Annotated in this window: 47 protein-coding genes; 18 read left to right on the top strand and 29 right to left on the bottom strand. The window is 71.1% G+C overall.

The genetic code is table 11. The features are described from left to right. The first annotated feature begins 567 nt into the window (after positions 1–567). The 3 genes from ACZ60E_RS27160 (at position 568) to ACZ60E_RS27150 (ending at position 2,231) form a co-directional block, all read left to right on the top strand. On the top strand, positions 568–696 hold the full coding sequence (locus tag ACZ60E_RS27160) for a hypothetical protein (protein WP_267030316.1): 129 nt from the start codon (positions 568–570) through the stop codon (positions 694–696). Positions 697–728: 32 nt separating this feature from the next. Further along, positions 729–1,493, top strand: a complete 765-nt coding sequence (locus tag ACZ60E_RS27155) for a bestrophin-like domain (protein ID WP_469443809.1) — start codon at positions 729–731, stop codon at positions 1,491–1,493. 204 nt (positions 1,494–1,697) lie between these two features. Further along, positions 1,698–2,231, top strand: a complete 534-nt coding sequence (locus tag ACZ60E_RS27150) for a hypothetical protein (RefSeq protein WP_384805640.1) — start codon at positions 1,698–1,700, stop codon at positions 2,229–2,231. Between the two features lie 129 nt (positions 2,232–2,360). Here the strand turns inward: ACZ60E_RS27150 and ACZ60E_RS27145 are convergent, their stop codons facing one another. After that, on the bottom strand, positions 2,361–2,849 hold the full coding sequence (locus tag ACZ60E_RS27145) for a hypothetical protein (protein WP_469443807.1): 489 nt from the start codon (positions 2,847–2,849) through the stop codon (positions 2,361–2,363). Between the two features lie 333 nt (positions 2,850–3,182). On the opposite strand from ACZ60E_RS27145, the gene ACZ60E_RS27140 reads away from it, so the two are divergent. Next, on the top strand, positions 3,183–3,845 hold the full coding sequence (locus ACZ60E_RS27140) for a class F sortase (protein ID WP_469443806.1): 663 nt from the start codon (positions 3,183–3,185) through the stop codon (positions 3,843–3,845). A gap of 63 nt (positions 3,846–3,908) precedes the next feature. Here ACZ60E_RS27140 and ACZ60E_RS27135 read toward each other — a convergent pair whose 3' ends face one another. Then, positions 3,909–4,757 carry a polysaccharide deacetylase family protein gene (locus ACZ60E_RS27135; protein WP_469443804.1) on the bottom strand — a complete coding sequence of 283 codons (849 nt, stop codon included), beginning with the start codon at positions 4,755–4,757 and terminating at the stop codon, positions 3,909–3,911. A gap of 155 nt (positions 4,758–4,912) precedes the next feature. Here ACZ60E_RS27135 and ACZ60E_RS27130 point away from each other — a divergent pair, with 155 nt between their 5' ends. From ACZ60E_RS27130 to ACZ60E_RS27115, 4 genes are all read left to right on the top strand, one after another. After that, a complete protein-coding gene (locus tag ACZ60E_RS27130; RefSeq protein WP_210887078.1) occupies positions 4,913–5,374 on the top strand; it encodes a universal stress protein in 462 nt (153 codons plus the stop codon). A 186-nt stretch (positions 5,375–5,560) separates the two neighbouring features. Then, positions 5,561–6,106, top strand: a complete 546-nt coding sequence (locus ACZ60E_RS27125) for a sigma-70 family RNA polymerase sigma factor (RefSeq protein ID WP_210887081.1) — start codon at positions 5,561–5,563, stop codon at positions 6,104–6,106. Positions 6,107–6,241: 135 nt separating this feature from the next. Continuing rightward, positions 6,242–6,757, top strand: coding sequence for a hypothetical protein (locus ACZ60E_RS27120; RefSeq protein WP_384805632.1), 516 nt, complete (start codon positions 6,242–6,244; stop codon positions 6,755–6,757). A 221-nt stretch (positions 6,758–6,978) separates the two neighbouring features. Next, positions 6,979–7,635, top strand: a complete 657-nt coding sequence (locus tag ACZ60E_RS27115; protein WP_384805630.1) for an anti-sigma factor family protein — start codon at positions 6,979–6,981, stop codon at positions 7,633–7,635. Between the two features lie 19 nt (positions 7,636–7,654). Here ACZ60E_RS27115 and ACZ60E_RS27110 read toward each other — a convergent pair whose 3' ends face one another. Together ACZ60E_RS27110 and ACZ60E_RS27105 are read right to left on the bottom strand one after the other, a co-directional pair. Beyond that, positions 7,655–8,518: an Fpg/Nei family DNA glycosylase gene (locus ACZ60E_RS27110; protein ID WP_469443797.1), complete on the bottom strand. Its 864-nt coding sequence runs from the start codon at positions 8,516–8,518 to the stop codon at positions 7,655–7,657. A 92-nt stretch (positions 8,519–8,610) separates the two neighbouring features. After that, entirely contained in the window at positions 8,611–10,689 is a 2,079-nt protein-coding gene (locus ACZ60E_RS27105; RefSeq protein WP_453790366.1) for a SpoIIE family protein phosphatase, read from the bottom strand. A 114-nt stretch (positions 10,690–10,803) separates the two neighbouring features. Between ACZ60E_RS27105 and ACZ60E_RS27100 the strand changes: the two genes are divergently transcribed. Beyond that, positions 10,804–12,210 (top strand): lipase maturation factor family protein, encoded by a 1,407-nt coding sequence (locus tag ACZ60E_RS27100; protein WP_469443795.1) that lies wholly within the window; start codon positions 10,804–10,806, stop codon positions 12,208–12,210. A 10-nt stretch (positions 12,211–12,220) separates the two neighbouring features. Here ACZ60E_RS27100 and ACZ60E_RS27095 read toward each other — a convergent pair whose 3' ends face one another. The 8 genes from ACZ60E_RS27095 to ACZ60E_RS27060 all read right to left on the bottom strand — a co-directional run bounded on the left by ACZ60E_RS27095 (position 12,221) and on the right by ACZ60E_RS27060 (position 20,244). After that, positions 12,221–13,075 carry an amidohydrolase family protein gene (locus ACZ60E_RS27095; protein WP_469443793.1) on the bottom strand — a complete coding sequence of 285 codons (855 nt, stop codon included), beginning with the start codon at positions 13,073–13,075 and terminating at the stop codon, positions 12,221–12,223. Beyond that, the gene (locus ACZ60E_RS27090) at positions 13,072–13,386 is read right to left on the bottom strand and encodes an L-rhamnose mutarotase (protein WP_469443792.1); all 315 of its coding nucleotides are present in this window, start codon (positions 13,384–13,386) and stop codon (positions 13,072–13,074) included. Before ACZ60E_RS27090 ends, ACZ60E_RS27095 begins: the two co-directional genes overlap by 4 nt. Further along, positions 13,383–14,387 (bottom strand): aldo/keto reductase, encoded by a 1,005-nt coding sequence (locus ACZ60E_RS27085; RefSeq protein WP_469443790.1) that lies wholly within the window; start codon positions 14,385–14,387, stop codon positions 13,383–13,385. The genes ACZ60E_RS27090 and ACZ60E_RS27085 overlap by 4 nt, the downstream gene beginning before the upstream one ends. Before the next feature lie 5 nt (positions 14,388–14,392). Continuing rightward, a complete protein-coding gene (locus tag ACZ60E_RS27080) occupies positions 14,393–15,148 on the bottom strand; it encodes an SDR family NAD(P)-dependent oxidoreductase (protein WP_469443788.1) in 756 nt (251 codons plus the stop codon). Then, positions 15,145–16,542 (bottom strand): L-fuconate dehydratase, encoded by a 1,398-nt coding sequence (locus tag ACZ60E_RS27075; RefSeq protein ID WP_469443786.1) that lies wholly within the window; start codon positions 16,540–16,542, stop codon positions 15,145–15,147. Before ACZ60E_RS27075 ends, ACZ60E_RS27080 begins: the two co-directional genes overlap by 4 nt. An 87-nt stretch (positions 16,543–16,629) precedes the next feature. Beyond that, complete coding sequence (locus tag ACZ60E_RS27070; RefSeq protein ID WP_469443784.1) at positions 16,630–17,667, bottom strand: ABC transporter permease; 1,038 nt, start codon at positions 17,665–17,667, stop codon at positions 16,630–16,632. Continuing rightward, entirely contained in the window at positions 17,660–19,165 is a 1,506-nt protein-coding gene (locus ACZ60E_RS27065) for a sugar ABC transporter ATP-binding protein (protein ID WP_469443783.1), read from the bottom strand. The genes ACZ60E_RS27070 and ACZ60E_RS27065 overlap by 8 nt, the downstream gene beginning before the upstream one ends. After that, positions 19,162–20,244 (bottom strand): sugar ABC transporter substrate-binding protein, encoded by a 1,083-nt coding sequence (locus ACZ60E_RS27060; protein WP_469443781.1) that lies wholly within the window; start codon positions 20,242–20,244, stop codon positions 19,162–19,164. The genes ACZ60E_RS27065 and ACZ60E_RS27060 overlap by 4 nt, the downstream gene beginning before the upstream one ends. Before the next feature lie 175 nt (positions 20,245–20,419). On the opposite strand from ACZ60E_RS27060, the gene ACZ60E_RS27055 reads away from it, so the two are divergent. After that, the gene (locus ACZ60E_RS27055) at positions 20,420–21,154 is read left to right on the top strand and encodes a FadR/GntR family transcriptional regulator (protein WP_469443779.1); all 735 of its coding nucleotides are present in this window, start codon (positions 20,420–20,422) and stop codon (positions 21,152–21,154) included. A gap of 424 nt (positions 21,155–21,578) precedes the next feature. Here the strand turns inward: ACZ60E_RS27055 and ACZ60E_RS27050 are convergent, their stop codons facing one another. The 6 genes from ACZ60E_RS27050 to ACZ60E_RS27025 all read right to left on the bottom strand — a co-directional run bounded on the left by ACZ60E_RS27050 (position 21,579) and on the right by ACZ60E_RS27025 (position 31,576). Then, entirely contained in the window at positions 21,579–24,596 is a 3,018-nt protein-coding gene (locus tag ACZ60E_RS27050; RefSeq protein WP_469443777.1) for an alpha-mannosidase, read from the bottom strand. A gap of 65 nt (positions 24,597–24,661) precedes the next feature. After that, positions 24,662–26,710 carry an endo-beta-N-acetylglucosaminidase gene (locus tag ACZ60E_RS27045; RefSeq protein ID WP_469443775.1) on the bottom strand — a complete coding sequence of 683 codons (2,049 nt, stop codon included), beginning with the start codon at positions 26,708–26,710 and terminating at the stop codon, positions 24,662–24,664. Positions 26,711–26,752: 42 nt separating this feature from the next. Next, entirely contained in the window at positions 26,753–27,991 is a 1,239-nt protein-coding gene (locus ACZ60E_RS27040) for a glycoside hydrolase 5 family protein (protein ID WP_469443774.1), read from the bottom strand. Positions 27,992–28,347: 356 nt separating this feature from the next. After that, on the bottom strand, positions 28,348–29,271 hold the full coding sequence (locus tag ACZ60E_RS27035) for a carbohydrate ABC transporter permease (protein WP_469443773.1): 924 nt from the start codon (positions 29,269–29,271) through the stop codon (positions 28,348–28,350). Then, entirely contained in the window at positions 29,268–30,287 is a 1,020-nt protein-coding gene (locus ACZ60E_RS27030) for a carbohydrate ABC transporter permease (protein WP_469443772.1), read from the bottom strand. Before ACZ60E_RS27030 ends, ACZ60E_RS27035 begins: the two co-directional genes overlap by 4 nt. 5 nt (positions 30,288–30,292) lie before the next feature. Next, positions 30,293–31,576, bottom strand: coding sequence for an ABC transporter substrate-binding protein (locus ACZ60E_RS27025; RefSeq protein WP_469443925.1), 1,284 nt, complete (start codon positions 31,574–31,576; stop codon positions 30,293–30,295). A 289-nt stretch (positions 31,577–31,865) separates the two neighbouring features. On the opposite strand from ACZ60E_RS27025, the gene ACZ60E_RS27020 reads away from it, so the two are divergent. Then, positions 31,866–32,924: a LacI family DNA-binding transcriptional regulator gene (locus ACZ60E_RS27020; protein WP_469443771.1), complete on the top strand. Its 1,059-nt coding sequence runs from the start codon at positions 31,866–31,868 to the stop codon at positions 32,922–32,924. A gap of 167 nt (positions 32,925–33,091) precedes the next feature. Here the strand turns inward: ACZ60E_RS27020 and ACZ60E_RS27015 are convergent, their stop codons facing one another. Beyond that, a complete protein-coding gene (locus tag ACZ60E_RS27015; RefSeq protein ID WP_469443770.1) occupies positions 33,092–34,648 on the bottom strand; it encodes an alpha-L-fucosidase in 1,557 nt (518 codons plus the stop codon). A 54-nt stretch (positions 34,649–34,702) separates the two neighbouring features. Further along, positions 34,703–36,547, bottom strand: coding sequence for a family 20 glycosylhydrolase (locus ACZ60E_RS27010; protein WP_469443768.1), 1,845 nt, complete (start codon positions 36,545–36,547; stop codon positions 34,703–34,705). 383 nt (positions 36,548–36,930) lie between these two features. On the opposite strand from ACZ60E_RS27010, the gene ACZ60E_RS27005 reads away from it, so the two are divergent. Then, positions 36,931–38,337 (top strand): amidase, encoded by a 1,407-nt coding sequence (locus tag ACZ60E_RS27005; RefSeq protein ID WP_469443766.1) that lies wholly within the window; start codon positions 36,931–36,933, stop codon positions 38,335–38,337. Positions 38,338–38,512: 175 nt separating this feature from the next. Here ACZ60E_RS27005 and ACZ60E_RS27000 read toward each other — a convergent pair whose 3' ends face one another. Both ACZ60E_RS27000 and ACZ60E_RS26995 read right to left on the bottom strand, forming a co-directional pair. After that, entirely contained in the window at positions 38,513–38,998 is a 486-nt protein-coding gene (locus tag ACZ60E_RS27000) for a GNAT family N-acetyltransferase (protein WP_469443764.1), read from the bottom strand. A 238-nt stretch (positions 38,999–39,236) separates the two neighbouring features. Beyond that, positions 39,237–39,407 carry a hypothetical protein gene (locus ACZ60E_RS26995; RefSeq protein WP_189779098.1) on the bottom strand — a complete coding sequence of 57 codons (171 nt, stop codon included), beginning with the start codon at positions 39,405–39,407 and terminating at the stop codon, positions 39,237–39,239. A 357-nt stretch (positions 39,408–39,764) separates the two neighbouring features. Between ACZ60E_RS26995 and ACZ60E_RS26990 the strand changes: the two genes are divergently transcribed. From ACZ60E_RS26990 to ACZ60E_RS26975, 4 genes are all read left to right on the top strand, one after another. Continuing rightward, positions 39,765–40,853 (top strand): S-(hydroxymethyl)mycothiol dehydrogenase, encoded by a 1,089-nt coding sequence (locus ACZ60E_RS26990; protein ID WP_453790384.1) that lies wholly within the window; start codon positions 39,765–39,767, stop codon positions 40,851–40,853. After that, positions 40,850–41,482, top strand: coding sequence for an MBL fold metallo-hydrolase (locus ACZ60E_RS26985; RefSeq protein WP_469443762.1), 633 nt, complete (start codon positions 40,850–40,852; stop codon positions 41,480–41,482). Before ACZ60E_RS26990 ends, ACZ60E_RS26985 begins: the two co-directional genes overlap by 4 nt. A gap of 111 nt (positions 41,483–41,593) precedes the next feature. Beyond that, the gene (locus ACZ60E_RS26980; protein ID WP_469443923.1) at positions 41,594–42,046 is read left to right on the top strand and encodes a hypothetical protein; all 453 of its coding nucleotides are present in this window, start codon (positions 41,594–41,596) and stop codon (positions 42,044–42,046) included. 25 nt (positions 42,047–42,071) lie between these two features. Beyond that, positions 42,072–42,827 (top strand): SDR family oxidoreductase, encoded by a 756-nt coding sequence (locus tag ACZ60E_RS26975; RefSeq protein WP_469443760.1) that lies wholly within the window; start codon positions 42,072–42,074, stop codon positions 42,825–42,827. A 255-nt stretch (positions 42,828–43,082) separates the two neighbouring features. On the opposite strand, the gene ACZ60E_RS26970 is transcribed toward ACZ60E_RS26975, so the two are convergent. From ACZ60E_RS26970 to ACZ60E_RS26945, 6 genes are all read right to left on the bottom strand, one after another. Next, positions 43,083–44,579 (bottom strand): SDR family NAD(P)-dependent oxidoreductase, encoded by a 1,497-nt coding sequence (locus tag ACZ60E_RS26970; RefSeq protein ID WP_453790387.1) that lies wholly within the window; start codon positions 44,577–44,579, stop codon positions 43,083–43,085. Positions 44,580–44,871: 292 nt separating this feature from the next. Then, positions 44,872–46,179 (bottom strand): wax ester/triacylglycerol synthase family O-acyltransferase, encoded by a 1,308-nt coding sequence (locus ACZ60E_RS26965; protein ID WP_453790388.1) that lies wholly within the window; start codon positions 46,177–46,179, stop codon positions 44,872–44,874. A 257-nt stretch (positions 46,180–46,436) separates the two neighbouring features. Then, a complete protein-coding gene (locus ACZ60E_RS26960) occupies positions 46,437–48,923 on the bottom strand; it encodes a GH92 family glycosyl hydrolase (RefSeq protein ID WP_469443758.1) in 2,487 nt (828 codons plus the stop codon). A gap of 164 nt (positions 48,924–49,087) precedes the next feature. Then, positions 49,088–50,308, bottom strand: a complete 1,221-nt coding sequence (gene glgC / locus ACZ60E_RS26955; protein ID WP_384805576.1) for a glucose-1-phosphate adenylyltransferase — start codon at positions 50,306–50,308, stop codon at positions 49,088–49,090. Between the two features lie 51 nt (positions 50,309–50,359). After that, positions 50,360–51,511, bottom strand: a complete 1,152-nt coding sequence (glgA, locus tag ACZ60E_RS26950; protein ID WP_384805574.1) for a glycogen synthase — start codon at positions 51,509–51,511, stop codon at positions 50,360–50,362. 37 nt (positions 51,512–51,548) lie between these two features. Further along, a complete protein-coding gene (locus ACZ60E_RS26945; protein ID WP_469443757.1) occupies positions 51,549–52,343 on the bottom strand; it encodes a (2Fe-2S)-binding protein in 795 nt (264 codons plus the stop codon). 240 nt (positions 52,344–52,583) lie between these two features. Here ACZ60E_RS26945 and ACZ60E_RS26940 point away from each other — a divergent pair, with 240 nt between their 5' ends. Continuing rightward, positions 52,584–54,023, top strand: a complete 1,440-nt coding sequence (locus tag ACZ60E_RS26940; RefSeq protein ID WP_469443756.1) for a DMT family transporter — start codon at positions 52,584–52,586, stop codon at positions 54,021–54,023. Here ACZ60E_RS26940 and ACZ60E_RS26935 read toward each other — a convergent pair. Next, complete coding sequence (locus ACZ60E_RS26935; RefSeq protein WP_469443755.1) at positions 54,013–55,203, bottom strand: transglycosylase family protein; 1,191 nt, start codon at positions 55,201–55,203, stop codon at positions 54,013–54,015. The genes ACZ60E_RS26940 and ACZ60E_RS26935 overlap by 11 nt on opposite strands. A 317-nt stretch (positions 55,204–55,520) precedes the next feature. On the opposite strand from ACZ60E_RS26935, the gene gndA reads away from it, so the two are divergent. Beyond that, the gene (gene gndA, locus ACZ60E_RS26930; RefSeq protein WP_469443754.1) at positions 55,521–56,960 is read left to right on the top strand and encodes an NADP-dependent phosphogluconate dehydrogenase; all 1,440 of its coding nucleotides are present in this window, start codon (positions 55,521–55,523) and stop codon (positions 56,958–56,960) included. Positions 56,961–57,164 lie beyond the last annotated feature (204 nt).

Genomic DNA, 57,164 nt, shown 5'->3' with positions numbered 1-57,164 from the left:
TTGTCCCTCCTTCGGGGCAATTACACCGCCAGTCCCCCATATGTGGTCGCACGGGGGCCGATGATCGCGATCGTGCCTGGACCAAAAAGAACCAAGCGGCCGCTCCGACTCGCTCTCGGCATACGGCTACTGGCGCTGCTCACCCTGACCTGGGTCGCGGGCGGCGCGCCGGCCCCCGCGACCGCCGACGCGTGCGCGTACGCCTCCTCGGGCCCCGGCGGAGTCTCGGCGGTGTCGGTCGCGGGCACCTGCCCGACCCCCACCCCGACACCACCGCCGCCCCCGCCTTCCCCCTCACCCTCGACCCCGTGTCCGACGACCCCTCCGCCCAGTCCGCCGCCGAAGCCACCTCCCTCACCGAAACCGCCGCCCAAGCCGGCCCCCGCCCCGACACCACCGCCGAAGCCCGAGCCGACGCCCCCGCCACGACCCGCGCCCGTCGCCCCGGTCGTCGTACCGCCCGCTCCCGTGACGCCACGGCCGACCCCCGCCACGCCACGCCCGACGCCTCCCTCGCCACGCCCGGCACCGCCCCCCAGCGCGCGGCCCGGTCCGTCGCCGACCCCGGTGAGCTATCCGCCGTACCGCGTCAGGGCGCGCAAGGCCCCGCCCCGCGGCGGCCCCTCCCTCGTGTCGCTCACCCTGCTCATCACCGCGCCCGCCGTGCTCGCCGCCGCCGCGCTGCGCCCGCGCTGACCCGGCGCCCGCACTGACCCCTGGAGGAATCCTTGTCGGAATGGCTTGTTCTCGCCCTCGCGATGGCCGCCGCGGCCGTCGTCGTCCTCGTCGTCACCTTCGTACGGCACCGCACCGTCTCCGAGGACGACGATCCGTCCGACACCCCGGACGTCATCGAGTACATGACGATGATGATCGGCGTGGTGTACGCGATCGTGCTCGGCCTCGCCATCGCCGGAGTGTGGGAGGCGCGGGGCGTCGCCGAGGACCACGTGCAGACGGAGGCGCAGGCGCTGCACGAGATCAACGAGCGGGTACGCGTCTATCCGCCGGACGTCCGCGACCGCATCCGCGCGGACGTCGACGCCTATGTCGATCACGTCGTCACCACCGAGTGGAAGACCATGGCCGACCACGGCCATGTCACCGGGCGGGGGGCGGAACTGCTGAACCGGGTCCGCCAGGACGTCACCGACTACGAGCCGAGGACGGACTTCGAGGCCCAGGCCTACCAGCCGCTCCTCGACCAGGTGACCGCGGCGGACGCCGCGCGCACCGCCCGCGCCGACTCGACGGCGCCGACCATGCCGGGCGTCGTGTGGTTCGGCCTGATCACCGGGGCCGTGGTGACGGTGGGGCTGATCTTCGCCCTGCAGATCCGCCGCACCCCGCGCGAGGTGATCCTGGCGGGCCTGTTCGCCGCGCTGATCGCCTTCCTGCTCTTCCTGATCTGGGACTTCGACGCGCCCTACAGCCGCGGCATCACGGCGACCGCCGACCCGTTCCTGACGCACTTCCCCGACGCCGGGAAGTGACCTTGCCCGGGGGCGGGCGCCACGCCGCGTCCGTCCCCCGGGCGGAGGTGCCGATTACCCGGTTCGGCCCACATGATTGCCCCATTCGCGCGACTGCGATCGCGCCCGCGCCCGCACCTTCCTAGCGTTTCGATCATCGAGGTGCATGTACGGCGCAGCGGAAACGGTCCGCGGGCTGCTCCTCGGGGACCCGGAGGACTCACCATGCGCGCGATACGCGTCGCCTCGGCCGCACTGCTGGGCATGACCGCACTGACCCTCGCCATGCCCGTCGCCGTCGCCGAGGGCGACGGGGAGCACGAGCCGGAGCGCAACGTCACCTCGTTCGGCTTCAACGTCTCGCCGACGACGATCGCCGCGGGCGGCCGCGTCTCGCTGTCGGTCAACGGCTGCAAGAAGGAGACGAAGGTCAGTTCCGGTGTCTTCGACACGGTGACGATCCGCAAGGGCCAGTCGAACGCCTCGGCCACCGTCGACTGGGACGCCAGGCCGGGCGCGGTCTACGAGGTGACGTTCCAGTGCGGGCACGAATCCGGCCATACGGACCTCACCATCGCCGGTGGCCGCCCGGACGACCCGACACATCCCCCCACCCACCACGGCGTCAAGGCGGGGGTCGGCGGTACCGCGGGCGGTTTCGACCTCGGTCAGATCGGCCTCGGGACGGCGCTCATCGCCGGCTCGGTCGGCGCGGCGTACCACTGGTCGCGCAGGCGCACCGGCGAACAGGGCGGCTGACGGACCGTACGGCCCGCCGACGCACCGGACGGCCCTTCGCCCCGGGACCTTTGAGGATCCGGGGCGAAGGGCCGTCCACGTGCGTTCCGGTCTCCGAGGGGAGGAGTCCGTCCGGCGAGGGGGTGGGGGTCAGATCCTGCTCTCGGCGCGGCGGCGCATCCAGAACACCCCGCCGCCGACGAGCGCGAGGCCGACCAGGGAGCCGCCGATCGCCATGTCGGTCGGTGTGGCCCCGTCGGAGCTGCTGCCGCCGAGACCACCGCGGACACCGCCGATGACGGTGAAGGCGGCGGACTTCGTCAGCGCGGGCTTGCCTTCGCAGTGGACCCTGATGTCGTACGCGCCGGGCGAGGCCGAGCTGTTGACGGTCGTGGTTCCCTTCGACGTCTCGCTGTGGTTCCTGATCGGCGAGAGATCGGCCCGGGGGAACGCCCTGGACGTCATGCTGCCGCCGTTCGGGCACCCGTCGACGGTGACGGTGAGCTGTCCGCCCCGGGCGATGGCGCTGGGCATGGCGACGATGTTGCTAGAGGTGTCCCAGGCGACGGCCTGGGAAGCGGTGAGTCCGAGGGCGGCGATTGCTGTCGCAGAGACCGCCAGGGCACGAGTGCTACGCATGTGATCCTCCGCGGAAGGCGCCCCGGGGAACGTCCCCGGGTCGATCGGCGAGAGAACGCCTCCCAGACAGACACTCAGTTGTCGTGCACAGGGCCGCATTTCGAGAATGGTCCGTCCTGGTGAGAGGACACGCCGACGAAAAGGAACACAATCGGATATTGCCGCAGGTCACGGACCGTCAGAAATTTCCTCGGGGCCGCGACTCGTATGGCGCACGGCGGCCCGGTCCACCACCCGTTCGCCTTTCTCCCGTCGCCCCGCGCGCGGGCTGCGCTTAGCGTTCTCGTATGCGCGACGGACGTTGGCGACGGCCGCGTCGAGAGGGGTTTGCGAATGTCCGTGTCCGAGCTCGCCGAAGAGGAGGAGCGCCCGAGGAAGCGCGCTCCCTGGGGTGTCATAGCGCTTGTTCTGCTGACCGGCCTCGCTCTCATCCGCAATGGCTCGGGAGAGTTCGACGTGGGGCCCCCGCAGCCCGCGACGGCCGCCGCCGCGGACAGTGCCGGCACGGACAGGTCGCGGCCGGGCGCTCCGGCTCCCCTGTCGTTCTCCGTGGCGGACCGTGTCAGGATCCCGGCGATCCAGGTCGACGCCCCCACTGTTCCGGTGGGCCTCGACATGGAGGGCTGGGTGGACGCGCCGCCGCCGGAGGACCCGAACCTCGCGGGATGGTTCTCGGGTGCGGTCTCGCCCGGCGAGAAGGGCACGGCCGTCGTCGTCGGCCATGTCGACAACCGGCAGGGACCCGCCGTCTTCTACGGTCTGGGGTCCCTGAAAAAGGGAAACCGCGTGGAGGTGAGGCGCAGGGACGGAAAGACCGCCGTGTTCGAGATCTACGGCATCGAGGTCTTCGAGAAGAACAATTTCCCCGGCGACCGCGTCTACGGGAACACCGGTCATCCCGAATTGCGTGTCATCACCTGCGGAGGCGGTTTCTCCAAGCAGAACGGCTACGACGGAAATGTCGTCGCGTTCGCCCGGCTGGTGGAGGTCCGCTGAGCACCGCCCGGCCGGGTGGGCGAGAAGCCCGCCCGGCCGGAGGCCGTCCGTCTGTCTGGGGGCCTAGGTGAGCTGCCGCCGGGGCACGGTGAGGTGGTATCCGGAGTCCAGCAGCCGCGGGAGATAGTCGCGCAGGGCCCGCACGCTCTGTGAGCGGTTGCCGCCCGCGTCGTGCGAGAGGACCACGACCCCCGGCCCGGCCCCCTTCATGACCCGGCGCTCGATGGTCCCGGCACCCGGTGTGGTCCAGTCCAGGGTGTCGACGGTCCAGGCGAGCGGCTCCATGCCGAGGTCGGCGCCGACCTCGAAGACGGCCCGGTTCCAGGCCCCGTACGGCGCGCGGAACCAGCCGGGCCGCTCGCCGTACGCCTCCTCGATGACATCGGAGGTGCGTTCCATCTGGGAGCGGATCGCGGACCTGCTGAGCCGGGTCAGGAGCGGGTGGGACCAGGTGTGGTTGCCGACGCTGTGCCCCTCGTCCGACATCCGGCGCAGCATGTCCTTGTGGTCGGCGGCCATCTCGCCGCACACGAAGAACATGGCGCGCACGTCGTGAGCCTTGAGGGTCCGCAGGATGCCGGGGGTGTAGCGGGGGTCGGGGCCGTCGTCGAAGCTCAGCACCATGCTGTGCTCCCGGTCCGACATCCGCAGGAACGGCTCGTGCCGTACGAGGGTGCGGGCGGGTGTGCCGCGGGCCGGACCGTATCCGGCGATGGGCTGCAGCCGGTAGGCGGAGGGCCTGCGGACCGCTCTGTTCGCCTGGGCCCCGGCGGCGGGCGCGGCGGCGGACCGGGGAGGGGGGCCGGGTTCGGCGCCGAGCAGCTGTACCGCGCCGGCCGCACCCGCCGCTCCCAGGGCGGCGGCACCGGCGAGCAAGGCCCGGCGCCGCGAGAGGAACTGATCCTTATTCATGACTAATCAGTCGCCCGGTGGTGGTGCGCCCCAGCACCCTGCCACCGGTGCGGTCGTATGAAAACACCCGTTGGGAGCAGCTTCCGGGCGGCCCGGCACCGGTGCCCGGGGTCCCGGACGGCGGCCTGTTCCGCCTGTTCCGATAGCCTCGGGCCGTGACGGAACAGCACTCCCACCAGTTCGAACGTGGCACCGACGGCCCCAAGGTGATCCTGGCCGGCGTGGACGGCTCCGAGTCCTCGCTGCGGGCGGCCTCCTATGCCGCGGGGCTGGCCCGGCGGCAGCGGGCCCTGCTCACGCTGGTGTACGTACAGCCGGTGATGGCGGCGGGTGCGGCGCTCGGGGTACCGGTCGCCGACACGACCGACCAGATCGCCGAGGAGCTGGTCCGGGACATCCAGGAGGCGGCCGAGCAGGTCAAGGGCATATTCGATGTGCGCTGGGAGTTCCACACGTTCCGCGGCGACCCGTACAACGGGCTCGTCTCGGCGGCCGAGCAGCTCAAGGCGGATGCCGTCGTGGTGGGCGCGTCGGAGCAGGCCGGGCACCGGATCGTCGGTTCCGTCGCCATCCGGCTGGTGAAGGCGGGCCGCTGGCCGGTGACGGTGGTGCCGTAGCCGGGCCGCCGGCCGGAGTTTCGTCCGGCCGGCCGACCGGACCGTCGAGGTCCGGACAGATGCGGAGGCGGAGCCTTCCGTCCCGGTTGACCGTTCGTCGTACCGTTCGTCGACGGGTTCGACCGTCTGCCGACGAGCCGTGTCCTGGCCCTGTCCCGGCGGGACGCCCTGCGCTGGCATACGGCCATGACGGCCGCCATCACCATGACCAGCAGGACGACCGCCGAGCACGAGCTGGCCGAATTGCAGCGGGAGCACGGAGCACCGCTCTTCGCCCTGATGCTGAGGCTCTCCGACGGAGACCGCCAGCGCGCCGAGGATCTGGTGCAGGAGACATTCGTACGCGCCTGGCAGCATCCCGAGGCCCTGCGCGCCGACGACTTCGATTCCGTACGGCCCTGGCTGCTGACCGTGGGGCGGCGCCTGGCCATCGACGCGCGGCGGGCCCGGCAGGCGCGGCCCGCGGAGGTCGGGGACGCCGTGCTGGAGAGCGCGCGGGTCGCGGCGGATCACGCGGAACGCTCGGTCGCGACCCTCGATGTGCGGGAGGCTGTGAAGACTCTCACTCCCGAACACCGTGAAGTCCTGGTGCAGGTGTATTTCCGCGGGGCCAGCGTGGCGGAGGCCGCGGCCGCCCTGGGTATTCCGGCCGGTACGGTGAAGTCCCGCGCGTACTACGCGCTGCGCGCCCTGCGCCGGGTTCTTCCGGGATACGCGGCCGACCTGCGGTGAAACCGCGGGTTAGGTCAAGCCTCCGTAAAGCGCCTTGCTGAGGATCATGGTTGAGCAATCAGCTGTCCTCATCCGTGTTCCCCGATGGGGCCCGGGTTCGGGCGACGCGCACGCACCGGAGGAAGGCAGGAAGGGATGCTGCACAGAGGTCAAGAGAGCACGGACGGCACCGGCGGCGGAGAACTCACCGTCCCCATGGCCTGGTTGTACGCGGAGTACATCGCGGACGAACTGCTCCGGACGGGCGACCTGATGCCGCCCACGTCCTTCGAGTTCAGAGCCGGGCGTGACGCGCTGGCTCTCACCATCTTCCTGTCCGACACCAGTGGCGAGCTCTCCGGCATCCGGGTGGTCACGCAGCTGGAGACCTGGCTGTCGCTGACGGCGTACGACCAGCCGTGGCAGGACTGGGTGGGCGAGCGCATGGCCGGGCTCGCCGCCGAGGCCGCCGACTCGGGCGGTCCGTCCCCCGATCTGGATCTGGCGACGGCGGCCTGGCGCTGGCTGGAGGAGACCGAACTGCTCGCGCCCGACCTGGACGCGGTGCCGGGCGGTGGCCCCGTCATCGGCGAGGACGACGGCCCCAAGGTGTGGACCCCGGCCTGGCAGCTGGGGCTGCCGCTGGGACATCTGGCGATCCATCTTTTCTGATTTTTCCGACCACTCCCCCGACCGATCCCCCGACGGAGCCCCCGGTGGGCTCCCCTGACCAGTTTTTTTCGAACCTCGACCAATCCGTGGGCCCGACCGCTCCGAATCTCCAGGTTGCATTCCGGACGGGGCTTGAGTGATTCGGCGGTCCCCTGCGTACCGGTGGGCAAGTAGCTACTCCCCGCACACCCCCACCCATCGGCACGGCATGAGGATTTGGTATGAGGTCGCTGGAACGCCACCGCGACGTCGGCGCATACGCGCTAGGCGTGCTGGACGAGGCGGACGCCTTCCGCTTCGAGGACCACCTCATGGAGTGTCCCCAGTGTGCGGTTCAGATACATGAACTGTCCGCGACGACACGGTCGTTGCGGGCGTACGCGGAAGCGACGCCACGCTCGGTCAACCCCATGACCCAGGCAGGGCCGGGCCTGCTGGACCGGCTCCTGGACGATGTCGTCACGGCGCGCAGGAGCGGGCGCAGGCGCTGGCTGTTCGCGGTCGCCGCCGCCGTGGTCTTCGCCGTCGGCGGGCCCGCGGTCGCGGTCTTCACCGGCGACGAGGGCTCCGACGCCAGGACGGTCGCCGCGACCGATCCGGGAACCGGCGTCTGGGCCGAGGTCACCACCCTGGACCGGGCCTACGGCAGCGAGGTGGACGCGAAGGTCAAGAACGCCTCCGCGGACCAGGCCTGCGAACTCGTCGCCATCGGTTACGACGACTCGGAACAGGTCGTCCTGAGCTGGACCGTGCCCAAGGGGACCTCGGCTCCCTCCGCGGGCATGCAGGGCGCTGCCGCGATGCACACGGCGGACATCGCCCGGTACGAGGTGCGCACGGCGGACGGGAAGCATCTCGTGACGATCGAGGCGCCCTGAGCCCCGGTCGTTCCACCGGTCATTTGAGGAACTTGCTCATCCTGCGGTCCGCGAGGGGCTTGCCGCCCGTCTGGCAGGTGGGGCAGTACTGGAGCGACGAGTCGCTGAAGGAGACCTCGCGGACGGTGTCTCCGCAGACCGGACAGGGCTCGCCCGTCCGTCCGTGGACGCGCAGGCCGCTCTTCTTCTCGGCCTTGAGCCGGCCCGCGGCGACTCCGCGGGACCGCTCGACGGCTTCCACGAGGGTGGCCCGCAGCGCCTCGTACAGGCGCCGGGTCTCCTGCGGGGTCAGTGTGGAGGCCAGCTTGAAGGGCGACATCTTCGCGGCGTGCAGGATCTCGTCGCTGTAGGCGTTGCCCACCCCCGCGATCAGGCTCTGGTCGCGCAGGGCGCCCTTCAGCTGTCTGCGCTCGCCCTCCAGGAGCGCGGCGAAGCGGGCCTCGTCGAAGTCGTCGGCCAGCGGGTCCGGGCCGAGCCGGGCCACCCCGGGCACCTCCCCGGGGTCCTGTACGACGTACACCGCCAGCCGTTTCTGGGTGCCGGCCTCGGTGAGGTCGAAGCCCTCGCCGGTCTCCAGGGCGACGCGCAGGGCCAGGGGCCCCTTGCCGGGGCGGGGCGGCCCATCGGGCAGCCGGTCCTTCCAGTGGAGCCAGCCCGCGCGGGCCAGGTGCGTGACGAGGTGCGGGCCGCCGGCGGTCTCCAGGTCCAGGAACTTGCCGTGCCGGTGCACGGCCGTGACCTCGCGGCCCTCCAGAGCGCCGAGCGGCGGGTCGTACGTCTTGAGCACACTGATCGCGACGGGCAGCACGCGGACGATCTCGCGGCCGACCAGATGTCCGACGAGAAAGTCCTTCAGCGCTTCGACCTCGGGCAGCTCCGGCATAGATCCAGGGTGCCACCCGCGCCCCGAAAGGGGCGCGGGGAACTGCGCGCTCAACCCCCACAGAGCCGCACTCGACACCCGCGGGCCCCCCGTCACTCCCGTTCCGGCACGAGGAACTCGCACCAGACGCACTTGCCACCGCCCCGGGCCTCCACGCCCCACACGTCCGCGAGGCGGTCCACCAGTAGGAGGCCCCGGCCGGAGACACCGGACTCGCCCGCCTCCCGGCGCCGGGGAAGCGCGCTGGACGCGTCCTCGACCTCGACGCGGATCCGGCGGTCCGGACCGGTGAGGGCGCGCAGGGTGACGACGGCGGCGCCCTCCGTGTGCATGAGGGCGTTGGTGATCAGCTCGTCGGCGATCAGCTCGATCTCGTCGGCACGCTCGCGGGCGCCCCAGGCCCGTACCGCCGCGCGGACCATGTGCCGGGCCTCGGTGAGCGCCTCCGGGTCCCCGGGCCCCACGTGCTGCTGGACCCGCCCGCCGGAGCGCTGCGCGTCCCTGCCCACCCGGCGGAGCAGGAGGAGCGCCACGTCGTCCTCGCCGCCGCGTTCCTCCGCGACGTCGATGAGGCGGTCGGCGAGGTCGCGGACGTCGTCGGGGCCCGTGGAGACGAGGGCGCGCAGGGTCCGCATGCCGTCGTCAAGGTCGATTCCCGGCTGTTCGACCAGGCCGTCGGTGCACAGGAGGAGTGTCTGGCCGGGGTCGAGTTCCAGGGTGTCGACCGGGTATTCGAGGCGTCCGAACTCGGCGGACAGGCCGAGCGGCAGGCCACCCGCCACGGCGAGCCGGTGGCAGCCGCCGTCCGTGTCGCGGACCAGCGGGTCGATGTGGCCCGCCCGGACGACCTGGACCACTCCGGTGTCCAGGTCGGCCTCCGCGTACAGGCAGGTCGCGAAGCGTTCGGTGTCGAGTTCGTGGAGGAAGACGGAGGCGCGGGCCATGACGGTCGCGGGGGTGTGGCCCTCGGCCGCGTAGGCGCGCAGGACGATCCGCAGCTGGCCCATGACGGCCGCCGCGTGCGTGTCGTGTCCCTGGACGTCTCCGATGACGGCGCCGACCCGGCCGCCGGGCAGCGGGATCACGTCGTACCAGTCGCCGCCGATCTCGCGGCCGAGGGAGCCCGAGCGGTAGCGCACGGCGACGTCGGCGCCGGGGACGCGCGGGATCGTGCGCGGCAGCATGGCCTGCTGGAGGCCCTGGGCGAGGTCCTTCTCCTGCTCGTAGAACATGGCGCGCTGGAGGCTCTGCGCGATGCTGCTGCCGAGGGCGACGAGGACGTTGCGGTCCTGGGCGGAGAAGCCGCGCCGGTCGCTGTAGAGCAGTCCCATGGCGCCGATGGGTCTGGCCTGTGCGATGAGGGGCAGATAGGCCGCCGAGGTGATGTCGAGGGCGGTGATGTGCGGCCACAGCAGCGGGTAGAGCCGGGCGAACTCCTCCGGCGACTCGATGTAGCGCGGGGTCAGCGTGCGCACGACCTCGCTCATCGGGTACTGCTCGTCGATGCCGGTGACCAGGGTGCCGGGCACGAAGCTGCCCCTGGGGCCCTCCGCGACCAGCCGGATGCGGCCGGCCTCGACGAGGCCCATGACGAGGCTGGTCGCGCCCAGGTGGGTGACGCCCTGGTTGTTCTTCAGGACGTCGATGACGTCCTGGACGGTGCGGGCGTGGGCGAGCGCCGCCGCGGTGATCTGTACGACGTTCGTCTGCCGGCGGCGGGCCTCGATGTCCAGGGCGGCCCTCTCGCGCCGGTCCTGGGCCTCGCTCAGTTCCCGGGTGGCGTCACGGATGATGCCGATGATGCGGCGCGGCCGGCCGGTCGCGTCGCGCTGGATGTAGCCCTGGGTGTGGGTCCAGCGCAGGGTGCCGTCCCGGCGGCGGACGCGGAAGTACGCGCCGTAGTTCTCGCTGCCGTCCTTGAGGGACTGGGAGACGTGCGTGTCGAGGCGGTGGGCCTCGTCCGGCGGCACGCGCGGGGCCAGGTTCTCCGGACGGTCGGCGTATTCCTCGGGAAGCACGTCGAAGATCTCGTGGGCCAGGGCGTCCATCCGCATGAGACCGGTGTCCAGGTCCCAGTCGAAGCTGCCCATGCGGTTGAGCGCCAGGATCGGATCCGGTTGGGCGGGCCAGTCGTCCGGGAGTGACAGAGCGCTCTCACCCCGATCAACCATGTGTTCACCTTGTCAGGGTTTACCCGAATTATCGACTCGGCCCGGGTCGTAATCTGGGCGCTCCGCGAGCAGGGGCAAGAGGTAAAGAGAAAGAGAGAGAAGGGAGCGGCCGGCGTGGAGTGGTTCACCGCCCCCGAGTACTGGACCGGCCGGCTGGTCTTCCAGCGGGCGCTGGCGGTGGTCTATCTCGTCGCGTTCCTGGGTGCGGCTCTCCAGTTCCGTGCGCTGATCGGCGAGCGAGGCATGCTGCCGGTGTCCCGGTTCGTGGCCCGGGTGCCGTTCCGGGGGGCGCCGAGCGTGTTCCACCTCCACTTCTCGGACCGCTTCTTCGCTGTCTGGGCCTGGACGGGCTGCGCGGTGTCGCTGGCCCTCGTCGCGGGGCTGGACGGCCGTCTCCCGCTGTGGGGCGCCATGCTGCTCTGGCTCGTTCCCTGGGTGCTCTACCTGTCGATCGTGAACGTCGGCCAGACCTGGTACGGCTTCGGCTGGGAGTCCCTGCTCCTGGAGACCGGCTTCCTCGCGGTGTTCCTGGGCAACGACGAGATCGCGCCGCCCGTCGTGGTGCTCCTCCTGCTGCGCTGGATCCTGTTCCGGGTGGAGTTCGGGGCCGGTCTGATCAAGATGCGCGGCGACGCGTGCTGGCGGAAGCTGACCTGCCTCGACTTCCACCATGAGACCCAGCCGATGCCGGGTCCGCTGAGCTGGTTCTTCCACCACCTCCCGAAGCCGTTCCACCGGGCCGAGGTGGCCGCCAACCACGTGACCCAACTCGTCGTGCCGTTCCTGCTGTTCGCCCCGCAGCCCGTCGCCGCGGCGGCGGCTTCCCTGATGATCGTCACCCAGCTGTGGCTGGTCCTGTCCGGCAACTTCTCCTGGCTGAACTGGATCACGATCGTGCTCGCCGTGCCGGCCCTGACCCTGCCCGGCACGGCCCCGGAGGTCCCCGACGCCCCGCTCTGGTACGAGATCGTGGTCCTGTCGGCCGCGGCGCTGCTCGTGTTCCTCAGCCACGGCCCGGTCCGCAACATGATCTCCCGCCGCCAGACGATGAACCGCTCCTTCGACCCGCTCCACCTGGTGAACACGTACGGGGCGTTCGGCAGCGTCAGCCGGATCCGGTACGAGGTGGTGGTCGAGGGCACGGCCGACCCGGTGCCCCGCGAGGACGCGGGCTGGCTGGAGTACGGGTTCCGGGGCAAGCCCGGCGATCCCCGGCACTGGCCCCGCCAGTTCGCCCCCTACCATCTGCGACTGGACTGGATGATGTGGTTCGCCGCGCTCTCCCCCGCCTACGCCGAGCCCTGGTTCGGCGGCTTCGTGGAGCGCCTCCTGGCGAACGACCGCGACACGCTCCGCCTCCTGCGCCACTCCCCGTTCCCCCCGGACGCGCCGCCCCACCATGTCCGGGCGCGGCTCTACCGCTACCGCTACACGACCTGGGAGGAGCTGCGGAGGACTGGCGCGTGCTGGGAGCGGACGTATGTGCGGGAGTTCTTCCCGCCGACGCGGCTGGACGCGTAGCCCGCCGGGCTCAGAGGCGGTAGACGCGGGTGGCCGTACCCGAGAAGATCTCCTCCCGCTCGCTCTCGTCGAGCTTCCCGGTCAACTGATCGGCGATGTGCACGACTTCGGCGAACGAGGCCACGAGCGTGCACACCGGCCAGTCGGAGCCGAACATGAGCCGGCCGGGGCCGAAGGCTTCGAGCACCGTGTCCGCGTAGGGAGCAAGGTCGCCCACCGCCCAGCTCCGCCGGTCCGCCTCCGTGACCATTCCGGAGAGCTTGCAGACGGTGTTGGGCAGGGCGGCGAGGGCCCGCACCTCGGTGGCCCAGGGCTCCGTCCCACCCGCGCCGATGGGCGGCTTGCCCACGTGGTCGAGCACGAAGGTGAGACCGGGGTGCCGGTCCGCCGCCCGTGCGCAGGCGGGCAGTTGGTGCGGCAGGACGACCAGGTCGTAGGCGAGGCCCGCTTCCGCGACCGCCGCCAGACCTCGGCGTACGTCCTCGCGCAGCAGCCATTCCGGGTCCGGTTCGCCCTGGACCTGGTGACGGATGCCCTTGAGGTGACGGCCGCCCGGCAGCTCCCGCAGACGGGCCAGTTCGTCCGCGACGCCGGGACGGGTGAGGTCGGTCCAGCCGACGACCGCGCCGATCAGTTCGCTGCTCTCCGCGAGGGCCAGGAACTCGGGGGTCTCCTCGGCCACCGTGACCGTCTGCACGAGGACGGTCCGGGCGACTCCGGCGGCGCGGGCTTCCGGAGCCAGCTCCTCGGCCGTGAAGTTCCTTCGCAGCGGCGCGAGTTCGGGGCCCACGATCCAGTCCTGGTCGCGTACGGACAGGTCCCACACGTGGTGGTGGGCGTCCACGAGGCCCGTGCGGACCGTCACGGCAGCTCCCAGACGACCGGCAGTCCGGCCTCCGTGCCCTCGGCCGAGTAGTCGTGCACCACGTCGAGGAGCTGGGCCATCCGGGACTGCCAGGCGATGTTGACGGGCAGTTTCTCCAGTTCGGCGAGCAGTCGCGTGTAGTCCTCGCACTCCAGGAGGTGGAAGAGGTCGGGGCCGCTGCGCCAGATGGTCCAGGACGTGGCTCCGGCGGCGCGGATCGCGTCCGTGAGTTCCCTGGGGACCTGGCGGTGTGCGGCCTCGTACGCGTCGATGCGGTCGGCGCGGACCTTGGTGTGCAGGGCGATCCTCATGACGGCTCCTCGGACGGGACCGGAGCTTCGGCGGGCAGGAGGCCCGTCTCCCGCAGCTCCTGCCAGAGACTCGCGGGCACGTCCGCCGTGAACTGTGCGGCGCAGTCGCGTACTTCGTGGGGTGAGCGGGCGCCGACGAGGACGGCCGCGACCGCCGGGTGGGCGGCGCAGAAGGCGAGGGCCGCCGCCCGCAGCGTCGTGCCGTGCCGGTCCGCCGCCGCCTTGAGGGCCAGCGCCCGGTCCAGCAACTCGGGCGGCGCGGCCCGGTAGTTGTATCTGGCCCCGGGCTTCGGGTCGGCCAGCAGGCCGGAGTTGAAGGCGCCGCCGATGACGACGGACGTGCCGCGTTCCCGGGCGGCCGGGAGCAGGTCGGTGAGCGCCCCCTGGTCGAGCAGCGTGTAGCGGCCGGCGCAGAGCACCACGTCGACATCCGTGTCGCGGACGAAGCGGGTGAGCATCTCGGCCTGGTTCATGCCCACGCCTATCGCGCCCACCACCCCCTCCGAACGCAGCTTCTCCAGCGCCGGATATCCCTCGCGGAAGGCCTCCTCGCCGTGGTCGTCCGGGTCGTGGAGGTAGACGACGTCCACCCGGTCTAGGCCCAGCCGCTCCAGGCTGGCGTCGAGGGTCCGGCGTACGCCGTCCGCGCTGAAGTCCCACACCCGGCGGTGCGTGGCGGGCACCGCGAACCCGTTGGCCAGGTCGTCGCCGCCCGCGTCGGTGGGCTCCAGACGGCGGCCCACCTTGGTCGAGACGGTGTACTCCGCCCGGGGCCGCCCGCGCAGGGCCGCGCCGAGACGTCGTTCGGAGTGGCCTATGCCGTAGTGGGGCGCGGTGTCGAAGTAGCGGATGCCCGCGTCCCAGGCGGCGTCCACGGTCGCGAGCGCCTGCTCCTCGGGGACCGGGCTGTAGAGGCCGGCGATACCGGCGGCGCCGAGGGCCAGCGCGGTGACGTCGACGGAGCCGCGGCCGAGCGTGTGGGTACCGGCAGGCGTCCCCATGCCGGTCACCGGCCCGCCGGGCGCAGCCGCAGCCCCTGCATGCCGCCGTCGACCGCGAGGGCCGTACCGGTGGTGGCGCCCGACAGCGAGCTCGCCAAGTAGGCGATGGCGCCCGCGACTTCGCCGGCCGAGACGAGGCGGCCGGTGGGCTGGCGGGCCTCCAGGGCGGCCCGCTCGGCGGCCGGGTCGGGCGCGGCGTCCAGGAGGCGGCCGACCCAGGGGGTGTCGACCGTGCCGGGGTTCACGCAGTTGACGCGGATGCCCTCCCTGACGTGGTCGGCGGCCATGGCGAGGGTCAGCGACAGGACCGCGCCCTTGGACGCGGAGTACAGGGCGCGCTGCGGAAGGCCCGCGGTGGCGGCGATGGAGCAGGTGTTGACGACGGCCGCGTGCGACGACTTCCGCAGGTGGGGCAGGGCGGCCCTGGCCGTGCGGACCATACCGACGACGTTGACGTCCATGACGCGGTGCCAGGCCTCGTCGTCGTTGTCCTCGACGGTGCCCTGGGCACCGATGCCCGCGTTGTTGATCAGCACGTCCAGGCCGCCGAGGTCGGCGACCGCGGCGGCGACGGCGAGGCGTACGGACTCGTCGTCGGTGACGTCGGCCCGGTAGCCGAGCAGGGGTTTCCGGACGCTCTCCGGGTCCAGGTCGAGCACGGCGACCTGCGCGCCGCGGGCGGCGAGGAGTTCCGCGGTGGCCCGGCCGATACCGGAGGCACCGCCCGTCACCAGCGCCTTGAGTCCCTCGAAGTCACTCATGCCGCCTGCTCCTTCTGCTGCTTGGACGTCTGCTGTCGCTGCTGCTCGGTCTGCTGCTCGGTCTGCTGCCGTTCGAGGTCGGCGGCCCAGAACGTGCCGCCGGGGAAGGTGAACTCGGCGATGGACTCCGGCCGCATGGTGGCCGAGAAGCCCGGCAGGGTGGGTGCCATGTACCGACCTTCTCCGATCACCACCGGATCGAGGAAGTGGTCGTGCAGATGGTCGACGTACTCGATCACCCGGTTCTCGGTCGTGCCGGAGAGCGCCACGTAGTCGAACATCGACAGGTGCTGGACGAGTTCGCACAGTCCGACACCGCCGGCGTGCGGGCAGACGGGGACGCCGAACTCGGCCGCCAGCAGCAGGATCGCGAGGTTCTCGTTGACACCGCCGACGCGGGCGGCGTCGATCTGCAGGACGTCGATCGCGCCCGCCTGGAGCAGCTGCTTGAAGACGATCCGGTTCTGTACGTGCTCCCCGGTGGCGACCTTGACCGGTGCGACGGCCTTGCGGACGGCGGCATGGCCGAGGATGTCGTCGGGGCTGGTGGGCTCCTCGATCCAGTACGGGTCGAACTCGGCCAGTGCCGTGGTCCACTCGATGGCCTCGTCGACGTTCCACCGCTGGTTGGCGTCGATGGCGATCCGGATGTCGGGTCCGACGACGGCCCGGGCCACCCGGCAGCGCCGTACGTCGTCGGCGAGGTCCGCGCCGACCTTCAGCTTGATCTGGGTGAAGCCGTCGGCGACGGCCTGGCGGGCCAGCCGGGTGAGCTTCTCGTCGGAGTAGCCGAGCCAGCCGGGCGAGGTGGTGTAGCCGGGGAAGCCGCGCTCCTTCAGCAGCGCGGTGCGTTCCGCCGAACCCTCCCGGCCCTGCCGCAGCAGCCGGAGCGCGTCCTCGGGGGTGAGGACGTCCGCGATGTACCGGAAGTCCACCTGGGCGACGAGCCATTCGGGGGTGGCGTCGGCGAGGAGCTGCCACAGGGGCTTGTGGGCGCGCTTGGCGACGAGGTCCCAGACGGCGTTGACGACGGCGCCGATCGCCATGTGCATCACGCCCTTCTCGGGCCCGAGCCAGCGCAGTTGGCTGTCGCCGGTGAGGTCGCGGGCGAGTGATCCCGGGTCCGCGCACAGCTCGTCGACCGACCGCCCCAGGACGTGCGGGCGCAGCGCCTCGATCGCGGCGACCTGGACGTCGTTGCCCCGCCCGATGGTGAAGGTGAACCCGTGCCCCTCCAGTCCGCCGGCCGTGTCGTCGTCGGTACGCAGCACGACGTACGCGGCCGAGTAGTCGGGGTCGGGATTCATCGCGTCGGACCCGTCGAGTTCACGCGAGGTGGGGAAACGGATGTCATAGGTGTCGACCGCGGTGACGCGAGCGGCGGATGAGGACACAGGAATACCTTTCGGTCAGGCCCCGTAAGGGGCGCGGGGAACTGCGCGCTCAGCCACAGCGGACCCGCAGATGCACACCACGCACGCCTAGTCCTGCGCCCGGCCGGTCGTCACACGGGCGATCATCAACGCGACGAGGATGATCCCCCCGTAGATGGCCTGGATCCAGAAGGACGGCACCTGCGCAAGCGTCAGCAGGTTCTGGACGACTCCGAGGAGGAGAACGCCCGTGAGGGCCCCGAACATCGTGCCCTTGCCCCCGTCGAGGCTGATCCCTCCGATCACCGCGGCGGCGAACACCGTGAAGATCATGTTCTGCCCCTGGTTGGCATTGATCGCACCGACATATCCGGTCTGCATCAGCCCACCGACCGCGGCGAGGGTCCCCGCGACGACGAACACGCCGAGCATGACCCGCTCGACGCGGATGCCGGCCGCGCGTGCCGCGTCCGGGTTGCCGCCGATCGCGTACAGGGCCCGTCCCCAGCGGTGGTACTTGAGGACGAGTCCGGCCACGGCGAACGCCGCCGCCGCCAGCCACACCGAGATCGGCACGGTCAGGAAGGTGGTGGTGGCCAGGGTGTAGAACGCGTCGGGCATCCCGAACAACGTCTTGCCCTCGGTCGCGCCGACGAGGAGACCGCGCAGGATGATGAGCATCGCGAGGGTCACGATGAACGCGTTGAGCTTGAGTTTCACGACGAGGAAGCCGTTGAACCCGCCGATGACCGCGCCGACGACGAGGATCACGAGCAGGGCGACCCCCGCGGGCAGTTCCGTGCCCCAGCCGGACTGCGAGGCGGGCAGCAGCAACAGCGCGCCGACGGCGGGCGCGATGCCGACGACCGACTCCAGGGAGAGGTCGAACTTGCCGGTGATGAGGACGAGCGACTCGGCGAGCACGACCATCGCGAGGGCCGCCGAGGCACCCAGGACGGAGATCAGGTTCTGCTCGGTGAGAAAGGCGTCGTTGACGAACGCGCCGAGCACCAGCAACAGCAACAGAGCCGGTACGAGGGCGAGTTCGCGTGCCCGGCGCAGGAGTACGGCCTTGGCGTCGGCCTTGCTCCGCAGGGGGCGCAGAGGGGTGGGGGCCGAGGCCGACGGGGCCTTCGTGTCAGCCATGGTGGTCCACTCCTTCGATGGAGGCGATCAGCTCGTGGTCGCGCCAGCCCGCCGGGTGCTCGGCGACGACGCGGCCGTGGAAGAGGACGAGGACGCGGTCGCAGCGGCGCAGGTCGTCGAGTTCGTCGGAGACGACGAGGACGGCGGTGCCGTCGTCACGGGCCGAGTCCATGCGGGAGAGCAGGGACTCCTTGGACTTCACGTCGACGCCCGCGGTGGGGTTGATCAGGACCAGCAGTCCGGGGTCGGAGGCGAGCGCCCGCGCCATGACGACCTTCTGGGCGTTGCCGCCGGAGAGGTCGGACACGGGCTGGTCGGGTCCCTCGGTGTGGATGTCGAGGCGTTCGATCAGCTCACCGGCGACGCCGCGCCGCCGGTCGGTGCCGACGAATCCGTACCGGCCGAGCCGGTCCAGGACGGTCAGGGTGGCGTTGTCGCCGACGGTCATCCCGAAGACGAGACCCTGGCCGTGCCGGTCGCGCGGCACGCAGCCGACACCGGCCCGCAGAGCTGCCGTCACATCGCCGAACGGCAGCCGCCTGCCGTCCAGCCGGGCCGTGCCCGCGGTCGGTGAGTGCAGTCCCGTGAAGGACTCGGCCAGCTCGATCTTGCCGCTGCCGCTGGACCCGGCGAGACCGACGACCTCGCCGCCGCGCACGCTCAGATCGACGCTCTCGTACGCGTCCGAGGTCAGCCCGTGCGCTTCGAGGACGACGGGCGCGTCGGCGGCCACGTCCCCACGGGCGGCCTTCTCCTCCACGGCGGCGATGGACTCCCCCGCCATGGCCTCGACCAGGGCGGCCCGCGGCAGATCCGCGACCGGTGCGGTGGTGATCCAGCGGGCGTCCCGCAGGACCGTCACGGTCTGGCAGACCTCGTACACCTCCTGGAGGTGGTGCGAGATGAACAGGAAGGTGACGCCGGACTCCTGGAGTGCGCGCATCCGGGTGAAGAGGCGCTCGATCTCTCGGTTGTCGAGCTGGGCGGTCGGTTCGTCGAGGACGATGAACCGCGCGCCGAAGCTCAACGCCCGTGCGATCTCGACCATTTGACGGTCCTCGACCTTGAGGTCGGCGGTCCGCGCCTCGGGGTCGACGCGCACGTCCCAGGTGTCGAGCACCTCGGCGGCCTCGCTCTTCAGGCGGCGCCAGCTGATGAAGCCGCCGCGGCCCCGGGGCTGCCGGTTGATGAAGAGGTTCTCGGCGACCGTCAACTCCGGTACGACGGTGGGCTTCTGGTAGACGCAGGCCACCTTGCGCCGCCAGGCGTCCCGGTCGGTCAGCGCGGGCGCGGACTCGCCGTCGAAGCGGACCGTGCCCTCGTCGGGTGCCTGGAGGCCGGTCAGGACGGTGACGAGGGTGGACTTGCCCGCGCCGTTGCGGCCGACGAGTGCGTGGGACTCGCCCGCGTGCACGGTCAGTCGTCCGTCGGCGAGGGCGACGGTGGGGCCGTACCGCTTGGCGATGTCCCGCGCCTCGACGAGTGGTGGTGTACTCATTTGACCGTGTTGCCCCACAGCTCGGGGTCGTCGACGTTGTCCTTGGTGACGAGCGGCGCGGGCAGCTGGTCCTCAAGGCTGCCGCTGGGCAGCTTGACGATCTCCGAGCCGTGGTCCGTGGGACCCGGCTTGAAGGTCTTCCCCTCCATCGCCGCCTTGATGTAGTACATGCCGTACTTGGCGTAGAGGTCGGCGGGCTGTGAGACCGTGGCGTCGATCTGGCCCTTGCGGATCGCGTCGAACTCCTGCGGGATGCCGTCGTTCGAGACGATCGATATGTGGCCCTTCTCGCCGGCCTTCTTCAGCAGTCCCTTGGACTTGAGGGTCTGCAGCGTGGGCGCGAGATAGACGCCGCCCGCCTGCATGTAGATGCCCTTGATGTCGGGGTTGGCGTTGAGGAGCGTGTCCAGCTTCGAGGCGGCGGTGTCGGACTCCCACTTGGCGGGGATCTCCAGGACCTTCAGCTTCGGGAACTTCTCCTTGACGCAGGTGCGGAAGGCCTCGGAGCGGTCGCGGCCGTTGACCGAGGCGAGGTCGCCCATGATCTGCACGACCTTGCCCGAGGGGATCTCCTTGCCGAGGTACTCGCAGGCCTTCTCCCCGTACGCCACGTTGTCGGCGCGGACGACCATCGCGACCTTGCCCTTCTCGGGCGCCACGTCGACGGCGACCACGGGCACGCCCTTGCGTTCGGCCTGGTCGAGGCCCGCGGAGATCGCGGCACTGTCCAGGGGGGCCACGACGAGGCCCTTCACGCCCTGGTTCAGCTGGTTGTTGATGTCCGTGATCTGCTGCGAGGGGTCACTGTTGGAGTTGACGGTCTTGAGGGCGTCGACGTCCTCGGACTTCGCCATCTTGGGCACGTAGTCGTTGTACGACTGCCAGAACGGCGAGGTCAGCAGGGGCAGGATCACTCCGACCTTGCCGCTGCCGTCGCCCTTGCCGCCGCCGGAGTCGACGGTGTCCTTGGTGCTGCCGCATGCCGTGAACGCGAGGGCGGCGCAGACGGCCGCGGCCGTCGCACAGATCGCTCGCGAGGCGTTTCGCCCGTTCCTGTACCGCACAGTTCTGCCGGCCATCTATCGGCTCCTCATTGAGCGTGATCGAGTGCGATCGAGCAGGTGCCAGGAATATTTATCAGACCACTTCGCTCCCACAACACCCCTGGGCCGTGATTTTCGCTGTTTTCGCGCGTAGTGGTCGGACCACCTGAGTGGTTAGACTGCGGCGCACCCGGCAACAGGAGGACATGGCGTGGACGAGAGCCTGCCCGAGGCGGCGACGGCGGCCCCGGCTGCGGCCCCCCAGAAGGGGACGGTGACCCAGCGCGCCATCGACCAGATCAAGGCGATGATCGGCGAGGGCCGTCTGGAGCCGGGCGCACGGCTGCCGACCGAGCGCGATCTGGCCGCGCAGCTCGGCATCTCGCGCAGCTCCATGCGCGAGGCGATCCGGGCGCTCACGGTGCTGGGCGTACTGGAGGCCCGGCACGGGTCCGGGATCTACGTCACGCAGCTGGAGGCCGGGGATCTGCTGGAGACCTTCGGGGTCGTCGCGGATCTCTCCCGCGGTCCGCAGCTGGTCGAACTCCTCGAAGTGCGGCGGATCCTGGAGTCGACGGCGACGGCGCTGGCCGCCGCGCGGATCACCGCCGACCAGCTCGCCGAGGTGGAGAAGCATCTGACCGCGATGAACGCCACGGACGACCCGGAGGAGATCCTCTCCCACGACCTGGCGTTCCACCGGGTCATCGCGGGCGCCGCGGGCAACGAGACGATGGCGGCCATCCTGGACGGACTGTCCTCGCGGACGTTCCGGGCGCGGGTGTGGCGGGGGTATCAGGAGGAGGGGGCGTTCGAGCGGACCCGGCGGGAGCATGCCGCGATTCACCGGGCGCTGGTCGCCCATGATCCGGAGGCGGCTCGGGCCGCTGCGGCCGCGCATGTGGGCGAGGTGGAGGAGTGGCTTCGGGCCCAGCTCCAGCCTTAGCAGGCTGAACCTGCACCCGAGCCCGGGGCCGCGCTTCGCCCGCGGGCCGGTGGGGCCTGGTCGCGCAGTTCCCCGCGCCCCTTGAGGGCGGGACCTGGGGCCCGGTGGGCACCCTGCGGCCCGGAGGGAGCTGAGCGCGTGGTTCCTCGCGCCCCTCAAAGGGACAGCCCGGGGTCCGGTGGGCACCCTGCGGCGCGGAGGGGGCTGAGCGCGTGGTTCCTCGCGCCCCTAAAGGCACGAAAGCTGGGGCGCAGCCCCGCTTTCAGGGGCGCGGGGAACTGCGCGAGCAACCCCCACCGGACGCGCACCCGACCACCGGCCCGTCTCCACGGGCGCGGGGGGAAGCGCGCGATCGGCCCCCACCGGACCCGCAGGTTACGGGGCACGGTGGAGGCCCGGCGCGGCCGCAGTCGGCCGAAAGACCTCAGGCGCGCCTGAGGCGGAGCGTCACCAGTTCGAACGGGCGGAGTTTCAGGGTCATCCTGTTGCCGTCGCGCTCCGGCTCGGTGGCATCGGCGATCGGGCGTTCCAGCAGGTCCGTCACCGTGACCGACTCGACGTCGAAGCCCGCCGTGAGCGTCGCCTGACTGCGCCCGCCCCTCGACTCGTGGAAGCGGACCACGACATCGCCGCTGTCGTCGTCCGCCAGCTTCAGCGCCGTGACCACGACCGCGTCCTGCGCGACGGTCACCAGGGGCGCGACCTCCGAGGCCCCGCCGGCGACCTTCCGTTGGGGAAGGTTGATCCGCCAGCCCTCCCGCACCGCGTCACCGATCGCCGCACCGGGCACCAGCGCGTGCCGGAAGCGGTGCACGCCCTGGTCGGTCTCCGGGTCGGGGAAGCGCGGAGCGCGCAGCAGCGAGACCCGGACCGTGGTGGTCGTACCGCCGTCCTCACGGACCGTACGCGTCACGTCGTGGCCGTACGTCGAGTCGTTGACGACGGCGACGCCCCAGCCGGGCTCCTCCATGTGGACGAACCGGTGGTTGCAGGCCTCGAACTTGGCGGCCTCCCACGACGTGTTGGTGTGCGTCGGCCGGAAGAAGTGCCCGAACTGCGTCTCGGACGCGTACCGCTCGGCGTGCACGTCGAGCGGGAAGGCCATCTTCAGGAACTTCTCCGTCTCGTGCCAGTCGACCTCGGTGTCGATGTCGAGCCGCCACTCCCCCGGCGCGAGCGACAGCACCTGCGTGACCTTGGACGCGCCGAAGCTCCGTACGATCCGGATCGAGACCCCGTCGTCGCCGGGGACCACCTCGTCGGCCTCGACCAGGTCGGTGACCGTGTTCCGGTAGAACTCGTCGACGTCCCAGGCGTCCCACATGTTCGGGAAGTCGGGGTGGATCTGCAGCAGGTTGGCCGCCTCGCCGGGGGCGAGGGTCTCGCGGTCCGCGGCGAGGTCGAACGCGGAGACCACGAGTCCGCGCTCGTCGATCTCGATGCGCAGGCATCCGTTGTCGAGGACGAAGCCGCCGTCCGTGCGCGGCACGAGCGTGCACTCGCCGCCGACGGCCGGGGTCCGCGCGCCGCCGGCGGGCACGCCGTCACGGGTGTGCGGCGCGGAGTTGAAGGCGAGGGTGGTCGTGCCCTCGCCGACCAGCGCGCGCTGGGCCGCGCCGATGATCCCGTTCAGTTCGTCGGCCACCGCCTCATAGGTCTTGCGGGCCTCGCGGTGCACCCAGGCGATGGACGAGCCGGGCAGGATGTCGTGGAACTGGTGGAGCAGGACCGTCTTCCAGAGCCGGTCCAGCTTCTCGTGCGGGTAGGTGAACTCGGTCCGGACCGCCGCGGTCGCCGCCCACAGCTCGGCCTCGCGCAGCAGGTGCTCGCTGCGGCGGTTGCCCTGCTTGGTCTTGGCCTGGCTGGTGAGGGTGGCGCGGTGCAGCTCCAGATACAGCTCGCCGACCCACACCGGGGCGTTCGGGTACTCGGCCTCCGCCTTCTCGAAGAACTTCTCCGGGGCCTCCCAGACCACGGTCGCCGACCCTTCGAGGTCCCTCAGGCGGGCCGCCTTGGCGACCATCTCGCGGGTCGTGCCGCCGCCTCCGTCACCCCAGCCGGTCGGGGCGAGGGAGTGCCGGGCGACGCCCTTGTCCTTGAAGTTGTTCGCCGCGTGGGCGATCTCGCTGCCCTTCATCGAGCAGTTGTACGTGTCGACGGGCGGGAAGTGCGTGAAGATCCGCGTCCCGTCGATGCCCTCCCACTGGAAGGTGTGGTGCGGGAACTTGTTGGTCTGCGACCAGGAGATCTTCTGCGTGAGCAGCCACTTGGAGCCAGCCGCCTTGATGATCTGCGGCAGTCCGGCGGCGAAGCCGAACGTGTCGGGCAGCCAGGCCTCGTCGTTGTCGACGCCGAACTCGTCGATGAAGAACCGCTTGCCGTGCACGAACTGGCGGGCCATGGCCTCCGAGCCGGGCATGTTGGTGTCGGACTCGACCCACATGCCGCCGGTGGGCACGAACCGCCCGTCGGCGACCGCCTTCTTCACCCGGGTCCACACCTCGGGCCGGTGCTCCTTCACCCAGGCCCACTGCTGGGCCTGCGACATGGCGAAGACGAAGTCGGGCTCGTCCTCCAGGAGTGCGGTCATGTTCGACGTGGTCCTGGCGACCTTGCGGACGGTCTCGCGCAGCGGCCACAGCCACGCCGAGTCGATGTGCGCGTGGCCGACCGCGCTGATGCGGTGGGCGGAGGGCACGGCCGGAGCCGCCAGCACCGCTTCCAGCTGGGAGCGGGCCGCGGCGGCGGTGGCGCCGACGTTCTGCAGGTCGACGGCGTCGAGGGCCTTCTCCACCGCGCGCAGGATGTCCCAGCGGCGGGCGGACTCCACGGGCAGTTCGGCCATCAGCTCGCCGAGGACCTCCAGGTCGATGACGAGCTGCCACACCGTCTCGTCGAGGACGGCGAGGTCCATCCGCTCCAGTTTGTACTGCGGTTCGCTGCCGGCCGTCTCCTTGTCGCCGAGCTGCGTCGGCAGGAAGGGGTGGTAGTCAAGGATGACGGGGTTGGAGGCCGCCTCGATGTGCAGGCGCACCTCCTCGCCGCCCGCGACGGGCGCCCCGATCCGTACCCACTGGTTACGCGGGTTGAGGCCCTTCACGGGGGTCCCGTCGGGCCGGTAGACGAGGCCCTCGCACTGGAAGCCGGGCATGTTCTCGTCGAAGCCGAGGTCGAGCAGGGCCTCGACGGTCTTCCCCGCCCACTCCTCGGGCACGGTCCCCGTCACCCGGAACCAGCTGGTGCCCCAGGGAGCACCCCACCTGTCGCCGACCGCCACCGGGGACGGCGTGGCCGCCAGCCCCTCCTCGACGGGCACCGGCTCGCCGGGCGCGTTCCACACCGCCACTTCCAGCGGTACGGACTCGGGGTACACGGCGGGTCGTATGCGCTCGTCGAGCACGCGCTTGAGGCGGGCTTCGACCAGGCCGCGGTCGTCATGCATGTGGGGTGCTCCGTAACTCCGTTGTGCGGGTTGTTGCTGTTACCGGTGGTACCGGTGGTCGGCGGTCACCAGGTGTGGGTCAGGGTCGCGGGGGCCGACGCGGTGTAAAGCTCCCCAACGGCCCGCAATTCGAACCTCGCCGCCGTCTCGCCTCCTTCAGCTGTCAGTCCTCCAACGAAGAAGGCCTGCTGAGCGGTTCCGCCGAGGAAGCGCCGGGTGCCGTCGGGCAGTACCCGGTGCAGCGTGTAATGGCGTACGCCGCCGCCGGTGGGCGCGCGCCAGGCGAGGCGCAGATCGCCTCCCGAGGCGCCCGTGATGCTCGCGTCGACGGGCGTGCCGGGCGCCTGGGCGTCCTGATCGCGTACGGAGAGACCGCCGAGCCGCCACTTCACGGCACCGTCCCCGGTGCCGGTGAGCCGGACCCCGAGGGCGTGCACCGTGCCGTCCGCGGGCAGCCCGGTCAGCCGTACGGTCGAGGTCTCCCAGCCGTCGCCGACGGTGACCGGGAAGTACGTGTACGCGTAGGGCTGCCCCGGGCCGGACGGTTCGGCGGTGGCGACGGCCAGTTCCACGCCCACGTCCCCCGAGTCGGCCCGGTGGGTCAGCTCGACGACCGTGTCCGCGCCGAGCGGCAGGCGGGTCCCGTAGAGGTCGAGCGTGGTGGGCGCGGTCAGGGTGCCGTCGACCAGGACGCTGCTGCCGCCGCGCCACGCGTCCGCGAAGTCGAACGTGACCGCCGGATGCGGGCCCGTCGTACGCGTCACCCAGCGCCGGGACGGCAGCCGGTCCTGAAGGCCGAGGTGGTTCCACTGGGCCGTCGACGTGACCTCGCCGTCCTCGTACCAGCGCAGTCCGTGCCCGGTGTTGAACGTACTCGCGAACGGCAGTGCGGTGACGGTCGAGCGGTCGGCGACGGAGACGGCGGGCGCCCGCCATGTGTCGGTGGTGTCGGGGCGGGCCGGATCGAGGGAACGGCCGCTCCAGAAGCGGTCGTCGGCGGCGTGGAAGTCGCCGGGCGTACGGGTGGCGGGCAGGTGGTTGCGGGTCCACTCGGGCCGGTAGAAGCCCACCGAGACGATGTGCGCCGAGCCGCTGGGGACCATGGCGTCCCAGTTCACGGACCGGTTCCAGCCGTTGGCCTCGACATCGACGCCGGCCCACAACTCGTACTTGCTGCGCCCGAGTTGCTGAGCGGCCGTACCGGAGGAGACAAGACTGCTCGCCGACCAGCGGAAGTCGATGAACATCGTGTCGGCGGCCTGGTAGAACACCCGGTTCTGGTTGTTGAGGGCGCCCTGCCAGCTCACCGAGCCGCTGACGGTCATCGAGTCGTACCAGGTGACGCGCTGTCCCTTGGCCGCGCTGAGCGTCTTCAGCTCGGTGAGGAAGCCGAGCATGTCGGTGGCGAGGGCCGCGTTGCCGCCGCTCGTCTCGGCGTTGATGAACCAGCCGTCGAAGCCGTAGGCCTCGGCGACCGCGACGAGCTGGGCGGCCAGCGGGTAGTGCCCCGCCGCGTCCTTCTGCACCAGGTCGCGCGTCCACTGCAGCTGGCCGCCGTACGCGGCGGGCGGCAGGAACACATTGCCGAGGACGGGTACGCCGTGCCGGTGGGCGGCGTCCACGATCGGCGCGTTCGGCGCGAGGATCAGCCCTTCGCCGGACGAACCGCCCCAGAAGACCAGCTCGTCGACGTAACTCCAGTGGGTGAGCGCGTAGTAGTCGGCGGTGGCCGCGCCCTGCGAGGGGTTGCTCGCGGTGGGGCCGAAGGAGACCAGCGACTGGATACGGGCCTGTCCGGCGCGGGCCGTCGAGTTCACCGGGGTCGGGGTGAAGCGCTCGGCGAGCGGCACGGACGCCGTGTTGAAGGCCAGATCGGCGTCGGTGGCGGCGCTCCACGCCTTCAGACTGCGCCAGGTGATGCCCGCGCCCGGTGAGCCGGAGGGGAACGAGTCCGGGTACCAGTAGGAGGCGTACGGCCGGGGTGCCTCGGGGGCGGCCTCGGCGGCGGGGCCGGTCGCGGCCTCCTGACCGGCGGCGGCCGGTCCTGCCGGGAGCAGGGCGGCGGCCGTCCCGGTGCCGGCGACGAGCAGGACGGTGCGTCTGGTGGGGTTCACGAGCAAGTGCCTCCTTGTGGGAGTTCTTGTTTCCTGTGGGGGTTACGGAACCTGATCGGGAGTGACGACTTCGGTGATGCCTCGTGCGGTGAGGTGCTCCACGTCGTTCGCGCGGGACGCGAGGACGGTGGTCGGTCGGGCGCCGTCGGCGGTGAGCCGGAAGAACGCCTCGAAAACCGGGCCGCCCGGCGCGCAGACGGAACGGCCGGCGGGGTCGTCGGGGACGACGAGCGCGGTGGTGCGGACCTTGGGGGTGTACGGGTGCTCGCGGGCCGAGCGGGCGGCGCGGGCCAGCACCCGCGCACTGTCCTTGGCCCGGCGGTCGTTGCTCAACAATCCGAGCCCGTACTCCAGTTCGGGAAAGTCGGCGAGGTCGCGGGACACGTCGTGGGAGCACCACCAGGTGACGCCCCAGAGGTCCGGGCAGTCCAGGGCGTTCGCGACGGTCGCCTCGGTGAAGGCGGCGGCGTGCTCGGCGGGGACCAGCGGCGCCGGTGCGCCGACCTCCTGGAGCCAGACCGGGCGCGAGGGGTCGTCGGCCCAGGCCTTGCTCAGCTCGATCAGATAGGCGGCGTGGTGTTCGGTCGCGACGCCGGTACGCCCGTGCCGCTGGGCCGTGCCGTTGAAGACCCACGAGTGCACGGCGGTGACGGCTCCGCGCCGCGCGGCCTGGGCCGGGGTGAACGGCATGTCGTCCTGGTACCAGGCGGCGTCGTACTCCGCGTGCAGATGCAGCTTGCCGGGGGCGCCCTTCTCGCAGGCCGCGAGCATCCGCTCCAGCCAGGCGTCGACCAGGTCGGCCGTCGTCCGGTCGGGATCCGGGTGGGGACCCGCCGAGAACTGGTTGACCTCGTTGCCCACGGTCATGCCGATGAAGTTGGGCCGGTCGGCGAGGGCGGCGGCGAGGGTCCGCAGATACTCGGCCTGCCCTTCGACGACCTCCGGGTCGGTGAAGAGACTCCGGCGGTGCCAGGTCTGCGTCCAGGCGGGCAGGAAGTCGAAACTCGACAAGTGCCCCTGCAGGCCGTCCACGTTGACGTCCATGCCCCGCTCGGCCGCCGCATCCGCGAGAGCGACGAGCTGTTCCACGGCACGCGGGCGGATCAGCGAGCGGTTCGGCTGGAAGTAGGGCCAGATCGGGAAGACCCGTATGTGGTCGAGCCCGAGTGCGGCGATCGAGTCGAGGTCGGCCCGCACGGAGTCGAGATCGAAGTCGAGCCAGTGGTGGAACCACCCTTCACTAGGGGTGTAGTTGACGCCGAAGCGCACAGCAGAAGACATCCGGGGTTCCTAGTCCTGTTTCTGTGGTGCGTGTGTGTGGGGGGCACGGGGGATGCACGGGCACCGCCCTTCAGGGGAGCTCCGTGCGGCCTGGTGGGGGCGAGCCGCGCAGTTCCCCGCGCCCCTTCGAGGCGGGGCAGCGCCCCGACAGGGCCGCGACGGATCACCCGACGACCGGCCGCCCCCGTTCAGGGGCGCGGGGAACTGCGCGACCAGCCCTCCTCGGCCCGCACCCGACAACCGACCGTCGCTCTTTCAGGGGCGCGGGGAACTGCGCAACCAACCTCCGCCCCCACCCACCCGCACCCGACAACCATGGGCGGAAGCCGCGAAGAAGGGGGAGGTCACCGCAGAGCTCACCCCTTCACCGCCCCCTCCCCCACCCCACGGAAGAAGTACCGCTGAAGGCAGGCGAAGAGCGCGATCAACGGCGCCACGGCAATGATCGTGCCCGCGGCAACCAGCCGCTCATCATTGGCGAACGTGCCGTGCAGATAGTTGAGCCCGATGGTCAGAGTGAACTTCTCCGGATCGCTGAGCACGATCAACGGCCACAGGAAGTCGTCCCACGCCCCCATGAACGCGAAGATCGCCACAACAGCGAGCGTCCCCTTCACCGAGGGCAACGCGATCCGCAGAAACCGCTGCCACGTGTTCGCGCCGTCGACGAAGGCCGCCTCCTCGATCTCGTACGGCAGATTGAGGAACGCGTTGCGCATCAGCAGGACGTTCATCGCGCCGATGCACCCCGGCAGGACGACCCCGATGAGCGTGTTGTTCAGGCCCAGCTCACGCATGGTCGTGAACTGGGCGATGATGATCCCCTCCACGGGCACGAGCATCGCGAGGATGAACACGAGCGTGGCCACCTTGCGTCCGCGATAGCGCAGCCGGGCCAGCGCATAGCCCGCGAGCGCCGCGCCGACGCAGTTCGTCACGACGTTGGCGGTGGCGACCTTCAGCGAGTTGAAGGCGTAGTCCCACACGGGGATGGTGTCGGCGACCCGCTCGTAGTTGTGCAGGGTCGGTTCACCGGGCAGGAACTTCGGCGGCGAACTGAAGATGTCCTCGGTCGGCCCCTTCAGCGAGGTGGACAGCTGCCACAGGAACGGCCCGACGGTCAGCGCCAGCACGGCGAGCAACAGCAGGTACCGGAGAGCGAGTTCCCACACCCGTACATGCTTCCCGTTCTCATCGGTGACGCGCGTACGACGGCGACCGCCACGGCGGCGCGCCTCCGCACCGGCCGGCGCGTCCCGTACCTTCTCGGCGGCACTCACGCGTCCTCCTTCCGGTCGGCGCGCAGCACGAGCAGCATCAGCGCGACGGTGACGACGAAGACGACGACGGAGATGGCGGAGGCGTAGCCGACCCGGCCGGTCAGGCCGGTGCCGGTGCGCTGGACGAGCATCACGAGCGTGGTGTCCTCGCCCGCGGGGCCGCCGCCGGGCCCCGCCATCAGGTACACCTCGGAGAACACCTTGAAGGCGGCGACCGAGGAGAGCGCGCCGACCAGCACCATCGTGGAGCGGACGGCGGGCACGGTGACCGTGAGGAAGCGGCGGACCGCGCCGGCGCCGTCCACGGCCGCGGCCTCGTGCAGCTCGCGCGGTACGTTGGCGAGCGCGGCCAGATAAATGATCATGTAGTAGCCGAGGCCCTTCCAGACCGTGACCGTCATGGCGCTCAGCAGGAGCAGCCACTGGTCGCTCAGGAAGCCGACCCTGCCGACCCCGATCGCCTCCAGCAGCGAGTTCACCAGGCCTCGTTCGTCGAGCAGCCACACCCAGATGAGCCCGACCACGACGATGGAGGCGACGACCGGGGTGTAGAAGGCCGACCGGAAGAAGGCGATGCCGGGGATGTTCTTCTGGACCAGGAGCGCGAGCAGCAGGGGCAGCAGGACGAGCGCGGGGACGACCCCGAGGACGTACAGCGTGCTGTTGCGCAGGCCGATCCAGAACATCTCGTCGTGCAGCAGCTCCCGGAAGTTGGCCAGGCCCACGAACTCGCCGGGGATCAGGGTCCGGCGGTCGGTGAAGGCGTTGACCACGGTCGAGACGAACGGATAGAGGATGAAGACAGCCACGACCAGCAGCCCCGGGGCGGCGAACAGCCAGGGACTGGTGGGCAGTTGCCGCCGCACCCGGGCGACGGCCCCGGCGGAAGGCCCGCCACGCCCGCCACGGCCACCACCGCCGTCACCGGAGGAAGCACTGCCGACGGCCGCCCCGCCCGCGGAGACCGTGCCGGATGAAGCCGTACTGGAGGAGGCCGTACTGGAGGAACTCGCCATGTCGATCAGCCCTGCTGCTGGAGCAGGCGGTCACACGCCTTGACAGCGTTGTCGAGGGCTTCCTTCGGGCTCACCTTGCCCTGCAGCGCCTTGGCGACGGAGTTGCGCAGTTCGGTCTTCATCTGCTCGCTGAACAGCACCGGCGTGTAGTTCACGGCGTTCTTCAGGGAACTCGCGGCGGCGATCCGGACGCGGGTCTCGTCCGTGCCGTCCTCCTCGGTGAAGTACGGGTCGTCGAGCGAACCGGCCGTGCTCGGGAAGATCGCGACCTTCTTGGCGAACGACATCTGGTTCTGCGCGTCGGTGACGAAGTGGGCGAAGGCGACGGCGGCGGGCTTCTGCTTGGTCCGCGCGTTCACCATCACGCCCATCACGTACATGTTGACCTTGCCGGTGCTGGTGATCTGGTCGGTGATGCCGATGTTCTTGTAGAGGTTCGGCGCCTGCTTCTTGAAGTTGCCGAGGTCCAGGGCGCTGCCCGGGTTCATGGCGACGGCCCCGGTGAGGAACTTCTTCCCGGACGACTCGGGGGTGGCCGTCAGCGCCTGCGAGTCGAGGGCCTTGGCGTCGTACAACTTCTTGTACCTGGTGAGGAGTTCCACGCCCTTGGCGTCGTTGAAGGCGAAGGCCGTGCCCTCCTTGTTCATCAGCTCGCCGCCGTACCGGCCGAAGTCCTCGATGGTGGGCACGTTCGCCAGGGTCGCGACCTTGCCGTCACTCTTGTCGGCCAGCTCCAGCGCGTCGTCGAAGAGTTCGTCGTACGTCTTCGGAGGCTTCGCGGCGTCCAGGCCTGCCTCCTTGAACAGCGACTTGTTGTAGAAGAGCGGGCCGGTGTTCAGGTACCACGGGAAGGCGTACGTGCCCTCCATGCCCGGTATCTCGTGGCTGGCCCACGCACCCGGCAGGTACTCCTTCTTGTACCGCGCGGCGGCCTTGTCGAGGTCGAGCGCGAGGCCCGCCTTGGCGAGCGGGGCGACGAGGTCGGGCGAGACGTTCACGACGTCGGGCAGGGTGCCGCCGGCCGCGTCGGCGCTGATCTTGTCGGCGTAGCCCTCGGCGGGCTGGTCGACCCACTTCACGTTCGTGCCGGGGTACTTCTTCTCGAAGTCGGCGACCAGACCCTCGAAGTACGGTTTGAAGTTGGCCCGCAGGTTCCAGGTCTGGAAGGTGATGTCGCCCTCGACCTTGCCGGAGGCGTCCGTGGAACCGCTGTCGTCACCCCCGGAGCCGCAGGCGCTGAGCGGCAGGACCAGGGCGACGACAGCGGCGGCGAGTGCTCTGCGAGGCATGCGCACGGTGACCGGGCTCCTTTGCGACGGTGTGGGTCTGGGGTGACGGGCAGACCTTGCATCCTGCGCGGCGGGGAAGTCAATGGATTCCGCCTCGCTAAATTCATTAGTTCAACATATGACCAGCTCAGAGCCGTTGTGACAGCCTGCTTGCAGCGGATCACTAATGCGCTTTAGAGTGACCTGACTCAAGCGCTTTAGTACGAAGTGCCATTGAACGGGCCGACGGCACGCAGGTCGGCAGCAAACAGGGCATCACCGAGCAGGGCTTCAGTGGAATGGGGAGCAGTTGCCAGCCAAGCGGTCTCCCGCGCGCCGGCCGACGATGAAGGACATCGCGCAGCGCGCCGGGGTCTCCGAGAGCGCGGTCTCGTTCGCGCTCAACGACCGGCCCGGCGTCTCCGAGATCACCAGGGACCGGGTGCGCAGGGTCGCCGAACAACTGGGCTGGCGGCCCAGCACGGCGGCGCGTCAGCTGTCCGGGGAGGGCACGGCGACGGTCGGGCTCGTCCTGGCGAGGCCCGCGGACACGCTCGGCGTGGACTCGTTCTTCCTGCAGCTCATCTCGGGCATACAGGAGGTTCTGGCCGAACGTCACCTCGGGCTGCTCTTCCAGGTGGTCGAGGACGTCGACGACGAGTGCGCGGTGTACCGGCGCTGGTGGGCCGAGCACCGCGTGGACGGAGTGCTGGTCGTCGACCCGCGGACCGACGACGCGCGCCCCGACCTGCTCGACGAGCTGGGACTGCCCGCGGTGGTCATCGGCGGGGCGCCGGACGCCCGGCATCCCGGGCTGTCCACGGTCTGGGCGGACGATGCGGGCGCGATGGCGTCCGTGGTGGGACGACTGTACGAACTCGGCCACCGGCGGATCGTGCACATCGCGGGCCTGCCCGGCCTCGCGCACACGGAGCGGCGGATCCGTACGCTGCGCGCCGAGGCGGACCGGCGCGGGCTCGCCGAGGTGTGCTCGGTGACCACGGACTACTCCGACGCGGAGGGTGCGGCGGTGACGCGCCGCGTCCTGGAGGGTGGCGTGCTGGGCAGCGGGGCGCCGCCGACCGCGCTGGTCTACGACAACGACGTGATGGCCGTCGCCGGGGTCGCCGCCGCGACGGAGCTGGGCTTCTCGGTGCCGGGTGACGTGTCGGTCGTGGCCTGGGAGGACTCGGCGCTGTGCCGCATGGTCAAGCCGTGGTTGTCGGCGCTGTCCCGGGACACGGTGGCGTTCGGACGCGTCGCTGCCGCGGAATTGACGTCGTTGCTGGACGGGGGGCCTGCGCGGGCTGTGGGGGTGCCGGTGCCGGGGCTGATCGAACGCGCCAGCACGGGGGCCTGCGGCGCTTGAACGGGGCCGGGGGCGGGGGTTCGTTGTCGGGTGCGGGTCTGTTGTGCTTGCTCGCGCCGTTCCTCGCGCCCCTTAGGGGGCGGGGGCGGAGGTTCGTTGTTGAGTGCGGGTCTGTTGTGGTTGCTCGCGCCGTTCCTCGCGTCCCTTGGGTACCTGGGGCCTTGCTCTCAGAGGTGGGAGCGGTGTAGTTCGAAGGCGGCCAGGCGGGGGGTGTGCCGGGCGGCTGTTACCCGTACTCTCCAGCGGCGGGCGCGGATCGGGGTCGGTAGGAGCAGGATGCGGCTGGCGCCGATCGTGCCTGCCTCTGTGACCTGCTTCCAGGCTCCGTCGGTGTGGGCCTCGATCACGAACGATTCCACCTGCTGACCATGGCGGGTGTCCTCCGCGAGGCGAATGCGGTCGATCTCGCGGGAGCGGCCCAGGTCCACCGTGATCGTGCCCGGGGACCGGGTGGTGCGCGCCCCGTGGGCCAGGTCCTCCGGGAGTTCCCTGTCGATACGCTCGCGGAACTCCCGCAGCCGGGTCACGTCGGCGGCCGGAAGGAGGCCCTGGTCGTCCGGTGGGACGTTGAGCAGCAGGACCGCGTTGCGGCCCACCGAGCCGAAGTAGATGTCCGTCAACTGCTGCACGGACTTGGGCTGTTGGTCGGCGTGGTAGAACCAGCCGTCCCGGATGGACACATCGGCCTCCGCCGGCCACCACTGGAGGTAGTCGGCCACGGGCTGGGCGGCGACCAGGGCGTCCCGGCCGCCCATGTCCGGCGCGTCGTACGAGAGCGCGAAGTCCATGCGCCCGTTGGCCTTCTCCTGGACGGGTACGACGCTCCACTCGTTCTCGCGGGCGATCCCGCCCTCGTTGCCGACCCAGCGCACATCGGGTCCGGAGACGGCGACCGTGGCGTCCGGCGCGAGGGTCCGGATGAGCGTGTACCAGCTGTCCCAGTCGTACGTCTCGACCTTGTCCGGCGGGATGCGGCCCTGGGCGCCGTCGAACCAGACCTCGTCGACCGGCCCGTACTCGGTGAGGACCTCGTGGAGCTGGTCGAGCATGTGGGCGCCGTAGTCGGTGGCCGGGAGGGTGAAGGTCGGCCCGTCCGGGCGGTCGTCCCCGGGGACCGGGGTGGGGATGGTCCGCTCGGAGCGGGCGCTGCCGTTGGCGTACACGCCGTGCAGGTACTGGTTCTCGTCGGCCGGTGAGACGTAGACGCCGACCTTGAGCCCGTGACGCCGCATGGACTCGGCGAACGACCGCAGGACATCCCCTCGCCCGCCCTGCCAACTACTGGATGCCACCGAGTGGTTGGTGTACCGGGACGGGTAGAGCACGAATCCGTCGTGGTGCTTGACGGTGAGGATGGCCAGCTTGAAGCCGCCGTCACGCAGGGCGCGGGCCCACTGGTCGGTGTCGAGGCCGACCGGCTGGAACACGTCCGGATCCTCGTCCCCGGTACCCCATTCGAGCCCGGTGAAGGTGTTCACCCCGAAGTGCAGGAAGGCGGTGCGTTCGAGTGCCTGCCAGGCGATCTGCCGTTCCGTGGGCCGGACTTGGGACGCCTTGCGGACCAGCTCGTCCGGGGAGTCGGCGGGCCCGACGGGGATCCGGTACCAGGGCTCGTCCGGCGAGACAGGGACCGCGGAGGCGGCGGGCGCCAGGGCCAGTGACGTGCCGCTGGACGCCACGAGTGCCGCGGCGGCCGTGACGAAGAGACGTCTGGAGACTGCCATGTGATCGCACTCCTCAGGTCAGGGGACGGAGACGGAGGACAGCCGGGCGCCGGGTCACGCGGCCGTCAACTGCCATACGGCGGCGCCCCGCTGGTCCGGCGGGTACTGCACCAGCCGTCCGTCGTCGCTCACGTGGACAGCCATCTGCGTGATCGCGTTGACGAGCTGATAACCACCCCGCACCGGCACCACCTGCCAGCGCTGCACGGTGTTCCCGCCCTCGCACGCCTGCTCGGACACCTCGACTCCGGGCTGGAGCGGCACGTTGAGCGTGAGCTTGCCGCCCCGCACCTCCAGGCAGCCGTTGGCAGTGCGCAAGGTCGCGTAACCGTCCGGGGTGCGCTCGACTTCGGCGGTGACGCTCTTGGCCCCCGAGTGGAAGGTGTACGTGCCGTCCGCGACCGGTACGCGGGTGAGGTCGCGCCAACCCGGCGCGTGGCCCACGGCAGCCGCGCGAGCGGTGAACTGTGCGTACGTGGCGTCCGGGTGGGGAGTTCCCCAGGTGGCCTGGGCGAGGTGGCGCAGAGCCGGATCGGTGTCCTCCGCGACCTCGTTCTCGGTCTCGCCACGGCCGTTGTCGGGCCAGAGGCTGATCTTCGCCCCGGTGATCCCCGCACGGGAGGCGAGCTTCTCGCCCTCGAAGCTGCGCGGGTCCCAACTCTGGTCGTACAGTCCCTTGGTGTCCGAGTGGAAGCCGCCCCGCACGAGATAGAGGGCGTAGGCCGCGTTCATCAACGGGTAGCCCTGCGCCCGCAGTTGGCTGGGCTTCGTCGCCACGTTCAGCCAGTGCTCGACCGTCGTACCGGCCGTGACGGGCACGGTGTTGGCGCCGGTGAGACCGTCGTTCCAGATCCGCAGCTCCTTCCCCTTGCCCGCCGCGTAGGAGTGGACCCGGTTGACGAAGTCGATGAAGGCGTCCTGCGGGGTGGCGTCCGCGCCGTACTTGGCCCGGGCGTACTCCAGGACCTGCGGATACTTGGCGAAGTCGGAGCCGAGCATGTACTCGTCGGCGCCCATGTGCCAGGAGCCGGACGTGAACACCTGCGCGTACTCGTCCATCAGGCCCGTGTAGTAGGCGAAGGCCTCGGGGCGCGTGATGTCGAGCCGGGAGGGCTGCTTGTTGCCGTCGGAGTCGGTGAGCTGGAGATCGGGCCGGTTCTCGATCCAGGGGTCCATGTGCCCCGGGGAGTTGATCTCCGGGACGATGCTGACGTGGTACTTCTCGCCGAGAGCGACGAGCCGCCGTATCTCGTCCTTGGTGTAGTAGCCCCAGGTGTTGGCCTCGGGGTGCGCGTCGCTCTTCACCTTGAGTTCGAGCAGCAGCTGGTTGAGCTTGTGGTACGCCATGTCGCGTACGAGGTTCTCCAGCCACTCGGTGGTGATGTGGACGTAGCAGGCGCAGACGCCGACGCCCCGCTCCTCGTACTGGGGCACGTCGACGGCACGTCCGGCGGGCACCCGGTCGCCCTGCGCCAGCAGTTGAAGAACGGTCCGGGTGCCGTAGAAGGCACCCGCCTCGGTGGCGGCGGTCACCGACAGGCGCTTGCCCACGCGGAGTTCGTACCCCTCCGCCCCCAAGGCGGCCTTGCCGGGCACGACATCGACAACGATGTCACCCGTACGCGCTCCCCCACCCACGACCGGAACGGTCCCGTGCCCGCCCGCACGCAGGTCGCCGGCAAGGGTGTCGGCAACGCGGCGCTCCGCCGCACCCCCGGCAACAAGGCGTGTCCCACGGCCATCACGGCCGCCACCCCCCTCATACGCGTAATGCCCGTCCTCCGGGGTCCAGTCGGTCAGGGCGGGAACGGTGACAGGAGGAGCGGGATCGGCCGCCTGGGACATCTCCTCCGCGCCTGCCAGCGGGACCGGTGCCGCGAGCAGCAGGAGTGCCGTCATGACACCGACCAGCCGGGAGCGTCCCGGGGACGCACTCCTGCCTGGATACGCACTCTTGACGTCCGTACTCACGGGCACCTCCCATTCATCGGAGGTGTGATGATTGGGCCGCCTTCAGAGCATGTCAATGGGGTCGGAAGAGAGCCGAGTTGGCCCAGTGGTCGGATGACCTGCCACTCCGCGCAAACAGTCGGCCGGACACACCGCCAAAAGTCCAAGAGGACCGCAGCGAATGTCCAAGCGCGTCCAGGCACGAAGGCCGCAGCCGAGACGACTCTCGACGGGAGCCCCGGGGCCGAGGCACAGTACTTCTCGGACTCACCAGTACCCACCAGCACCCACCGGTGGTGCTCATCAGCAGAACCACCCCCCGAGGAGCCACCGTGACCAGCTGGGCAGGCTGGACCGCCGCCGAGATCGCCGCCGCCGTCCGCGAGAAGCGGGTCACGCCGCGCGAGGTGGTGGCCGAGCACCTCGCGCGCATCGAGCTGCTCGACGCGCGCGTGGGCGCCTTCCGCCACGTACGCGCGGCGGCCGCACTCACCGAGGCGGACGAGGTGGCGTCCCGGGCGGACCTGGCCGACCTCCCCCTGGCGGGCGTACCGGTGGCGGTCAAAGACAACCTGGCCGTACGCGGCGAGTCCACCCGCAACGGCAGCGCGGCGAGCCCGGACACCCCGGCGGCCGAGGACCACGTCACGGTGGCCAGGCTGCGGGCGGCGGGAGCCGTCGTGGTGGGCGTGACGAACGTCCCCGAACTGTGCGTCTTCGGCACCACGGAGGGCGTGTACGGCACGGCGCGCAACCCGTGGGACACCACACGCACGGCAGGCGGCTCCTCCGGCGGCAGCGCGGCGGCGGTTGCCGCGGAGATGGTCCCTCTCGCCCTCGGCAACGACGGAATGGGCTCGCTGCGGATACCCGCCGCCAACTGCGGCCTGATCGGCCTCAAGCCGGGCCACGGCACGATTCCGGCGGGCATCGGCCACGGCGACTGGTTCGGAATGTCCGAGAACGGGCCACTGGCGACGACCGTCAAGGACGCCGGACTTATGTTCTCGGTACTGGCCGCCGCGGACGCCGTACGCACCCAGGAGCCCGCCGCGCTCTCGGTCGCCGTCTCGGTGCGCAGCCCCCTCGCGGGCGTCGCCGTCACCCGACCGTACGCGGCCGGAGCCCGTGAAGCGGCCCGATTGCTCGCCGGGGCGGGACACCGGGTGCGGCGCGCGGACCCGCCGTATCCGGTGTGGCTGGGCACGACCTCACTGGCGCACTGGACGGCCGGGACGGCGGTGGACGCGGAGGGGCTCGACCCGAAGCGGCTGGCACCGCGGACGCGGGTGCACGCGGGAGTGGGGCGGCGGTTCGTGGACTCGGTACGGACCGGTGTGCGCCGGCAGCAGCTGCGGGAGCGGCTCGCGCCGTTCTTCGCGGAGCACGATGTGCTGCTCACGCCCGCGCTGGCGCGGCGGGGGCCGGCTGCGGCGGAGTGGCACAAGCGGGGGTGGGTGCGGAACGTTGTGGTCAACACCGCCTACTCCCCCTTGACTCCGCCGTGGAATCTGACGGGGTGGCCGGCGATGGTGGTGCCGTTCGGGGTGCTGCCGTCGGGATTGCCTGGTGCTGTCCAGCTGGTGGGGCGGGTGGGTAGTGAGGGGGTTCTCTTGCGGGTCGCCGGGGAGTTGGAGGGGTTGCGGCCCTGGACGCGGGTTGCTCCGCGGGTTGCTCCGCTGGGGGTGGGGGGCGGGGGGGTAGGGGTCGCAGGTCGGGTGCGGGCCGGTGGGGGCTGATCGCGCAGTTCCTCGCGCCCCCAAAAAGCTGGGGCTAGGGGGTCGCAGGTCGGGTGCGGGCCGGTGGGGGCTGGCCGCGCAGTTCCCCGCGCCCCTAAAAAAGGCGGGTGGGCGCCCCGGCTCCTGTGGTCCCCAAAAGGCAGGTGGGCGACCGAGTCGAGAGATCTGGTGGTTGTCAGAGTTCTCGGTGCATGACGTGCAATCCGACTCTGCCTTCGGTCGGGTGGGTGAAGGCTGCTGGGATCGTGCCTACGATCTTGAAGCCGAGGGATGTCCACAGTTTTACAGCCGGGTTGGTCTCGACCACGGCGTTGAAGACCATCGCCCGGTAGCCGTCGGCCTCGGCCGTTCGCAGGACGTGTTCCGCCAGGGCCCGGCCCACACCCCGGCCCGTCTGGTCCGGGTCGACCATGAAAGCGGCGTTGGCGACATCGGCCGCGGGGCCGCCGTAGTTCGGCGTGACGTAGGCGGAGCCCAAGACCACACCCGCCACCTCGTCCTCGGCGACGAACACCCGCTTGCCCGGCGCCATCCACAGGGCGCGGGCATCCCCCTCGGAGGTGTCCAGGTCCCAGGCGTAGGTCTCCCCGGCGGCCACGATCCGGTGCCAGAAAGGCCAGATCCGCGTCCAGTCGTCGGCCACGGCGTCTCTGATCAGCATGGATACAAGTTTGGCACGACCCGGCACCCGCGAAAGCACGGGAGCGGGCCGTGCCGGTACGTCGCAGCCCGTCGCATAGGGCTCCTGCAATCGACCGAACTCTTCGATTCTTGGAGCAGTGCACCCGGAAGGCGACGGGCTCGACGTACCGGCACGGCCCCGACCCACCCACCGCCGCCAGCGCCCAGGACGGACGCCCGGCGATCCGACGGTCCGACCCCGCGGTCCGGCCCGGCGGTCAGTCCACGCTGGGCAGGATGTGAGGCTCGGCCAGATCGTCCTCGTAGCCCGCCAGCCGAATGGGGGCGGACCTGGCCCACACGTCCAGGCTGCCGAGCTTCTCCGCCCGGTCCGTGACCTCTGTCCGTTCCTTGAGGCCTTGATCGAGATTCGTCGTCTCCGGTGTCACCGCGCACTCCTTATGTGTCGGGTCACCCTCGGGGCGCACAGGACCACTCTGCTGCCGGTCGCCTGCGTCCGCTCGGGTCTGAACAAGGGCACTTCGGACGCGGTGGCGCCGGTCAACTCGCATGAGAGCAGGCCGTGGTGACTGGCTTGTCCCGGGACGGACCGTGGGTGTGGGTGGGACCCAAATGAGCTGTCCGTCCCGCACAGAGTAACCAAATGAGCGGGCCGCCGCTCGATGGGGCTGAAAACAAGGTGTAACCATCCGAAGTCATCCCTGTTTGTCCACAGGCGATGTCGCACTCGTCCGGCCCTGTGCCAACATGATCAGCGCCCCACTGTCCATGTGAAGGAGCCCGACATGGCCGCCCAGCAGGTACGCGGTGTCATCGCCCCCGGCAAGAACGAGCCGGTGCAGATCCGGACGATCATCGTCCCCGACCCGGGTCCCGGCGAGGCCGTGGTGAAGATCCAGGCCTGTGGGGTCTGCCACACCGACCTGCACTACAAGCAGGGCGGCATCAGCGACGACTACCCCTTCCTCCTCGGCCACGAGGCGGCAGGAGTCGTCGAGTCCGTCGGCGAGGGCGTCACCGACGTCGCCCCCGGCGACTTCGTGGTCCTCAACTGGCGAGCGGTCTGCGGCCAGTGCCGGGCCTGTCTCCGCGGTCGCCCCTGGTACTGCTTCAACACGCACAACGCCAAGCAGAAGATGACCCTTGAGGACGGCACCGAGCTCTCCCCCGCCCTGGGCATCGGCGCGTTCGCCGAGAAGACCCTCGTCGCGGCCGGCCAGTGCACCAAGGTCGACCCGTCCGTGTCCCCGGCGGTCGCGGGCCTGCTCGGCTGCGGCGTGATGGCCGGCATCGGAGCGGCCATCAACACCGGCAACGTGGGCCGCGGCGACTCCGTCGCCGTCATCGGCTGCGGCGGCGTGGGCGACGCGGCGATCGCCGGGGCGAACCTCGCGGGCGCCGCGAAGATCATCGCCGTCGACATCGACGACCGGAAGCTGGAGAAGGCCCGCACGATGGGCGCCACCCACACCGTCAACTCCAAGGAGACGGACGCCGTCGAGGCGATCCGCGAGCTGACCGGCGGGTTCGGAGCGGACGTCGTCATCGAGGCGGTCGGCCGCCCGGAGACGTACAAGCAGGCGTTCTACGCCCGCGACCTCGCGGGCACGGTCGTCCTGGTCGGCGTCCCCACACCGGAGATGAAGCTCGAACTGCCCCTGCTGGACGTCTTCGGCCGCGGCGGCAGCCTGAAGTCCTCCTGGTACGGCGACTGCCTGCCCTCGCGGGACTTCCCGATGCTGATCGACCTCCATCAGCAGGGCCGGCTGGACCTGGCCGCGTTCGTGACGGAGACCATCACGCTCGACGGCATCGAGCAGGCCTTCGACCGCATGCACCAGGGCGACGTCCTGCGATCGGTGGTGGAGCTGTGACCACCGCACGCATCGAGCACCTGGTCACCTCGGGCACGTTCAGCCTGGACGGCGGCACCTGGGACGTCGACAACAACGTATGGATCGTGGGCGACGACACCGAAGCGGTCGTCATCGACGCGGCGCACGACGCGGACGCGATCGCCGAGGCACTGGGCGACCGCACCCTGCGCGCGATCGTCTGCACCCACGCGCACAACGACCACATCGACGCGGCCCCGGCCCTGGCGGCCCGCACCGGCGCCCCGATCCTGCTCCACCCGGACGACCTGCCGCTCTGGAAGCAGACCCACCCGGACCGCCTTCCGGACGGCGAGCTGTCCGACGGCGAGAAGCTGACCGTGGCGGGTGTGGAGCTGACCGTCCTGCACACGCCGGGTCACGCGCCGGGGGCCGTGTGCCTGTACGCCCCGGAGCTGGGCAGCGTCTTCACCGGCGACACCCTCTTCCAGGGCGGCCCCGGCGCGACGGGCCGATCGTTCTCCCACTTCCCGACCATCATCGAGTCGATCAGGACCAGCCTGCTCGACCTGCCCGCCGAGACGGTGGTCCGCACCGGCCACGGCGACTCGACGACGGTCGGCGCCGAGTCGCCGAACCTCCAGGAGTGGATCGACAGGGGGCACTGAACGAGTTCTCGGACAGGTGTGCAGTTCAGTTCCCGTTGGCCCGATTGAAATCCGGCCATGATCTGCTGGCGCGAGACGACGGCCTTTCTCGCCCGCAGGGAGGACTGGCGCATGGAGCTGCGCAGAGTCGAAGAGCTGATGGATCTGCTGCACGCCTGCCGAGGAGCCCGGGGCACCGCCTGCCTCGGCGGCGCCCCGGTCGATCTGCACGACCACGCCCTGCAGACCGCCGCGCTGCTGCGCCGGAGCCGCCCGGCCGACAAGGAACTCCAGGTGGCCGGGCTGGTGCACGTGGTCGGCCACCTGCTGAGGCCGGGTGATCCCGCGGCTCACGCGGCCGTCACCTCCGACGCGGTCAGGCCCCTGCTGGGCGAGCGGGTCTCCGGCCTGGTACGCCTCCACCGGGAGGACCCGGACAGCCGGATCGGTGAGGACGTACTGACCCTGCGCCAGGCCGACGAGGCCGCCCGTACCGCCGGCCTGGACGCCGGGGTGCTGGAGGACTGGCGCACGGTACTGGAACTCGTATCGGCCCGGAACAGCCGTCTGGGCGCGGTCGACTGACGGACCGTCATGAGACGGTACGCGGATGACATCGTCGTACGGGTTCGAGGGCAGGGTCGCCATCGTCACCGGGGCCTCGCGCGGGATCGGGCTGGCCGTCGCCGAGGGGTTCGTGGCGGCGGGCGCGCGGGTGTGTGTCACGGCACGGGACGCCGACGGGCTGGCCCTGGCCACCGCGCGTCTGGGCGCTGCCGTGGGCTTGGCGGGCACGGTCGCCGACCCGGCGCACCTGAGCCGCCTGACCGAGCTGGCGATGGACGAGTACGGCCGTATCGACGTGGTGGTGAACAACGCGGCGACCAACCAGCCCTACGGCCCGCTCATGGACGCCGACCCGGACCGGTGGCGCGAAGCGTTCACGATCAACGTCGAGGCCGCGCTGCGGCTGACGCAGCACGCGTGGCGGGCCTGGATGCGCGCGCACGGCGGCTCGGTCGTCAACATCTGCACCGAGGGGGCGACGCACGTGGGCCCCCGCCTCGGCGCGTACGGCACGAGCAAGGCGGCCCTGCTCCACCTGACGCAGCAACTGGCGGGCGAACTGGCCCCGGGGGTCAGGGTCAACTCGGTCTCCCCCGGCCTCGTACGCACCGAGATGGCCCGCTTCGTCTGGGACCGACCAGACCAGGAACCGGCCACCGCACTCCCCCTGGGCCGCATGGGCGAACCTCAGGACATAGCCGAGGCCGTCCTGTGGCTGACCTCGGACAAAGCAAAGTGGATCACAGGCACGGACCTCCTGGTGGACGGCGGCACAAGAGTCCGCCGAGCAACCCCGTAAGGAGCGCCCCCGAAGGGGCGCGGGGAACTGCGCGACAAGCCCCCACGCACCCGCACCCACAAAACCCAGGCCCCCCCGAAGGGGCGCGGGGAACAGCGCGACAAGCCCCCACCGAACCCGCACCCTCAAAACCCAGGCCGACCCCCCCAAAGGGGCGCGGGGAACTGCGCGACCAGCCCCCACCGGGCCCGCAGACGCCCCAGACGCCCCAGCACCCCACCCCCGTTCAAGCCCAGCGCAGCGCAACCCCGCGAACTACCACTTACCAGGCGCGTAGTCCTTCAAGAAGACCCCGAACAGGTCCTCCCCCTGCTGCCCCCGGACGATCGGGTCGTACACGCGCGCCGCCCCGTCGATGAGATCGAGCGGCGCATGGAACCCCGCGTCGGCCAGCCGCATCTTGTCCGGATGCGGCCGCTCGTCCGTGATCCACCCCGTGTCGACGGCGGTCATCAGAATGCCGTCCTTCTCGAACATCTCCTGCGCACTGGTGCGCGTGAGCATGTTGAGCGCGGCCTTGGCCATATTGGTGTGCGGATGCCCGGCGCCCTTGTAACCGCGGTTGAAGACACCCTCCATGGCGGACACGTTCACGATGTACGTCCGCCCGGCCTCGGCCGCCGCCATCGCCCCCCGCAACCGGCTGATGAGGATGAACGGCGCGGTGGAGTTGCAGAGCTGGACCTCCAGCAGCTCGATCGGCGTGACCTCCTCGACCGCCTGGATCCAGCTGTTGGTGTCGTGCAGATCGGGCACGAGCCCACCGGCGTCGATGGCGGTACCGGCGGCGATCCGCTCCAGCGAGGCGGAGCCGGAGATGAGCGCGAGGTCGGTGACGTCCTGCGCGGTCAGCGCGCCGCCCCCGGCCACGGGGAGCGCGGACACGGCCCCGGAGCCGAACGTGCCGATGACCTCGGCGGGCGGCAGTTCACCGGCGGGCAGCGGCCCCGCCTCGGCGGCGAGCAGCTCGCTGTAGGCGCCCGGCGAGCGCCGTACCGTCTGCGCGGCGTTGTTGATCAGGATGTCGAGCGGCCCCGCGGCGGCGACCGAGTCGGCGAGCGCGACGACCTGGGCGGGGTCGCGCAGGTCGATCCCGACGATCTTCAGCCGGCCGATCCACTCGTCGCTGTCGGGCATGGCCTTGAAGCGGCGGATCGCGTCGTTCGGGAAGCGCGTGGTGATCGTGGTGTGCGCGCCGTCGCGCAGCAGCCGCAGCGCGATGTACATGCCGATCTTGGCGCGTCCGCCGGTGAGCAGCGCGCGCTTGCCGGTGAGGTCGGTGCGGGCGTCACGGCGGGCGCGGTTCTCGGCGGCGCACTTCTGGCAGAGCTGGTGGTAGAAGTAGTCGACCTCGGTGTAGCGGACCTTGCAGGTGTAGCAGGAGCGCGGGCGCTGGAGTATCCCCGCGATGGCGCCGGCCTCGGTGACGGACGACGGCAGGACGCCCTCGGTCTCGTCGTCGATGCGCTGGGCGGAGCCGGTGGCGGTGGCCTCGGTGACGGCCTTGTCGTGGGCGGTCTTGGCGGCCCTGCGGTCCTGGCGGCGGCGCTGCTTGACCGAGCGGTAGATCCCCGCGGTGGCGCGGCGTACGCGGATCGCGTCGGGGTGGTCGACGTCGATCTTCTCCAGCTCGTCGAGCACGGCGAGGCAGACGGCCAGCCGCTCGGGGTCGATACCGGGACCGTACGAACCGTCCGGGGCCTGTGCCGTGTCCACGGCGGGTGTCGCCGGGCTGTCGTCTGTCACCGTCATCGCCGTTGCCGTTCCTAGGGTTCTCGCGCGGCGCTCGAACCGCGCACGCTCACGAAGGCGGAATTTTACGGAGCACAGGGCAAAGGCACCAAACCCGCGATGATCACCGGCCCCTCACGGACCTGTCCCCGGCCCCTCACGGAGCTGTCCCCGGCCTCTCTCGAACCTGGGCCCAGCCTCCCGCGAACCTGTATCCGGCCTCCCGCAGGCCCGTGGAAGACAAGTCTGAAGACAACCCTCCGGATATCGGCCGGACGTCTTCCAGATATCCGCCGGGCCCGCGAGATGTGTCTCAGGACACGCAGGCGGCGTTCAGTTCCGCCACCTCCACCGTGAGCGACTTGGCCAGCAGGTCGAGGTCCGGGACGGCCTCCGCGTCGGCGACGAGCCCGTAGTGGACGCGTCCGCGGAACGTCGACACGGCGACCGCGAGGGCCTGGCCGCGGGCCAGCGGGGCGAGCGGGTACACCTCGGTCAGCGGGCAGCCGCCGAGCGTCATGCCGAGGCTGGGCAGGGGCACGCTGGTGACCAGGATGTCGAAGAGGAGCCGGGCCGCCTGGCCGACGACGGGCATGCCGAGCCGGTGGCCGATCGCCGGGACGTGGTCGGCGAGCAGGGCGACGGCGCCCGCGCCCCGGTTGGGGCCCGCGTCCTTGTTGTGGTTCATGGCCGTCCGCACGGTGGCGAGGCGCGCGAGGGGGTCCGGGTCGTCGACGGGAAGCCGTATCAGGTACCCGGAGAGCCGGTTCCCCTGCGGGTGCGCGGTGCGCGGGCGCCTGCGGGAGACGGGGATCAGGGCCCGGGGCGACACTCCTTCGCTGCCGTCGCCGCGTTCGTCGAGCCAGCGGCGCAGGGCGCCCGCGACGACGGCGATGAGGACGTCGTTGACGGTGCCGCCCACGCTCTTGCGGATCGTGTGGATCTCGTCGAGTTCCAGGGCGACGCCCGCGACCCGGCGGGTGCCGGTGGGCTTCGAGACCAGGGCGGCGGAGGACCGTACGTCCCAGGTTGCGCGGGCGACGGAGGCGCCGATGTCGAGGGCCCGGCCGACGTCGGAGAGCGCGCCGCGGACCAGTCCCGGCAGCTTCGTCACATCGGGGAGGAGAGCGGCGAGGGGGCCGCGCGCCGGCTCCGCGGGGCGTGGCCGGGGCGCCGGCATGTCCATGGGGTCGAGGACGGCCGCCGCGAGCGCCAGCGCCCGCAGCCCGTCGGCCAGCGCGTGGTGGAACTTGAACAGCACGGCGAAGGAGGTGCCGTCCACGCCGGGTACGACGTGGGCCTCCCACGGAGGTCTGCCGCGCTCCAGGGGCCGCTGCATGAGCGCGCCGGCGACGGCGTGGAAGTCGGCGGCGGGCGCGTGCAGACGGACGTGGTCGAGCGGTTCGAAGTCGGGGGCGGCCTCACGGGCGGCGCCGCCGAAGGCGAGCGGCCGGCGCAGGTCGAACCCCGACGCCTGCCGGAGGTCGAGCGGCTGCCAGATGTCGCGGATCCGCATGCGCAGCCCGGGTACGCCGGCCGCGCGGGCGGCGAGCAGATCGGCCGCCTGCCGGCCCGCGGCGGGCGAGTTGGCCTCGAAGATCCCCAGCGCCCCGAGGTGCATGGGGTGCTCGCGCGATTCGATGTTCCAGAACGCCAGGTCGAGTGGTGCGAGAAGGTCGGAGTCAGAGGGCCTTACATTCAATGGCTTGGCTCTCGCGTCGACGACGGGTGAGCCAGCAGTCAATCCCGGCTGGACGATTACGGTCAAGTACGATCAAGCTACGCTCAGTTAACAGCAGATTAAGTCCCGCTCCCACCGCTACGGGCGACAGGAGCGGGACCCGTGTGGCCCATGAGGCACCCCCCGAGTGGCCGGTGTCACCCCAGCTTCGGCGGCGCCGCGTCCGCTCCCGTGCCCCAGCGGGAGGGCTCCCGGCCCACCGTGAAGGCCAGCTCCCGGATGCCCCGCAGCTCGCCGGGCGTCAGATACGTACGGGCGTGGGCGGTGCCGTCGGCGCGTACCGACCGGATGTAGCGGCCGGAGTCCGGCGCACGCCCGGAGACCGGCGCGCGTCCGGCGTCCGAGGTGCCCGGAGCCGTCACGGTCAGCGCGCCGAGCGGGTGAAAGCGGCGGTCGAGCACGAGGTCGGTCCGCTCGAAGACCGGCGTCGACAGACCCCAGGTGTCGAAGCCGGGCTGTACCGGGAAGAGCCCGATCGACGACAGGACGTGCCAGGCGGACATGGTCCCGAGGTCGTCGTTGCCGGTCATGCCCGTGGGCGCGTCGGTGAAGAGGGTCAGGGCGGCATGCACCACGTCGGTGGTCTTCCACGGCTGACCGGTGGAGAGGTAGGTGTAGGGGGCGATCAGGTCGGGTTCGTTCTGCGGGTTGTAGTGCGCCGCGTCGTAGTAGGCGTACGGCCCGTTGACCCACACCTCGCGTGCGGTGCGCGCGGGGTCCTTCAGGAGTCGCTCGTACGCGAAGAACGTGTCGAGCCGGTCGTTCACCGCGCGCCGGCCGCCGAGCAGGCCGATCAGTCCGGGCAGGTCCTGCGGGACGAGCCACTGGTACTGCCAGGACGTGCCCTCGTGGAATCCCTCGCTCCTGGCCGGATCGGGGTCGCCCGGGAAGGCTCCCGAGGCGTCCCGGGCCCGGAAGAAGCCGGTCGAGGGGTCGAGGATCCGCCGGTAGTTCTGGGCGCGGGTGGCATAGCGCTCGGCGTCCGCCCCGTGTCCGAGGTCGCGGGCCATCTGGGCGAGCATCGCGTCGGACAGGGCGTACTCCAGCGTCGCGGACGCCCCGTGGTCGAAGTCCGAGTGGCCGTTCTTGGTGTGCGGGCGGCCCTTGGCCATGGGCACGTATCCGGCCGCGATGTACTCCTTGTTGGCGTCCCGTCCCGCCGCGGGCGAGCCGGCGGGCGGTACGCCGTCGGCGTTCCTCCTGAGCGCCCGGTAGGCCCGCTCCTCGTGCCCCTTCAGCAGCCCCTGCTGGTAGGCGTTGGTGAGGAACGGGGTGACGGGGTCGCCGGTCATGATGTTCGTCTCGACCGGCCCGTACCCCCACTTGGGCAGCCAGCCGCCCTCCTCCCCCACGGCGAGCACGGACAGGGCCATGTCCCGCGACTCGCGCGGCGCGAGCAGGGCGAGGAGCTGTGCCTGGGTGCGGTACGTGTCCCACAGGGACCAGTTCTGGTAGTAGGTGAAGCCCTTCGCGCGGTGGACCTTCAGGTCCCAGCCCCGGTGGCGGCCGTCGGCGTCACCGCCGAGGTTGGGGGCGAGGAGGGACCGGTAGAGCGAGGAGTAGAAGGTGCGGCGCAGCGTCCCGCTCCCGCCCTTCACCCGTACGTCGTCGAGCCGCTCCTCCCAGGCCCGCCGGGCGTCGTCGCGGACGCGGTCGAAGGAGCGGCCGCCCTCGGCGCGGAGGTTGACGGCGGCGCCGCGCGCGTCCACGTACGACACCGCGGTGGTCGCCTCGACCGTGCGGTCCTTCGTGGTGTCGAAGCGCACGTAGGCGCCGCCCCGTCCCGTGCCGCTCGACCGGGTGGAGCCCTCGGTGACGGCGTCGCCCCGCCAGGTGCCGGACGTCGTGAACGGCCGGTCGAAGCGGGTGAGCGTGTGGACCGTGTACGGGCGGGTGGCGGCCTGGCAGAAACCGCTGCCGGTGATCTCGGTGCGGACCGTGCGGTCGTCCAGGATCTCCACGGTCGAGGACACCGTCCCGTGCAGCGCCTGGCCCGCGTTCAGCAGGACGTTCGCCCTGTCGGTGGCCGGGAAGGTGTAACGCTGCACCCCGGTGCGGCCGGTCGCGGTCAGCTCGGCGTCGATGCGACCCGTATCCGCGCCGCTCGCACCGCTGACGCTCGTACCCCCGCCGCTCTCACGCCCGCCGCTCGTCCCGCTGCCGGGGGCGTTCTCCAGGCCGACCTTGTAGTAGCCGGGGCTCGCCCGCTCGGTGGCGTGGTCGAACCGGGCGGCGTACTTCGCGTGGTCGGTGACGGTGACCTCGCCCGTGGTGGGCAGGGCCGGCAGGTCTCCCCCGAGGCGGCAGCCGACACCGGAGAGGTGCACGAGCGAGAAGCCGCGGATACGGGTGTCGGAGTGGTCGTAGCCGGTGTTGTGGCCGGTGTCCGGGGAGAACTGCACCATGCCGAAGGGCACGGCGGCGCCCGGGAAGGTGTTGCCCTCGCTCTCCGTGCCGATGAACGGGTTGACCAGATCGGTGAGCCGGTCCCCGCCCGGCCCGGCCGCCCCCACCGAGGCGGCGGGAGCCGAGAGGGCGGGAGCCGAGAGGGCGCCGCCCAGCCCCAGCAGAGCGGCGGTCACGACCACGGCTGTACGCAGGGCGGGGCGTCCGGTCCGTCTCATACGGAGGTCCTCCATCGTGTCGGGCTGGTCACCGCGCGGTCTCGTACGTCATGAGACCGCCCGGTCCGCCCGGCACACCGGACCTCCGTGGGCGGGCCGCGCCGCTGCCACCCCGGCAGCCCAACGCGGGCCCCTGCCCGGATCGCCTTTACGGCCTTAGGGCACTACGGCACTATCTGGCCCTTGCCGAGGGCTATCACGCCGTCCTTGGAGACCGTGTAGAGCTCCCGGTCCCGTTCCGGATTGACGCCGATGGTCGCGCCCGGCGGTACCTGCACGTTCTTGTCGAGGACCGCGCCGCGCACGACCGCGCCCCGCCCGATGTGCACGTTGTCGTGGAGGATCGACCCCTGGACGACGGCTCCGGGGTCGACGAGGACGCCCGGGGAGAGCACCGAGCGCGTGACCTGGCCCCGGATGAGGCAGCCCGCGCTGATGATCGACTCGCTCGCGATGCCGCCCGCGTTGAACCGGGCCGGCGACAGCTGCCCGGAGCTGGTGTAGATGGGCCAGCTGCGGTTGAAGAGGTTGAAGGCGGGCCGCTCGGCGATCAGGTCCATATGGGCGTCGTAGTACGCGTCCAGGGAGCCCACGTCACGCCAGTAGCCCTGGTCGCGGGTGGTCTCGCCGGGCACATGGTTGTCGCTGAAGTCGTAGAGCCCGGCCTCGCCGCGGTCGGTCAGCTGAGGGAGGATCGAGCCGCCCATGTCGTGCACGGAGTTCGCGTCCTCGGCGTCCCGCTGCAGCGCCTCTATCAGGGCCTTGGTGGTGAAGATGTAGTTGCCCATGGAGGCGAAGACGCACTCGGGGTCGTCGTGCAGACCGGGCGGGTCCGTGGGCTTCTCCAGGAAGCGCTCGACCGTCTGCCCGTCCGTGCCCGGCGTGATCACCCCGAAGGACGACGACTCGGTCCGCGGGACGCGGATGCCGGCCACGGTCACGCCCGCCCCGCTGTCGATGTGCTGGGCGAGCATCTGGCGCGGGTCCATGCGGTAGACGTGGTCGGCGCCGAACACCGCCACGTACTCGGGCTGTTCGTCGTACACGAGGTTCAGGGACTGCAGGATCGCGTCGGCGCTGCCCAGGTACCAGCGCGGGCCGAGGCGTTGCTGGGCCGGGACCGGCGTCACGTAGTTGCCCAGCAGGCTGGACATCCGCCAGGTCGTGGTGACGTGCCGGTCGAGCGAGTGCGACTTGTACTGCGTCAGCACGCAGATGCGCAGGATGTCCGCGTTGACGAGGTTCGACAGCACGAAGTCGACGAGGCGGTACGTGCCTCCGAACGTGACCGCTGGTTTGGCACGGTCCGCGGTGAGGGGCATCAGGCGTTTGCCTTCCCCGCCCGCCAGTACGATCCCGAGCACCGAAGGTCCACCACGACGCATGGCCGCTCCCCTAACCCTCATTGGTCCGGGCCTGCCTGCCGGCAGGCCGGACTACGCCTGTTTGAGGATCTCCTCGTAGAGCCGGACCGTCCGCCGGGCGACGGCGTCCCAGCCGAACTCCCCCACCGCGCGCTGCCGTCCGGCCTCGCCCATCCGCCGGGCGGCCCCGGCATCTCCGAGGACCGAGTCCAGCGCCTGTGCGAGTCCTGTCTCGAAGTCCTCGTCCACGGACACCAGTACCCCGGTTTCGCCGTCCTCAACGACCTCCGGAATGCCACCGACCCGGGAGGCGACCACCGGGGTTCCGCAGGCCATCGCCTCAAGGTTGACGATCCCGAGCGGCTCGTAGACCGAGGGACACACGAACACGGCTGCGTGGGTGAGGAGTTGGATGACTTCGGGGCGGGGCAGCATCTGCGGGATCCAGTGCACTCCCTCGCGGACCCGGCTCAGTTCCTCGAAGAGGACACGGAACTCCTGGTCGATCTCGGGGGTGTCCGGCGCGCCCGCGCAGAGCACGACCTGTGCGGCGGGGTCGATGTCGCGCACCGCGCGCAGGAGATGCGGCACGCCCTTCTGCCGGGTGATGCGGCCCACGAACAGCACGTAGGGCCGCGCGGTGTCGATGCCGAGCCGTTCCAGGACGTCCGTGCCGTGGTCCGGGCGGTAGAGGCTCGTGTCGATGCCGTTGTGCACGATGTGCACCTTCGCCGGGTCCAGGGACGGATAGCAGCCCAGGATGTCCTCGCGCATGGCCCCGGAGACGGCGATCACGCCGTCGGCCGACTCGATCGCGGTGCGCTCGGCCCAGCTGGAGAGGGCGTAACCGCCGCCCAGCTGCTCGGCCTTCCAGGGGCGCAGCGGCTCCAGCGAGTGGGCGGTCATGATGTGAGGGATGCCGTACTGCAGCTTCGCGAGGTGGCCGGCGAGGTTGGCGTACCAGGTGTGCGAATGCACGAGGTCGCGGTCCTCCAGCGCGGCCGCCATGGAGAGGTCCACGGAGAAGGTGCGCAGCGCGTCGTTGGCGCCGTCGAGCACGGGCCAGGACCGGTGCCGGACCACTCCGCCGCCGGCGCCCTCGCCCCAGCAGTGCACGCCCAGGTCCGTGAGGGGCCTCAGCTCCCGGGCGAGGAACTCGACATGGACTCCCGCCCCGCCGTACACATCCGGCGGATATTCGCGGGTCAGCAGTCCCACTCGCACCCGGAACCTCCTGTCTCTGCGGCTGGTTCCCACATGGTCACCCAGATGGGTCGGTCAGGGAAGAGCGCGGTGCCTGCGTGAAGCAGCAGTCGCCGCACACCCCGCCGCCGGGTACCCGGTAATAGAGGCAGCAACTGCGCCGCCGGAAAGCAGTTCCGTCCCAGTTCCCGGTGTCCCTCAGGTCGGGGTGGTCGAGGAGTTCGGCGGTGAGCGCGCGTACGTGATCGCGTACGTCGGTACGGCCGTGGGCGGCGGCCCGGCCGTCGAGCAGGCGGGCGGTGCTCGCGAGGGCGGAGGCCGCGTTGCCCCACAGCAGCCCCGCGGCCACCGGGTGCCTGGCCCGCAGCGCCGCCGAGAGGGGTGCGAGGTGGCCGTGGTGCACGAGCCGCCGGATCGTCGCGGCGTCGCCGGGCAGCACGCGCACCTCCGACAGCCACAGATCGTCGGGGGCGCTGCCGTCGGCGTCCCAGTGCAGCAGGCGGGGGTCGAGGTCCGGCACCCGGCCGTAGAGCACGGCCGATCCCAGGGCCACGGACCACAGCCGGGCGGCGAACCCCTGCTGCGCCACGGACACCCCGACGCGCGTCTCCGGAGCGGCCAGCAGCCGGACGACCTTGCGGACACGGAAGGTGAGCGGATCGCTCTCCTCGTGACCCGACGTGACTCGATCCGACGCGGCGCGATCCTGCGCGGCCGTGACGCCCGGTGTCGCGTAGACCTCGGCGAGTGTCGGCAGCGGGGGTCGTCCCGGGCGCGGGCGGGGCCGTCCTGTGCGCAGGGCGAAGAAACCTTCGAGAGCGGCCAGCCGCTTGAGGTCCGGATCGAGATTCACGAAGAACAAGTACACCAAGGGGGCATAACGGCGCCGGAGGGCGGGTTGTACTTCGTGTCACCCGACCTGGGGAGGACTCGGCCCAAGACGTACTCCATCGGCAGTAGGACCCAATGACTGCTCAGGTACGACGACACGGGACCTTTCACAAGGGATCGTCATAACCATGGAAGCCGACCGTTCGCCGCACCGGACTCCGCACCCTCCGGAGCGCGTCCGCCACACGCAGAGGAGAGACACATGAGCGCACTAGTGCTTTCTGTGGTTCTCTCCCTCGTCTCCGCCGTCGCCTACGCGGGCGGGGCCATCGTGCAGGAACGCGTCGCGGCGAACACGCCCGACCGTACGTACGCACCCATGCGCCAGCTCGCCTGGTGGGCCGCGGTCGGCCTCAACGCGCTCGGCGGACTGCTGCACGTCGTGGCGCTGGCCTACGGGCCGCTCAGCCTGGTCCAGCCGCTGGGCGCGCTGACCATCGTGTTCGCGCTGCCCATGGCCGCCGTCTTCGTCCGCCGCAGGGCCGGGGCCGCCGCCTGGCGGGGCGCGATCATGGCGACGGTCGGTCTGGCCGGGATCCTGGCCCTGGTCGGCACCGCCGACTCGCAGTCCCTGAACAGCGCCCAGCGCGTCGTGGTGGCCCTGGTCACCGGCGGTGCGGTGGTGGCGCTGATGACGGCGGCGCGCGCCGCGCACCGGCACCCGGCCGTGCGCAGTGTGCTGCTGGCGATCGCGGCCGGTGTCGCCTTCGGTATGTCGTCGGTGTTCACGAAGACCGTCGCGGTGGACTGGACCGGTGGCGTCGCGGTCGCCGACCTGCCGAGCCTCGCCGTGATCGGCGTTCTGGCGACCGCCGGAATGCTGCTGTCGCAGGCCTCCTACCGGGGCGCCGGACTCGCGGCCCCGCTGGCCACGCTGACCGTCGTGAACCCGATCGTGGCCGCCGCGGTGGGTCTCACGATGTTCGGCGAGACGTTCCGCTACGGCGAGACGGGCACCATGCTCGCCCTCGGCTGCGGGGTCGTCGCCGCGGGCGGTCTGATCCTGCTCACCACGGAGCGGATCAGCGGCTCGGAGCGTACGCAGCCGGTCGCGCCCGCCACGACTCCGTCGGCTGCCGGAGCGGCGTCCGTGGCCGCGGAGTCCCAGGAAACGGCCCAGGGCGTGCCCCAGGACCTGTCCGGGGCCGCGGCTCCGGAGGCCGTGCCGAGCCCCATCGAGCAGGCCACCGCGCTTTTTCCTCCCGCGCGGCCCGCGGTCTCCGCCTCAGCCTCCGGTTCCGGTTCCGGCTCCGCCGAGCGGCGGATCTCCTCTGGCGTGCGGGACAAGGCGTATACGCCGACGGGTGCACGAGAAGAATCGTTCACGGTGCCTGCGGTGCGGAGCGAGCCTGTCGCACCGGCCGCGCGCACGGGCCATGGCGGCGTACGTGACCACTCGCGCCCGACCGGGACCGGAGTGCCGGGCGGCCGGGAGGGGTCGCCGGTGGCGGCCGGGGGAATGCTCGCCGCCGCACGCGAGGCGGCCCTGGTGCCGCCGCCCGGGTCCAACGGGCCCCCGCCGCCCGGCGACGTGCCGGACGGCCCGGGCGGGCCGGCGTGGCCGGAAGGCCTCTACTACGGCCTTCCGTGCCTGCCCCTGCTGCCCGCCCCGATGGTGCTGCGCTCCTGCGTCAGATCCTGACGCCACCGGCGCGCAGGTACGCGACCGGATCGACGTCGCTGCCGAAACCGGGCCCCGTCCGCACCTCGAAGTGCAGATGCGGGCCCGAGCTGTTGCCCGTGGACCCGGACCGGCCGATGCGCTGGCCGGCCCCCACGCCCTGCCCGGCCTTCACGGAGATCGCGGACAGATGGGCGTACTGGGTGTAGCGGCCGTCGCCGTGCCGGATCACCACCTGGTAGCCGAAGGATCCGCCCCAGCCCGCGGTCACGACGCTGCCCGCCCCGACCGACTTGACGGACGTACCCGTCGCCACCGGGAAGTCGACGCCCGTGTGGTAGCCCTTCGACCAGGAGGAACCCGCGGCGTGGTACGGAGTGCCGGTACCGGCACTCACCGGGGCGACGAGGGTGTGGGTGGCCGAGTGGGTCTTCTTCTCCGACTTCTCCTCGGCCTTCTCCACCTTCTCCCTCTTGACCCCCTTGTCCTTCTTCTCCTTCTTGTCCTTCGTCTGGGCCTTGCCGGACGACGACGTGGAGGTGCCGTTCGAACCGGGCGCCTTGCCGTGCAGGCTCAGCCGCTGGCCGGGAACGATCAGGTCCGGGTCGGCGCCGACGGTCCTGCGGTTGGCTTCGTACAACTGCCGCCAGCCGCCGGGTATCTTCCGGGTGCCCGCGATCTCGGAGAGCGTGTCGCCGTGCACGACCGTGTACATCTCGGCGGTCCCGGCCCGGGACTGGGGCGTGGTCTGCGGCTGTACGTCGACCTTGCGCTTGGCGGTCTGCGTGGAGGTGCCCGAGGTGCTGATGTCGGGGCTGTCGCCACCGCGCGTGAGCCCCGCCCGCTGCGAGCAGGTGGGCCAGGCGCCCGGCCCCTGACCGTCCAGGACCTTCTCGGCGACGGCTATCTGCTGGTCCTTGGTGGCGAGGTCGGCGCGGGCCGCGTAGGCCCGGCCGCCGTAGGCCTCCCAGGTGGACTGGGTGAACTGGAGCCCGCCGTAGTAGCCGTTGCCGGTGTTGATGTTCCAGTTGTTGGTGGACTCGCAGGCGGCGACCTTGTTCCAGGTGTCCACATCGGCCGCGTTCGCGACGCCGGTCCCGATGAGCGGTATCGCCATTCCGGCACCGCCCACCGTGACAGTGAGTGACGCGCGGTTGATCCTGTTGGGCTGATACCGGCGGTGCCGGCCGCGTACGGCCATGAAGGTGCCCCCTAAACAAGCGTCAGGAGCGGCAAAAGTAAACGCTGCTAACAGGCCATGACAAGAGGGCAATCAGCCTCCCTATCCCGCCAAGTGACCAGGAATGCCCCTTCGTTCGCGACGGTCGCCGTCCCTACCGGTGGCGGACACGAGGGTGAAGTTCGCCGGGAGGCTGAGGCGAGGACGCCTCTTCTGCGTACACAACGTCGGCAAGGCAGGATGTGCGGTCGGAGAACCGGCAAGTCAGGATGGTCAGTGGGTCAATACTGGCGGGCAGGACCGGCACCACTGATTCAGGATCTTAGGAGCCAAACCGTATGAGCAACTCAGCGCAGATCGGCGTCACGGGACTCGCGGTGATGGGGCGCAATCTCGCCCGTAACTTCGCGCGGAACGGATACGCCGTCGCCCTGCACAACCGGACGGCGGCGCGCACGCACGCGCTGGTGGAGGAGTTCGGCAGTGAGGGCGACTTCATCGCGACCGAGACCGCCAAGGAGTTCGTGGCGGCGCTCGAGCGGCCCCGCCGCCTGGTGATCATGGTGAAGGCCGGTGAGCCGACCGACGCGGTGATCCAGGAGTTCGCCCCGCTCCTGGAGCCCGGCGACATGATCATCGATGGCGGCAACGCGCACTTCGCGGACACCCGGCGCCGGGAGCGCGACCTGCGCGAGCAGGGCATCCACTTCGTCGGCGCGGGCATCTCCGGCGGCGAGGAGGGCGCGCTCAACGGCCCCAGCATCATGCCGGGCGGTCCGGTCGAGTCGTACGAGTCGCTGGGCCCGATGCTGGAGAAGATCTCCGCGAAGGCCGAGGACGGCTCTCCGTGTGTCACGCACGTCGGCCCCGACGGCGCCGGGCACTTCGTGAAGATGGTGCACAACGGCATCGAGTACGCCGACATGCAGCTGATCGGCGAGGCGTACCAGTTGCTGCGTGACGTGGCGGGCTACTCCCCCGCGCAGATCGCCGACATCTTCCGCACCTGGAACACCGGGCGGCTCGACTCGTACCTGATCGAGATCACCGCCGAGGTCCTGTCGCACGTGGACGCGGCGACGGGCAAGCCGTTCGTGGACGTGGTGCAGGACCAGGCCGAGCAGAAGGGCACGGGCCGCTGGACCGTGCAGATCGCCCTCGACCTGGGCGTTCCGGTGTCGGGCATCGCCGAGGCGGTCTTCGCCCGGTCGCTGTCGGGCCACAGCGCGCTGCGCGAGGCCTCCCGCGGGCTCGCCGGTCCCTCGGCGACGGCGCTGAGCGAGTCCGAGGCGTCGGCCTTCGCGGACCAGGTGGAGCAGGCGCTGTACGCGTCGAAGATCGTGTCCTACACGCAGGGCTTCCACGAGGTCTCGGCCGGCAGCGCCGAGTACGACTGGAACATCGACCTCGGCGCGGTCGCCTCGATCTGGCGCGGCGGCTGCATCATCCGGGCGGCGTTCCTCGACCGGATCCGGGCCGCGTACGACGCGCGCGCGGATCTGCCGAGCCTGCTCTCCGACGACACGTTCGCGCAGGAGATCGCGGCGGCGCAGGACGACTGGCGCGCGGTGCTCGTCTCCGCCGTGCAGCAGGGGGTGCCCACGCCCGGGTTCGCGGCGGCGCTCGCGTACTACGACGCGCTGCGCGCGGAGCGGCTGCCCGCCGCGCTCACGCAGGGGCAGCGGGACTTCTTCGGCGCGCACACGTATCGGCGGACCGACCGGGAGGGGTCGTTCCACACGCTGTGGGGCGGGGACCGGTCCGAGGTCTCCGGCTGACGGCTGAGGACCTGAGGGTTCGTTGCGGGGTGCGGGCGCATGGGGTCTGAGCGCGCCCAACAGCAAAAGCGGCGGGGGGGGGGGGGGGGGGGGGGGGCCCCCCCCCCCCCCGCCCCGGGGGGGGGGGGGGGGGCCCCCGGGGGGGGGGGGGGGGGGGGGGGGGGGGGGGGGGGGGGGGCGGGGGGGGGGGGGGCGGGCGGGCGG

Source organism: Streptomyces sp. NPDC102514, assembly GCF_055584525.1.
This window is presented reverse-complemented; position numbering and strand designations above follow the sequence as displayed.

Bases quoted from the DNA above. Each gene is read 5' to 3' on its own strand.
- ACZ60E_RS27145 (WP_469443807.1), bottom strand. From the start codon at position 2,849: ATGCGTAGCACTCGTGCCCTGGCGGTCTCTGCGACAGCAATCGCCGCC.
- ACZ60E_RS27110 (WP_469443797.1), bottom strand. From the start codon at position 8,518: ATGCCGGAGCTGCCCGAGGTCGAAGCGCTGAAGGACTTTCTCGTCGGA.
- ACZ60E_RS26970 (WP_453790387.1), bottom strand. From the start codon at position 44,579: ATGACGGTGACAGACGACAGCCCGGCGACACCCGCCGTGGACACGGCA.
- ACZ60E_RS27085 (WP_469443790.1), bottom strand. From the start codon at position 14,387: ATGGGGACGCCTGCCGGTACCCACACGCTCGGCCGCGGCTCCGTCGAC.
- ACZ60E_RS27115 (WP_384805630.1), top strand. From the start codon at position 6,979: ATGAGGTCGCTGGAACGCCACCGCGACGTCGGCGCATACGCGCTAGGC.
- ACZ60E_RS27105 (WP_453790366.1), bottom strand. From the start codon at position 10,689: ATGGTTGATCGGGGTGAGAGCGCTCTGTCACTCCCGGACGACTGGCCC.
- ACZ60E_RS27040 (WP_469443774.1), bottom strand. From the start codon at position 27,991: ATGTCTTCTGCTGTGCGCTTCGGCGTCAACTACACCCCTAGTGAAGGG.
- ACZ60E_RS27000 (WP_469443764.1), bottom strand. From the start codon at position 38,998: ATGCTGATCAGAGACGCCGTGGCCGACGACTGGACGCGGATCTGGCCT.
- ACZ60E_RS27080 (WP_469443788.1), bottom strand. From the start codon at position 15,148: ATGAGTGACTTCGAGGGACTCAAGGCGCTGGTGACGGGCGGTGCCTCC.
- ACZ60E_RS27125 (WP_210887081.1), top strand. From the start codon at position 5,561: ATGACGGCCGCCATCACCATGACCAGCAGGACGACCGCCGAGCACGAG.
- ACZ60E_RS26990 (WP_453790384.1), top strand. From the start codon at position 39,765: ATGGCCGCCCAGCAGGTACGCGGTGTCATCGCCCCCGGCAAGAACGAG.
- ACZ60E_RS27140 (WP_469443806.1), top strand. From the start codon at position 3,183: ATGTCCGTGTCCGAGCTCGCCGAAGAGGAGGAGCGCCCGAGGAAGCGC.
- ACZ60E_RS26935 (WP_469443755.1), bottom strand. From the start codon at position 55,203: ATGGCCGTACGCGGCCGGCACCGCCGGTATCAGCCCAACAGGATCAAC.
- ACZ60E_RS26940 (WP_469443756.1), top strand. From the start codon at position 52,584: ATGAGCGCACTAGTGCTTTCTGTGGTTCTCTCCCTCGTCTCCGCCGTC.
- ACZ60E_RS27120 (WP_384805632.1), top strand. From the start codon at position 6,242: ATGCTGCACAGAGGTCAAGAGAGCACGGACGGCACCGGCGGCGGAGAA.
- ACZ60E_RS27150 (WP_384805640.1), top strand. From the start codon at position 1,698: ATGCGCGCGATACGCGTCGCCTCGGCCGCACTGCTGGGCATGACCGCA.
- ACZ60E_RS27135 (WP_469443804.1), bottom strand. From the start codon at position 4,757: ATGAATAAGGATCAGTTCCTCTCGCGGCGCCGGGCCTTGCTCGCCGGT.
- ACZ60E_RS27065 (WP_469443783.1), bottom strand. From the start codon at position 19,165: ATGAGTACACCACCACTCGTCGAGGCGCGGGACATCGCCAAGCGGTAC.
- ACZ60E_RS27050 (WP_469443777.1), bottom strand. From the start codon at position 24,596: ATGCATGACGACCGCGGCCTGGTCGAAGCCCGCCTCAAGCGCGTGCTC.
- ACZ60E_RS26975 (WP_469443760.1), top strand. From the start codon at position 42,072: ATGACATCGTCGTACGGGTTCGAGGGCAGGGTCGCCATCGTCACCGGG.
- ACZ60E_RS27070 (WP_469443784.1), bottom strand. From the start codon at position 17,667: ATGGCTGACACGAAGGCCCCGTCGGCCTCGGCCCCCACCCCTCTGCGC.
- ACZ60E_RS27025 (WP_469443925.1), bottom strand. From the start codon at position 31,576: ATGCCTCGCAGAGCACTCGCCGCCGCTGTCGTCGCCCTGGTCCTGCCG.
- ACZ60E_RS27060 (WP_469443781.1), bottom strand. From the start codon at position 20,244: ATGGCCGGCAGAACTGTGCGGTACAGGAACGGGCGAAACGCCTCGCGA.
- ACZ60E_RS26960 (WP_469443758.1), bottom strand. From the start codon at position 48,923: ATGAGACGGACCGGACGCCCCGCCCTGCGTACAGCCGTGGTCGTGACC.
- glgC (WP_384805576.1), bottom strand. From the start codon at position 50,308: ATGCGTCGTGGTGGACCTTCGGTGCTCGGGATCGTACTGGCGGGCGGG.
- ACZ60E_RS27090 (WP_469443792.1), bottom strand. From the start codon at position 13,386: ATGAGGATCGCCCTGCACACCAAGGTCCGCGCCGACCGCATCGACGCG.
- ACZ60E_RS26980 (WP_469443923.1), top strand. From the start codon at position 41,594: ATGGAGCTGCGCAGAGTCGAAGAGCTGATGGATCTGCTGCACGCCTGC.
- ACZ60E_RS27030 (WP_469443772.1), bottom strand. From the start codon at position 30,287: ATGGCGAGTTCCTCCAGTACGGCCTCCTCCAGTACGGCTTCATCCGGC.
- ACZ60E_RS26965 (WP_453790388.1), bottom strand. From the start codon at position 46,179: ATGCACCTCGGGGCGCTGGGGATCTTCGAGGCCAACTCGCCCGCCGCG.
- gndA (WP_469443754.1), top strand. From the start codon at position 55,521: ATGAGCAACTCAGCGCAGATCGGCGTCACGGGACTCGCGGTGATGGGG.
- ACZ60E_RS27010 (WP_469443768.1), bottom strand. From the start codon at position 36,547: ATGACGGCACTCCTGCTGCTCGCGGCACCGGTCCCGCTGGCAGGCGCG.
- ACZ60E_RS27015 (WP_469443770.1), bottom strand. From the start codon at position 34,648: ATGGCAGTCTCCAGACGTCTCTTCGTCACGGCCGCCGCGGCACTCGTG.